Origin of the sequence: Massilia sp. UYP11 (assembly GCF_050434805.1) — a bacterium.
GTDB lineage: Bacteria > Pseudomonadota > Gammaproteobacteria > Burkholderiales > Burkholderiaceae_D > Telluria.
The window spans coordinates 1-56,360 of the sequence record NZ_JBNDJE010000016.1; the positions used below are offsets into that span (position 1 = coordinate 1).

Sequence of the window (56,360 nt, forward strand, 5' to 3'; positions counted from 1 at the left end):
GGGTTTCATCATGACGGCACTCGCTGGCTTGGTTCGATGTCAGGATTTTACCCAGCCGCAGGCGTCTCGGCCGAGGTTTTTAGAGGTGGCCTTAATAGCTGCCTTTGCATTTTCGCGAACACCGGAGTCAAGCCGAATATCTAACTTTGGATGAAAAGGGTCATTAACAGACCCAGCACTGTAAAAATGGAATTCGTGAACTGATGCAGCGCGCTTGTAAGCTGGAGTTCGAAATGCCATCTCCTGCCCATTCCAATGTGCTATCCGTCGCGTTTGATCACGCAATATTTTCCCACGAGAGAATACCGGCCCAAGTCCTGCAGCTTCTGCATTTCGTTGCGCACGCTCGTGCAGTATTTTCGGGCTGGAATCATTGTCCAGATACTCAAGATTCTTATGGACATCTACTGATATATGCACATCCGGAAATTCAATCAATCTTATTCCGATTGTCACACGTTCATACTCATACTCTCCAGCAACAAATCCCCCTTCAATACACAATCCAGGCTCAGCTGGAATTTCTTCGGCCTCACGAGCACGCAAGATAGTTGCTACACGATTCATTCGATTGACGAAGTCATCTTCTGGCAGAACACCGTAGACCTCTTGAATGAAAATATCTTCGTTCACCGGCACAAGCGACAACACCGTATAGCCTACCCTATCATCGGAGCCAATAATAATTTTTTGATTCAATCTCGCCCCATCAAGTACCTTTCCGAATAGCGGAAGCTTCGAAAAATTCCTCTCATTAAAAAACCTGCGCTCTTTGTCGATTTTCTTCATTCGCACGGAGATATATTCATCGAACCTCCCCAATTCCCCTTGTCGATATTCGATCGATGATTCAATCTCCGCCGGGCCATATACTAAAGTAGCATCATGCGGAACCTGCATTACAAGACGACCAAAGCAAATAGATCTAGTCTCGCTGAACATTGATTTTAGTTTGGGCGATATATTTTCCACAGCTCCTCCGGAAGCATCATCTACTGCTCGACGGCATCCTTCAATACAAAACAAAGCCAAGAAGGTCATTAGTAAATAAATTACAGATTTCCGAGATAAAGACGCCCTCATTATTTCGACCATCTCATTGTTGAGATAATCCGATATAGACAATAAATCGTTGCCGCGATCACCGACTCATTGCTATAGCTGGCCTGATGCTCGTATCCAGTCTGCCGGAACACTCCTTTGAATTTTCCACTTCTTAGTTGCGCATCTGCTGAGTATGTTGGAACCGTTTGATCTCCCGGCTCGGCTGGAGGCTGGAGGTGCGTTTTTAATAAAATCTTTTTCTCTGTTTTTTTCGACGATGCACTTGAATTTCTGAGATCCAGCCCCCCCTTTTCATCGTCACTGGCTATCTCTAGCGATGTCACGTCATCCGAAACAACATCTCCCTCGATTTTCCATATCACCTTATGCCAGGCGAGCCCTTTGGCATCGGCACCATAGTGGGCGTAGCTCTGATCATGATAAGTTTCAACAATCTGATTATGGAATCTTTTTGCTTCATCAATTAAATGAAATGTTCGCCTTAAGTTCCTCCCTGGCAAATTTGCCGGATTGAGCCAGTTTTTACGTAGAAGTCCATACCATTTATCGCTCGCCTTGTATATCTCCTCATAGGGATCTCCTTTCTGAGGAAAGCTTTTAATTACTTCGCTACCACGCGTCACTTGCAACCAATTATTCCCATATTCCTGAGAAGGAAGCAATTCCAGTCCGCCTTGAGAGTTTCCCAGAACAGCAGTCACATGGGGACCCGTTGCACCTAGAATTCTTGCCGAGGTATCGTCGCCTTCAAAACCGCACCGCATGCGCTTGTAAGCTGTTCCCGCTCCTATCGCGGGCATTACGCCATGTATTACACCAAGAACCTGATCGCCAATCTTACCCATTTCTGGATGAATTATTGCTCGCGCAACCAAGCCTCCCATCGAGTGTGTAATTAGAATTACCTTCTCACATTGGTAGCCCTGGCTCTGATACTTCTTCATCAACGCAGTTATCCTCTCAGCAGTTTCAATCCCAGAGTCCATGTTTCCTTGGAGCCAGTTATACCCCATTGCGTGTACAGGAAACCAACATCCTTTGACGGCATTGCGCAATGATGCTTCGTCCATTTTAGTCATAGATGAGCCTGGATGTGCCTCCCACTGGGAAGGATTAACATTGACGATTGACCGCATTAAATAGCCGTCTTTGAATTGATCGGAGAACACACCATTCAACCGCACCTCGCATTCGCTAAGAATTTTCTCATAGCTTCCAAAGAAAACTTCGCCCCACCCACGTTCACGCGCTTTTTCATCCCTAGTTTTTGCGTCGCTCGTTCCGGGCCTGTCGCTTTGCAGAAGTGGCCCATCAATACGTCTCCAACTTCCACCATACTGACTGGAAAAATGTGCAGCCTTGTTACGTATATTTGATGTTTCAATCGGGTTTCCGGTAATATTTATTTTGGGATCATAGGTATCAAGTTCGGTTTGGGATGGGTCAAAGCGCAATTGTCTTTCCGCTGCACTGTCCTCCTTCATCGGCACGGTTTCGAAAAGATTATCTGGTCGCCATGCAATATTATTTTTCTTCCCAAGGCTGGCCTGCCGTTCCGCGCTCATTCGCAAATTCGACCCCATGATACCTGGAATGAATATGATGGGAAGAACGCGCTTGGGTGGGATACTATGAACTTGAGGAGTCTTGTTCTGGCTAGGCGTGATGAAACCTTGGGCCAACTTTCCACCACTTTGCTCGGGTTTCGTTGGGAGCTTATAACCTGCTAGCTTTTGACCAGTCGCCATGATGCTTTCTCTGATATCAATATCGGTGATTTAATCGTCCAAAGCTTCAATCGTGTATTGCGCAAATGGGATATCTGAAGAGAAATCCTGAGTCATCCCGTCCTGATCCGTGCGCCCTTCGACAGTCTGTCCATCCTCTAGCGTGACGCGATACCGTTGATCTACCAAGGGCATTCCTGTACTCAAATCGACCATGCGCACACGCTGATCATGCTTAAGCACGCTTTCGGGCATATGCATCGTCATCCCTACACCGTCGCCAGCACTGGGAAATTCAAACTTGGATGCCTTAACCACAAAACCACCAGTGCATTGATGTGTGATCGCACCGTCGCCAAACACGACTTGGGCACCTTGCGTGACCAGTGTTATTCGGGGAGACTGCAGAACGATTTCCTCGGAAGCAGAGAGGACAATACGTTTCGCTGAAGTAATCTCCACATTCTCATCCTGCGCCTCGATTTCTACTTTCCCACTTGCCGCAACCAGCTTGGCGCCAATGGAATGCACAAATATGCTGATTCCCTGTAGTGCTTGGAGAAGCAATTTTCGGCCAGCCGATACCTGCGTATTCCCAACACTGAGAAGATCAATATGTGCTTGAGCACCAATTGCGACACCCGCCTGACTGCCGACCAGCACACCTGCCGGTGCCTCAATAGCGACGATCGGCTCGCCATTTGCTCCCGATGTCGACTGCCCTACCGCCTTAGTGCCGTCCTCCCACTTTTCGAGATGGTTTTTCAGCTGCATGAGCGACTCGCCTTCCGACACATCTGCTTCGTGCGCCTCAGCCAACTCGGCCAGCTGTTTTTGAATACTCGACAATGCGTCGAATAGACCAGTCAGTCCATCACGATCAAGCAGCCTTCCCGCAGCCCGCAGCGACGCATCCGCACTGATGAGAATCCCCTGCCCGCCCCGCAATGAAAGCGCTGCATCGGTGCGCAGCTCCGCACCTTCGCCACGTGGCTCGGCCGAACCATCCCGCCTCGGGTGTGTGAGGTAGCCGAGATTCAGCTGGCTGTGAGCGTGTTCGCTCCCAAGCTGCGCGCTGATCTGCCCCGGCGTGTCGTCCATGCGAAGCTGATTGGCCCGCACCCCCTGCCCTTCCTTGCTCACGATTCCAGACAAGTGCTTGTCGCCGGGAAGGGCACTATTGCGGCTGAACGAAGGCGACGGCGTCCGGGCGCCATGGACGTTGCCGATGACGAGGGGTTTGTCAGGATCGCCGCCCATGAACACCACGACCACCTCGTCGCCGACGCGCGGCAGCGAGATCGCTCCATACCCGTTACCCGCCCACCCTGAAGCAACGCGCAACCATGCCGAATCGCGGTCACTGCCGGAAGCGCCGGCACCATCCGCGTGCTCATGGTCTTCCGGACGGCACGCCGGAAAGCAGACCTTGATTCGGCCGCGCTCGTCGCAGTAGATTTCCTGGTTCGCAGGTCCGACCACGATGGCGGTCTGCGCTTCAGTCCGAGGCAAGTCGATACGCGGATCATAGGCAGGAACGATCGGGATTCCTCGCCGCACGCACGTAAAGCGGTTCGTGTAACGCACACCGCGTTCAGCGCTGGCCTGCAGCAAGGCGGCGCGATCGCTGCTCCAACGGTTCAGGGCGAACAGACGGCCAGCCTTTTCCTCGAGCGTCGTCGGCAGGTTGTTTTCGGCTTCCACCCGCAACTCGGTGCAGACGAATTCCCGCTGATCGGCTGGATGGGAATCGATTTCCGGATGCCCATCCATGCGACGCCATTGCCCGACCCGCATGTCCCGATCGCCGCTTTCCGCTTGAAAGAACTTGGCTTCGTATTCCTTGCGCTGCATGCGCAGCACCCCAAGGCTCCGATAATCGTCGCCATTGGCACCAGCATGGGGGGAATCGATCAGGTACTCATCGAGACTGGCCGCGAACTGGTTGCCCATCACGCCCTGATCGACGAGGCTCGTTTCCTGGCTATTCATGGACCACGTCTGGGCGTAATCCCAGCTACGGCGATTGACACGCCCAGCGGTCAGGTGACGTACCGCATGCCAGGAGGTAATACTGTCGCGCTGCTCGGTGCCGTGATCACGGTGGAAGCGCGCCGCACCGGCTGGATTCTGCTCCAGCGCGTTCGGGTTATCGACAAGGACCAGCGTATGGACCGGGACGTCGCTGCTTCCTCGCTCATTCGACGCGCCCGCCTTGATGAACCATGCAATACCCCGACGCTTCCAGAGACGCCGCAAGAAAGCCGCATTGGATTCGTTGTACTGCATCGTGAATTCGCGAGGCGGATACTGCTTCAACCCGCCCGATTCGAAATGAAATGCAGCCGCCGCGATCGGATTGGCCTGGCGCCACTCGCGCAAGATGATCTCGGTGATGTCGATCTCGTTGCGATTGCGGAAAACCCGTGTATTGCAGGTTTGCTCCAGCAGCGAAAAGGCGTCCCGAACCATCAACTGATAAGTCGCAAGCCCCCCGTCGCTCTGCCCCTCGATGACGCCGCCGATAATCCCGCACACGCTGCGAAGCTTGCCCGAGTCGGTCACGAACTGAAGTTCGACCGGATTGGCGATAAAGCGCTTGAGCTCCATGCCCGCCTGCAGGGAGACGCACTGCAGCGCATATTCAATTCCCCCGCAGATCGTCTCCACGCCGCTGACATATTTCACCAGCAGCAGATCGTCGACGATCCCCCTTGGTGTGGACAGACGCAGCCGTATGGCGCGGTTCATGTCGGTCAAACTACTGACCCCGGCGGCAAACTTATCGATGATCATGGTTTCCACCTCATGAATGAACAGTTCGCTAGTGCCTATGAGCAAAGCCGATCATAGCCACGGCAAATCACGATGAGGTTGATGGGGCGCAACTGCACCACTGGCAACGCGGTGGTACAGCAGCGCGCCGAACGGCTGAGCCGCAGATTCGGGGCGGTTGCCCCCGGCAGGGCGTTTCCGTCGTTGTAACGCGGAATTGCCCGCGCGGGGGCGCGTGGCTCGGGTGATTTGGCTACACTGATTGCACCGACTGCTGTCAATGCGCCCCGCGGCGCTGTGGTGACGCCATGCGCAATTTTTTCAACTCACACTGGAAAGTGATCCTCGCGATCCTGCTGGCGATCGTGCTGGCCATGCTGACCGTCGACACCACATCCGGCGCGCCCCCGCTGGCGGCGCGCCTCCAGGCACACACCCAGGCGCTGGCGTCCGCCGCGTCGGGCAAGCCGTACGGCGCACTGCGCCACGTCGAGGCGTCGCTGCGGCGCTACGGTTATGCCCCTCGCGTGCGACAGGGCGGCGACGCGGCGCATCCGGGCCGCAGCATCGAGGTGGCGGTGTCCAGGCTGGCGCCCGGCGAGCGCCCCGCCCGCACCTTCATCGTCGGCGCCCACCTCGATCAGGACACTCCTGCGGGGATCGCTGGCGCCGCCGCCGTGCTCGAGCTGGCGCGCGCGGCCAGGACGCTGCATCCCGCTTACGGCACCGAGGTCCGCTTCGTTTTTTTCGTGAACGATGAGCCGGCCGCAGCGGCGGACCGGCGCGCCATCGCAGCTCGCCGCGATGGCGGCAACTTCATGGCCTTCATTGGAACGCGCGAATCGTCGACCCGGGTGCGCCAGGCGCTGGCCGCCTTGCGCAACGATCCGATGCAAGCCCGGCAAGGACTGGCGGCGCCGGCCCACGTGATGGGGCTGACCCTGTCGGGGCATGGCGGCGGACCGGAAGACGGGCCTGCGCTGGTGATCACCGACGCCGGCTTCCTTCGCTTTCCTTATTTCCACGCCGAGGCGGCACCCGGCCAGGAGCAAGACCAGGCCCATGAGCGGCCGCAGGACCGCAACGACTACCACGGCATGGCGCGCATCGTCGGCGGCCTGTCCCGCACCCTGGAGGCGCTGGCCGGCGCCGTCGAGATCTAGGCCCTACTCGGCCACCCCCCTATTCGGCCAGGAACATCTCTTGCAGGTCGTTCAGGAAGCGCTGCCCCAGCTCGGTCGGCTTGATCAGCTTGTGGTCGCGGTAGATCAGGCCTTTCGCCTCGGCCTCGTTGAGCGCCTTCGTGATCGCACCGATGTTCATGCCGGTGCGCTCGCCGAACAGGTTCGGATCGAAGCCGCCGGTCAGGCGCAGCGCGTTGAGCATGAACTCGAAGCCCATGTCGGCGCGGCCGATCTCGTGTTCTTCCTGCACCGGATTGCCGCGCTTCGCGGCCTCGATGAAGGATGCGGGCTGCTTGAAGCGCGCCTGGCGCAGCACGCGGTGCGGGAACGAAAGCTTCGAGTGGGCCCCGGCGCCGATGCCGAGGTAGTCGCCGAACTTCCAGTAATTCAGGTTGTGGCGCGCGCGCCGGCCCGGCTGGGCATAGGCCGAGACCTCGTAATGCTCGTAGCCCGCGGCGCCGGTCACCTCGGCGATCATGTCCTGCATGTCGGCGGAGAGGTCGTCGTCCGGGAGCGCCGGCGGATACTTGGCGAACACCGTGTTCGGCTCCATCGTCAGGTGGTACAGCGACAGGTGCGGCGGCGCGAACGCCAGCGCCGTCTCCAGGTCGCGCCGTGCTTCGTCGAGCGTCTGCGACGGCAGCGCGTACATCAGGTCGAGGTTGAAATTCTCGAAGGTGTTCTTCGCGATCTCGACCGCGCGCAAGGCTTCGCTTCCGTCATGGATGCGGCCCAGCGCCTTCAGGTGCGCCGGGTTGAAACTCTGGATGCCGATCGACAGCCGGTTGATGCCGCTCGCGCGGTAGCTCTTGAAGCGCTCGGCCTCGAAGGTGCCCGGATTGGCTTCCATCGTGATCTCGGCGTCCAGCTCCAGCGGCAGCAGCGTGCGCAGGTCGGACATCAGGCGGTCCAGGCCGGCCGCCGACATCAGGCTCGGCGTGCCGCCGCCGATGAAAACGGTGTGGATCTTGCGGCCCCAGATCAGCGGCAGCGACTGCTCCAGGTCGAGGCGCAGCGCGTCCAGGTAGGCCTGCTCGGGCAGCTCGCCCTTCGATTCGTGCGAGTTGAAGTCGCAGTACGGGCATTTGCGCACGCACCAGGGCCAGTGCACGTACAGCGACAGCGGCGGCAAGGCGGCAAGGTTGAGTGCGCCCGGCTGCAGGTATTGCAGCGCGGCGCTGGCCGGCGAACGCGGCTCGCTCGGCCCAGGGGCCGCAACTTTAATCGGGATCATGTCAGGCGGACTTCAGTTTCTCGACCAGCGCGCGCAGCGCCTGGCCGCGGTGGGACAGCGCGTTCTTCTCGATCGGCGCCAGCTCGGCCGTGGTCTTGCCGAGCGACGGGATCAGGAAATGCGGATCGTAGCCGAAGCCGTTCTCGCCGCGCGGGCTGGCGATGATCTCGCCGTTCCAACGGCCGTCGGCGATCACCGGCTGCGGATCGTCCGGATGGCGCACGTAGACCAGCACGCAATAGTAATAGGCCGATTTGTCGCCGAGTCCCGCCAGGTCGGACACCAGCTTCTGGTTGTTGCGGGCGTCCGACTTCGGCTCACCGGCAAATCGCGCCGAATGCACGCCCGGCGCGCCGCCCAGCGCGTTCACGCACACGCCCGAATCGTCGGCCAGCGCCGGCAGTCCGGTCAGGCGCGACGCGTGGCGCGCCTTGGCCAGCGCGTTCTCGACGAAGGTGCCGAACGGCTCTTCCGCCTCCGGCACGTCGAATTCGCCCTGCGGATGCAGCTCGAACCCGATGGGGCCGAGCAGCTGGGCGAATTCCTTGAGCTTGCCGGCGTTGTTGGAGGCGAGGATCAGGCGTTGGGTCATGGTAAGCGGGTGGGATTGAATGAGCCAGCTATTTTACCGGCTTCACACACGCCATGCAGGTCACAGGAGCCGTAGCGATTGCTTCTGCAGGTGGATCAGGTCGGCGATGCCGTGCTGCGCCAGGTCCAGCAGGCGGTTCATGCCGGCGCGGTCGAACGCCGCGCCCTCGGCCGTGCCCTGCACCTCGATGAAGTGGCCCGTCTCGGTCATCACCACGTTCATGTCGGTATCGCAATCCGAATCCTCCGGATAGTCGAGGTCGAGCACCGGCATGCCGCGGAACACGCCCACCGACACCGCGGCCACGAAATGGCGCACCGGGACCGCCGGGATCATGCCGGCCGCCACCAGTTTATCGAAGGCGTCATGGGCCGCCACCATGGCGCCGGTGATGCTGGCCGTGCGGGTGCCGCCGTCGGCCTGGATCACGTCGCAATCGAGGTGCAGGGTGCGCTCGCCGAACGCTTCGAGGTCGAACGCCGCGCGCAGCGAGCGGCCGATCAGGCGCTGGATTTCCTGGGTGCGGCCGCTCTGCTTGCCGCGCGCGGCTTCGCGGTCCATGCGACTGTGGGTCGAGCGCGGCAGCATGCCGTATTCGGCGGTCAGCCAGCCCTGGCCCTTCCCTTTCAAGAAGCCCGGCACCTTCTCTTCGATGCTGGCGGTGCAGATCACCTTGGTGTCGCCGAACTCGATCAGCACCGAGCCTTCGGCGTGACGCGTGTAGTTGCGCGTGATGGTGATGGGACGCAGTTGGTCGACCGCGCGGCCGCTGGGGCGCTGTTCAAATGTCATGACGGTTGCTTTCGTGTTTATCGGGTGTCTACTTGATGACCTGGGATGACTTTTCGATCGCCGCACGGATCTCGGCGATCGCTTTTTCGATGTCGTCGTCGCCGAACGCGTCCGCGCCGCCCGGGGCCGCTTCGTCCCCGACGATGGTCGACCTGACCATGTCCTCGCCCAGCAGCTGGGTCGAGATCACATCGGGCAGCCCCGCATGCGCGGTGTCGGCGCCCTGCCAGGCGATGGCCAGCGCGGTCGTGTTGTCGGCCTGGGCGCCGCCGACGGCGACCGCCGTCTGCACCATCCCGGGCACGGCCTGCACCACGCTGCCGGTCGCCAGGCGATGCACGATCTCGGCCTCGGGCAACATCGACCACAGGCCGTCGGAGCACAGCAGCAGCACGTCGCCCGGCTGCAGGCTGACCTGGTGCGACAGCTCGATCTTCGGCGCGCCAGAGGCGCCCAGGCAGTTGTACAGCTTGTTGCGGTCGGGATGGGTCGCGCGCTCGCTCGGATCGGCGCGGCCGCGGTCGACCAGGTACTCGAAATGCGAATGGTCGCGCGTGCGCGCCAGCACCTGGTTGCGCCGCACCCAGTACAGGCGCGAGTCGCCGGCATGCGCCCACACCGCGCAGTTGTGCTGCACCAGGCAGGCCACGACGGTCGTGCGCGGCATCTCGGGCAGGCCGTGGGTGGCGGCATGGGCCTGGATGTCGTGGTGGGCCTGCAGCAGCGCTTCTTCCAGGAAGCGCTCCGGCCGTTTGACGTAGGGACGCGCCTGCATGCGGAACATCATCGACACCGTCTGCAGCGCGATGGTCGCGGCGATCTCGCCGTGCGCGTGTCCGCCCATGCCGTCGGCCAGCAGGAGCAGCAGCGAATCGCGCGTGAAGCAATAGCCCATGCGGTCCTGGTTGACCTTGCGGCCGCCGATATGGCTTTGCTGGTAAACGGAAAATTGCATGATTACCCCTGGCCGCGCCCGAATGCGCCGAGACGGTCGACGAGTCCGCGCCAGCCGCCGCGCGCCGCTGCCGACGCCGCCGCGCGCGGCGCCGCCGGGGTGGCCTGCAGCGCTTTCTGGATGGCGAACACGCTCTGCGGACGGGCGAGCGGATCGAGCGCCAGGCAGGCTTGCACGAGGTCGATCAGCTCGGGCGAATAGCGGCCCACCAGCCGGTCCAGCTGCTCGGCCAACCCGTCGCCGGCGCGGCGCGCCTCGACCGACTGCGGGGTCGCGCAGCTCATGCAGGCCAGCATGGCGGCGCCCAGGCTGTAGATATCGGTCCACGGCCCGAGGCTGGCGCCGCGCGTGGACAGCTCGGGCGCCGCGAAACCCGGCGTGTACATCGGCGCCAGCATCGGCGCATCGCTGTGCAGGGTCTGGCGCGCGGCGCCGAAGTCGAGCAGCAGCGGCGAACCGTCGGACCGCAGATAAATATTGGCCGGCTTGAGGTCGAGGTGCAGCAGCTTGTTGGCGTGCACCTCGCGCAGGCCGGCGCACACGCCCGTAAATACCTGGCGCACGAACTGCTCGCCGAGGCGCCCGCCCTTGGCCGCGGCGCGCGCGATGTGTTCCTGCAGCGAGTGGCCGGATTCGTAGGCCATGACCATGTATACGGTGTCGTGGGCGCGAAAGAAGTTCAGCACGCGCACCACGTTCGGGTGCACGATGCGCGCCAGCGCCCTGCCCTCTTCGAAGAAACACTTGAGGCCGATACGGAACACGGCCAGGTGCGGCTTGGCGACGACGGGCACCAGTTCGCCCGGCTGGCGCAGCGCGAGCGCGCTCGGTAAATACTCCTTGATGGCGACCGCATTGCCTTCGCCGTCATAGGCAAGGTAAACAATACTGAACCCACCGGACGCGATTTTCTTTACAATGCGGTATCCGGCAATGTCCAGCCCATCGGGCAGGGGAGCGTTATTCTGTGCAGCCATCCAATTGGGTTTCCTTGCTAAACAGGGCGATTGTGTGGATAAATGTCGGCTTTGTAAAGAATAAAAACCGGGGATCCCATTGAGCATTTCAAGCATGACAGGTTACGCGGTCGCCACCAGCGAAGGCGCTGCAGGAACCCTCACGATCGAAATCAAGAGCGTCAATTCGCGCTTCCTCGATCTCCAGTTCCGTATCAATGACGATTTGCGCGCGCTGGAACCCGACCTGCGCTCGGCGATCATGGCCGCGATCACGCGCGGCAAGGTCGAGGTTCGCCTGTCGTTCGGCCGCAAGGCCAGCGGCGGCTCCTCGGCGCTGAACCAGGAACTGCTGGCCGACCTCGCCCGCCTGCAGGGCGAAGTGACGCGTCACTTCGCGCAGGCGTCCCCGATGACGGTGGCCGAGCTGCTGCGCTGGCCCGGCGTCGTCGAAGAATCGACCATCGGCCAGGAGTCGCTCCAGGCGGACGTGGCCGCCCTCACCGCCACCACCATCGCCGCCTTCGTCGACAGCCGCAAGCGCGAAGGCGCGGCGCTCGAAACGATGCTGCAATCGCGCATCGAATCGATGGAAGCGATCGTCAAGCGCATCACGCCGCTCATTCCGCAAGTCATTTCGCAATTCCAGCACAAGGCCATCGAGCGCATGCAGGACGCCCTGGGCCTGGCCGGCCACGGCAATCCGTCGACGCTCACGCGCCAGGAAGTACTGGAACGGATCCGGCAAGAAGTGACGCTGTACGGCATCCGCATCGACGTCTCCGAAGAGCTGTCGCGCCTGTCGGCCCACCTGAACGAAACCCGCCACATCCTCAAGAAAGGCGGCCAGGTCGGCAAGCGCCTCGACTTCATGATGCAGGAACTGAACCGCGAAGCGAACACGCTGGGCGCCAAGGCCTCGGTCAAGGAACTGGCGGATGCGTCGATGGAACTGAAACTGCTCATCGAGCAGATGCGTGAACAGGTGCAGAATCTGGAGTGATCCGGCTGACGTTGTTCAGCCCGTGGATTTATTTTTTTGTTAGCCCCAAAACGTCGTTCCCGCGAAGGCGGGAACCCAAGTTGTTCAGCGTCTCGATAGCGCTGGCAACTTAGGTTCCCGCCTACGCGGGAACGACGTATTTATGCTAGCGTGATTGTCATCATTATCGCGGCGCGCACTCGCGACGAAACGTATTAACAAAGGAACCACCATGCTCCCACACGCCTTCTCCGGCAGCCTGTTCATCGTCGCCGCCCCGTCCGGCGCCGGCAAGTCGAGCCTGGTCAACGCCCTGCTGGCGCAGGAACCCGGCATCAAGCTGTCGATCTCGACCACGACCCGCCCGCCGCGTCCGGGCGAACAGGATGGCGAGCATTACCACTTCACCAGCGCCGAGGATTTCGTCACCCGCGCCGAGCGCGGCGAATTCCTGGAATGGGCCGAGGTGCACGGCAATTACTATGGCACGAGCCGCCTGACCGTCGAACAGGAAATGAAGAACGGCACCGACATCCTGCTTGAGATCGACTGGCAGGGTGCGCGCCAGGTGAAGAAATTATTCCCGGACGCGGCCGGCATTTTCATTCTGCCGCCGTCGATCGAGGCGCTGGAAGAACGCCTGCACAAGCGGGGCACCGACGAGCCGCACATCATCACGCGCCGCCTGCTGGCGGCCGGCGGCGAGATGGCTCACGCTCCGGAGTTCGAATATGCTATCATCAACGAAGAGTTTAACGTCGCCCTGGCCGAACTGCAGGCGATTATCAAAGCGACACGTTGCCGGTTTGCCCAACAGGCCGCCCGTAGCGCTACGCTGTTTGCCCAACTGGGAATCCACGCGCATCAAACCTGATCGGCGCGCCAATCTGGCGTGCTTTTCACCGTTGGTGCGTTGTACCATTGGCGCGCTCTAGCGTTGTCATTCCCGCGTTTTGAAACGAATTTTTGCACATCAGGAGCACACACATGGCCCGCATTACCATCGAAGACTGCCTCAAGAACATCCCGAACCGGTTCCAGCTGACCCTGGCCGCTACCTACCGTGCTCGTCAGTTGCTGCAAGGCCACACCCCGAAGGTCGAAGCCAAGGATAAGCCGACCGTCATCGCCCTGCGCGAAATCGCCGCCGGCAAAGTCGGCGTGGAAATGCTGAAAAAAGTACCGATGTAATTCCCTTCGGGGTTGCCTGGATTAGCGTCATCCCGTCTTCTGTTATTCTGTACCTACTACGGCTTGACGATTAACGTAATGAACCTGTCTCCGGATTCGACCAATTCACGCAACCCTGCTGCTCCACGCGAGCGGCGCGCCGACAATCGTCCGCCCGATTACCTCGAGCCCGTCGCTCCCGGCGTGGCATCGGTCACGCAGCTGATCTCGATGCTGTCCGAGTACCTCACGCCGGCCGAACTCAAGAAAGTCAAGGAAGCCTACCGCTTCTCCGACGAGATGCACCTGGGCCAGGTGCGCAAGTCGGGCGAACCCTATATTTCCCATCCGATCGCCGTCGCCGAGATCTGCGCCGAGTGGAAGCTCGATGCGCAAGCCATCATGGCTGCCCTGCTGCACGACGTGATTGAAGACCAGGACGTCAAGAAAGACGAGCTGATCGAGCGCTTCGGCGCCCAGGTCGCCAACCTCGTCGATGGCCTGTCCAAGCTCGAGAAGATCGAGTTCCAGAGCCAGCTCGAAGCGCAGGCGGAAAACTTCCGCAAGATGCTGCTGGCGATGGCATCCGACGTGCGCGTGATCCTGATCAAGCTGGCCGACCGCCTGCACAATATGCGCACCCTGGGCGTCATGGTGCCGGCCAAGAAGCGCCGCATCGCCGGCGAGACGATGGAAGTGTACGTGCCGATCGCCCACCGCCTCGGCCTGAACAATATCTACCGCGAACTGCAAGACCTCTCGTTCTCGCACCTGTACCCGCTGCGCTACCAGACGCTGTCGAAGGCGATCAAGGCCGCGCGCGGCAACCGCCGTGAGGTGGTCAAGAAGATCCTCGAGTCGGTCAAGAACCAGCTGGCCTCGAGCGGTCTGCAGTTCGAAGTCGACGGCCGCGAAAAGACGCTGTACGGCATCTATAAAAAGATGCGCAACAAGCACCTGTCGTTCTCGCAAGTGCTGGACGTGTATGGCTTCCGCGTCGTCGTCGACAGCGTGCCCAACTGTTACGTGGCGCTCGGCACCCTGCACGCGCTGTACAAGCCGATGCCCGGCAAGTTCAAGGACTACATCGCGATCGGCAAGATCAACGGCTACCAGTCCCTGCACACCACCCTGATCGGCCCCTACGGCACCCCGGTCGAATTCCAGATCCGCACGCAAGAGATGCACCGCACCGCCGAGAGCGGCGTGGCGGCGCACTGGCTGTACAAGACGGGCGACTCCAACATCACCGACCTGCAGCACCGCACCCATGCCTGGCTGCAGTCGCTGCTCGACATCCAGCAGCAGACCGGCGACTCGGCCGAGTTCCTCGAACACGTGAAAGTCGACCTGTTCCCGGATTCGGTCTATGTCTTCACGCCCAAGTCGAAGATCATCGCCCTGCCGCGCGGCGCCACGGCGCTGGATTTCGCCTACTCGATCCACACCGGCATCGGCGACCACACGGTGGGCGTCAAGATCAACAACGAAGACCAGCCGCTGCGCACCGAGCTGCACAACGGCGACATCGTCGAGATCATCACCGACCCGGAATCGCGTCCGAGCCCGACCTGGCTCACCTTCGTTCGCACCGGCAAGGCGCGCTCGGCGATCCGTCACCACCTGCGCCTGATCGACGTCAACGAATCGGTCGAGCTGGGCCAGGAATTGCTGGCCCAGGCGCTCGCGGTGCGCAATATCAAGCCGGACCTGCCGGACGCCGTCATCGAGCGCCTGCTGGCCGAGACCTCGGCCAAGTCGATGGAAGAGATGTATGCCGACATCGGCATCGGCAAGCGCATGCCGGCCCTGGTGGCGCGCCACATCTTCGGGCTGATGGAAGGCGACCCCGAACTGCTGCCGTCGAGTAAGCCCCTGCCGGCCAGCGAGATCGCGCCGGTCACGATCTACGGCAGCGAAGGCGTGGCGGTGCAGTTGGCGGCCTGCTGCCTGCCGATCCCGGGCGACCAGATCACCGGCCAGCTGCGGCGCGACCAGGCGCTGGTGGTGCACACCTGCGACTGCCTGCCGGCCAAGCGCATCCGCGCCAAGGAGCCGGATCGCTGGATCGCGGTGCAATGGGGCGACGAACTCAACCGCCGCTTCGACTGCCGCATCCGCCTGTTGATCAACAACGAAAAAGGCATTCTCGCCCGCGTGGCCGCCGAAATCGGCGAGTCGGACGCCAACATCACCTATGTGGGCATGGACGAGGATGACGAGCACAGCATGACGCAGCTGCGCTTCACGATCCAGATCAAGGATCGGGTGCATCTGGCGCAGCTGATTCGCAATCTGCGCAGGGTGGCGGGAGTGAACCGGGTGGAGCGGGAGCGGTCGTGACTGGCGGCCGCGCCAATATCGTCCACCCTGCGTTGTCCACCCTATGCCGGCAACTTCGATAGCCTGAGAATACTGTCGAAAGCCGCGCACGCACCCGCGCACGCGTCGGCAATCTCGTCCGGCGACTTCACGTGCTGCTTCAACGCCAGCATGAATGCGCGCCAGCGCGGCCCCGGGCCTTCGTCGGCCCCGCGCAGGTAACGCAGCGGATGCGGGGCGAGCCGCTCCGAGAGCTTCCCGTACAACACCTTCCCGCCCAGCTGCGAGCCCTCGACCACGTACGCCACGCCCCAGCGGTAGGCGGCGCTGGCATCGCGTGGCCAGGCATGCGGGCCGGACGGCGCACGCACCGGCGGCATGCCGGGCTCGTCCAGATCGGCATCGATCAGCTCCAGCCGCCCCACCGCCGGCAACGCCTGTTGCGGACCATCGCCGAAACCATCGAGCCAGACCTGCAGCGGCGCCAGCCAGTCGCGCACCATCGTGAGGTGCGTGGCATAGTCATGCAGATCGGGAGCGGGGCCGGACAGGGGCAAGCCGCCGTCGAGGCGCTCGTGGCGTGCAGAAGTGGCGGCGCGCAGCGCGGCCAGGGCGTCCACATCGGGCGCGGATTGTAGAGGTCGATTCATGACCGCATCTTAGCAGCGAACCAGGGCCTCAGTCGGCCACGGGTTCGGGATAATCGACCGACAAAATCTCCAGTTCGTCCATGCCGAGCGGCGTCTGCAACGGCACCACGTCGCCCTCGCGGCACTTGGTGAGTGCGCGCGCCACTGGCGACACCCAGCTGATCTTGCCCTTCAAAGGATCGAGCTCGTCCACGCCGACGATGGTGACGGTGTGTTCATCGCCGGCCTTGTTGATGTAGCTCACCGTTGCGCCGAAAAAGACCTGGTCGTTACCGTAATGGACAGTCGGGTCAACGACGAAGGCCGAATCCATGCGCTTGGTGAGAAAGCGGATGCGGCGGTCGATCTCGCGCAGGCGGCGCTTGCCGTAGATGTAGTCGCCGTTCTCGGAGCGGTCGCCGTTCGAGGCGGCCCAGTGAACGATGCGCACCACCTCGGGCCGGTCGACGTCGATCAGCTGCAGCAGCTCGTCCTTGATGCGCTGGTAGCCGGCCGGGGTGATGTAGTTCTTGGCGCCGGCGGGAATCGCCTGCGCCAGCGCCAATGCTTCTTCGTCGTCCTCGTTGTCCGACTCTTTGACAAATGCCTTATTCATGACCTTATTGTAACGAGACTTGGCATTGCCTGCGCCGGGATTCGCGTGCTTTTATCGTATGATGCAGACAAGCCAGAAGGGCACCTCGAAAAACCGTCGCGAGCGGCAGCAGATTCGGTCGAGAAGCGCAGCTGTACTCGAGTACAGCGAGCATCGCAGACCTACGCGGCCCGACCGAATCTGCAACGCGCAGCAGGTTTTTCGACGTGCCCAAAAGCAGTGCGCGAAAAAAAAGAAGCAACGAGACAAAACAATGAGCCTGCCCTCCTCTTTCCACACCGAACACCCACCCTCGTCCGGCCTGGTCTACCGGTTCGTCCTGCACCCCGACGGCAGCACCAGCTTCGCCTGCCTGAACGAAGGCTGCAGCGCGCTGCTCGGCATCGCGCCCGGCGAGCTGCAGGACGATCCGGCCTTGTTCGAACGCCTGATCCTGCCGGAAGACCGCCGCGCCTACCACGAGGCGATGCAGGCGTCGGCCACCGCCCTGGCGGCCTGGAACTGGGAGGGACGGATCCGCATCCCGGTCTGGAACGACGTCAAGTGGATCAACCTGCGCGCCACTCCGCACCCCCGCGAGGACGGCGCGGTTCAGTGGGACGGCATCATGACCAATATCACGGCAAGCAAGCAGGAGCAGGAAGAATCGCACCGTTCGCGCGAGCGCCTGGCCGAGCTGACCGCGCATATCGAGCAGGCCAAGGAAGACGAGCGCACCCGCATCGCGCGCGAGATCCACGACGACCTGGGCGGCAACCTCACCGCGATCAAGATGGCGCTGGCCATGCTGTCGGCGCGCCTGCCGCCCGACCAGCCGGAACTGACCGACAAGGCGAACTACGTCGACGGCCTGGTCGACCGCACGATCGAGGCGGTGCACCGCATTTCGCTCGACCTGCGCCCGAGCACGCTCGACCTCGGCATCGTCGCCGCACTGGAATGGCAGGCGCGCGAGTTCGAAAAGCAGATGGGGACCGCCGTCATCATGCGCTGTCCGGACAAAGACCTGGAGCTCGCGCCCGACCACGCGAGCGCGCTGTTTCGCATCTTCCAGGAAGCGCTCACGAATATCGCCAAGCATGCCGGCGCGACACGGGTCACGGTGTCGCTGCGGCGCCAGCGCAACCTGCTCACCCTGTCGATCTGCGACAACGGCCGCGGCATCCAGCCGGCCGACCGCCTCAAGCCGCAATCGTTCGGCCTGCGCGGCATGAGCGAGCGCGCCAGCGCACTCGGAGGCACGCTGGCCTTGTCGTCCGCGCCCGGAGGTGGCACGATGGTGACCATCAAGACCAGGCTGGCATCCAGGACCTCCGCGCAGCAGGCGGCGGCCCGCGAAGCGGCGCAAGAACAAGAATGACCGAAAAAGTACATATCCGCGTTTTCATCGCCGACGACCATGCCATCGTACGCGAGGGCCTGAAGCAGATCCTGGCCGAACAGCGCGACATCAACGTCGCCGGCGAAGCTGAAAATGGCGTCGACGCCGCCCGGCTGGTGGGCAAGTCCAAAGCCAATGTGATGCTGCTCGATATCTCGCTGCCCGACCGCAACGGCATCGACGTATTAAAGCAGATCAAGAAGGACAAGCCCGAACTGGCGGTGCTGATGCTGTCGATGCACCGCGAAGACCAGTACGCGATCCGCGCGCTGAAGGCCGGCGCGTCCGGCTACCTGACCAAGCAGAGCGCGCCGCGCGAACTGGTGACGGCCATCCGCCAGGTGGCGGGCGGCCAGAAATACGTGAGCGCGGCGCTGGCCCAGACCCTGGCCAGCTCGATCGGCGCGGACCACGAAGCGCCGGTGCACGAAGGCCTGTCCGACCGCGAGTACCAGACCCTGACCATGATCGCCTCCGGCATGACGGTCAGCGAGATCGCGCGCGAGCTGTCGCTGTCGGTCAAGACCGTCAGCGAATACCGCGCCCGCTTGTTGGTCAAAATGAAACTCAAGACCAGCGCCGAGCTGACGACCTACGCCATCCGTAACGGTTTGGTCGACTAAAGAACCTATCCCGGTAGGTGAGAGTCGTTCCTGCCGCGCCTGGCAAGCGTGCGCTGCGTTGCTCGTCGTTGCATGGCTCGCCATGCGGCCTCCTCGCGCCTTGCTCACGCCTGCCATGCATCGGCATGAACTTCCTCCCACCTACCGGGATAGGTTCTAAATCTCACATTCCGTTGCGCCACGGCGGCCACCGGCACGCGCAAGGGCTGTGTTACCGTTTTTTAATTGATGCTCGGCAAAGAAGCTGATTATCATGTGGCCAATCCCGCACATTCGTCACTGCGCAGCCATCCATGTCCATCCCGCCTACTCCTGCCGCGCCCGCCGTCAACCAGCCAGCCACCCCTGCTGCGGGTTCTGCTGCCGGTTCTGCTGTGAATCCTGCTGAAACCGCACGCGAGGCCTTCCGCCGCCTCGCCGCGCGCCGCCTCGCGCCGACGCCGGACAACTACCGCGCCATCTATGACGAGATCGCCGGCACTCCACCGGCGCCGCCCGCACCGGCGCCGGATGCGGGCGCGGTCGAGGTGCTGGCCGGCTTCGCACGGCGCATGGCCGAGACGCCGGGCGAGCTTTCCGAGCATGGCCGCCGCATGGCGCGCGCGGTCAAGCTGGAAGACTGGGGCGGCTACACCCAGGCGCTGGGGCAGATACTCGAGCGCCACCTGCGCCGCAACACGCCGGTGATGGCCCTGGGCGACGAGGAACCGGACACGGTCCTGCTGCGCGAGATGCTGGCGCGCACCCTGTCCTTCGCCTGCGCCTCGCTGCTCAGCGGCGACGCCGAACTGTCGGCCGAGGCCGAAGCGCTCGGCGCGGCGGTCAAGACCGCCGTCGGCGAATCCGAGCTGCAGCACATCGCGGCGCGCCTGAAGCAATTGTGCTTCCAGATCGAACTACGCAAGGACGACGGCGCCGAACGGCAGGAACTGCTGTTGCGCCTGTTCCGCCTGCTGCTCGACAATATCGAAGGCCTGCTCGACGACGACAACTACATGCACGGCCAGGTGCTGGTGGTGCAGGAACTGATCAAGGGCCCGCTCGACACGCGCGCGCTCGAAGACGCCACCCGAGGCCTGAAGGACGTGATCATCAGGCAGGGCCATCTCAAGCATGGCATCGACGGTGTGCGCGGCGCGATGAAGAACATGATGATGACCTTCATCGATCGCCTCGGCTCGGCCGCCGCGTCCACGAGCGACTACCATGCCAGGCTGGGCGGCTTCTCGGAACGCATCGGCAAGGCCACGGACGTGAACCAGATCAACGGCGTGCTCGACGAAGTGCTGCGCGAGATGCGCAACGCCCAGGACGAGGCGCTGGCGTCGCGTGACCGCATGGTCGGCGCGCATCAAGAGGTGCAGGAAGCCGAGCAGCGCATCCGCGAGCTGGAAGCCGAGCTGCAGCATATGAGCGAGCTGGTGCGCGAAGACCAGCTGACCGGCAGCCTGAACCGCCGCGGCCTGGACGACGTGTTCGAACGCGAGAGCGCGCGCGCCGACCGCCGAAAGACGCCGCTGTGCGTGGCCCTGCTCGACCTCGATAACTTCAAGCGGCTCAATGACACCTATGGCCATGTGGCGGGCGACGGCGCGCTCAGGCACCTGGTGAAGGTGGTGCGCGAGACCCTGCGCTCGATGGACGTGATCGCCCGTTTCGGCGGCGAGGAATTCCTGATCCTGCTGCCGGAGACCACGGTCGACGCGGCGGCGGCGGCCATGGTGCGGGTGCAGCGCGAGCTGACCCGGCATTTCTTCTTGCACGATAACGAGAAGATGCTCATCACTTTCTCGTGCGGGGTGGCGCTCCGGGCGCCCAACGAAGACCAGGCTTCGCTGATGGCGCGCGCCGACAAGGCGATGTACCAAGCCAAGAATAGCGGGAAGAATCGGGTGGTGATCGCGGATTGAACCTGGCCCTGCCGAATTTATACTGCGCTGCAACTTTCCAATCTTTCGAGCAGCCAGTCCATGCCCATCCTGCATCGCACCCAGACCCTGACCGCGCTCAAGCCTCGCTTCGTCGAGCGGTTTCGCTGCATCGGCGCCAGTTGCGAGGACACCTGCTGTTCCGGCTGGACGGTGCATGTCGACAAGAAAACCTACAAGGCCTACCGCAAGGAATCGGTCCCGGCGCTCGATCGCATGATGGCCAATATGACGCGCCTGGAAGGGATGGGCGATCGCGCCTATGGGGCGATCAGGACGGTCGGCGAGCAGGAGCAATGCCCAGCGCTCCACGACGGCATCTGCTCGGTACAGGCCCACCTCGGCGCATCCTACCTGCCCGAAGTCTGCCACGAATACCCGCGCACCAGCCGCAGCGTGGACGGCCAGGTCGAGCAGGCGATCACGCTTTCCTGCCCCGAAGCGGCGCGCCTGGCCCTGCTTGCCGAAGACGCCTTCGATTTCGTCGAGGCCCCGATCCATGTCCGCCAGTCGGCCGTGCTCGGCGTCGGGCCACGTTGCGGCGTGCCCCCGGCGCTCATGGCCGAGATCCGCATCTTTTGCCTGAACCTGTTGCGTACCCGCGAGCTGACCCTGTGGCAGCGCCTGGCGCTGCTGGGGGCGTTCTGCGACATGCTGAGCGGGGTGTGCGAACGTGGCGAGCAACAGACCATTCCCGCCATGATCGGCGACTTCGTGCGCCTGGTCGAGGACGGCGGGCTGGTCGCGACGCTCGACCTGATCCAGCCCGACCATGATGCCCAGGCCATGGTGTTCGCCACCTTGTGGGCCACCAAGGGTTTCGAATCCACGTCACCGCACGAGCAGGCGCTGATGCGCCAGGTCGCCGCCAGGTTCGGCGCCGACGCCCAGGGCCAGGTCAGCGCCGAGCGGCTGGTCGGCGCCTACCGGCGCGGCCTGGGGCGCCTCGACGCGGCCCTGGCGGCCGCCCCGTGGCTGCTCGAGCATTACCTGGTAAACGAGGTGTTCTCCGAGCTGTTCCCGTTCAATGGGGCTACCCCCTATCACAGCTATGTGCAGTTGATGGCGCGCTTCGGCCTGTTGCGCCTGATCCTCGCGGTGCAATGCAATACCGAGGGCGACGTGCCGCCGCTCGCCACCATGGTCTCGACCGTACAACTGCACTGCCGGCGCTTCCAGCATGTGCCCGGGTACACCACGCGCGTCAACAACTCACTGCACGACAGCGGCTGGGCGGAGCTGGGCAAGTTGTACACATTGCTCAAGACCTGAGCCGGACCGATGGCGCTGCCCGGGCGGCAAGGCCGCTCCGGTGTCGATTCCGCCGGTTCGGCGAGCGCGATGAACCCTATAAATAAATTTATTTTTACCCTCAAGTTCTCTTTTTGCCTGCCGCTAAGGGGCGCGGTCGTTGGCCGCACTCCTGCTACAGGCCATCTTTTTCGACAGGCGGCCCTAAACTTTTTCCATAGGGCACCGTTACCAGCAATAACAGCGGTTTGAACGTCACGGAACAGCGCGACGGACCAAAGTACACAGCAGCAAGGTCGCTGCACCCTGAAAGACCACGTCTCTGGAGTAGACACCATGGCATCCGTAATCAACACCAACGTCGCATCCCTCAACTCGCAGCGCAACCTGGCTACCTCGCAGTCGCAGCTGAACACCTCGATCCAGCGCCTGTCGTCGGGCCTGCGCATCAACAGCGCCAAGGATGACGCCGCCGGTCTCGCGATCTCCGACCGCATGCAGTCGCAGATCAAGGGCATGACGCAAGCCACCCGCAACGCCAACGATGCCGTATCGATGGCGCAAACCGCCGAAGGCGCCCTGTCGAGCTCGGGCGACATCCTGCAGCGTATCCGTGAGCTGGCAGTGCAGTCGTCGAACTCGTCGAACTCGTCCAGCGACCGCAAGGCCCTGCAAACCGAAGTTACCCAACTGACCTCGGAACTGAACCGCATCTCGAACACCACCGAATTCAACGGCCAGAAGCTGATGGACGGTTCGATGGGCACCGCGAACTTCCAGGTCGGCGCCAACGCAGGCCAGCTGATCTCGATGACCGGCTCGAACTTCACCACCTCGACCTACGGCAACAACAGCACCGACGTCGCAGCCAAGGCCACTAACGCCAGCTCGGCCAACGGCGTGGTGGCCGGCACCGTGACCATCAACGGCTCGCAAGGTTCGAAGGCCATCAACGTCGGCGCCGGGGATACCGCCAAGGCCACCGTTGACAAGATCAACACCGTCAGCGGCGATACCGGCGTGACCGCCACCGCCAAGACCGACGCCAACCTGGAACTGCTGGCGAACGAGTCGTACACGTTCACGATGCAGTCGGATAACGCCACTGCGGTGACGATCTCGTTCTCGGTGGGCACCAACGACGCCAACGGCCATGCCGGTGCGATCAGCGCCTTCAATGCCCAGTCGGCAAAGACCGGCGTCACCGCATCGTATGACTCAACCAACGGCGGCATCAAGCTGAGCCACGCCGACGGCAACGACGTCAAGCTGAAGAACACCTCGACCGGCGCCGCTGCGGGCGACGCCATGCTGGCGACCTACACCACCGCCGGCGCGCTGAGCGCTCAAGCTGAAACGAACGGCGCCAATGGCGCTACCGCGATGGGCAAGATCACCATGGACTCGGACAAGAGCTTCTCGGTGGTCGACGCGACCACCACCATGGGCCTGGGCGGCAATTCGGCGCTGAAGGCGGTGGCCGACCTCGACATCAGCACCTTCGAAGGCGCACAGGCCGCCATCAAGACCGCCGATGCCGCACTGTCCGCCGTGAACAGCCAGCGCGCAGAATACGGCGCACTGCAGTCGCGCTTCGAATCGGCGATCTCGAACCTGTCGTCGTCGACCGAGAACCTGTCGGCATCGCGCAGCCGCATCGTCGATACCGACTTCGCAGCCGAAACCGCGAAGATGACCCGCGGCCAGATCCTGCAGCAGGCCGGCACCTCGATGCTGGCCCAGGCCAACTCGCTGCCGAACGGCGTCCTGTCGCTGCTGCGTGGCTAATCGCTAACGAGCGGTAACGACAACGCGAAGTAAGCGGTTCCTCGGCTGGAGAAATTCAGCCGGGGAATTTTTACTAGGGGAATCGACATGCACATCCAATCATTGGGTTCGTCGCCCGCAACGAAACTGGACGACCGTCCGGTTGCGGTGGCCGGGCAGCCTGCGCCTGCGGACCGCCAGCCGGCCACGGATGCGCCAGCCTCCGTACCGGTCACCATATCGGGCACCGTATCGGGAAGGGACGCGGTGTCGGCAGCCGTGAAGAAACTCAACGAGGCCATGCCGCCTTCGGCCCAGAGCCTGGAATTCGAGATCGACGAGGGCAGCAAGGAGGTCGTCGTCAAGATCATCGACCAGAGCACCAAGGAGGTGGTTCGCCAGATCCCTACCGAGGAAGCCCTGGAAATGGCCAGGTCGATCGACAAGATGCAGGGATTGCTGATCCGGCAAACCGCCTGAACTTCCGTATCAGAAAGCGCCACATTCGCGAGAATGTGGCGCTTTTTTCATGTGCAAGCACGGCGCCGGCATATGGCTATTTCGCAAAATCAAAATAAAGCGACCTTTACCGCTCTTAAGTCCGGTTTGTTTCTGTCGATAATCACTTACGATATTGCTTTCACGGGAGAAACAAGTGGCCGTTAGTTCAACCTCACTCGACATCAACAGCATCGTCAGCCAACTGATGCAGGCTGAGGCCGCGCCGCTTGCCAATTATGACAAGAAGACCGCGGCGTTCCAGGCTCGTGCGGCCGCCCTCGCCCAAGTCAGCGCCGCGGTCGGCACCTTCCAGGGTGCGCTGACGAAGCTCAACACGTCTGCCACGTTCCAGGGCCTCGGCGCCGCCACCAGCAACAAGGACGTCTTGAGCGGGACCGCCGGCGCAGGCGCTGTGCCGGGCAAGTACAAGATCAACGTGACCCAGCTGGCGCAGGCCCAGAGCCTGAAGACGAACGGCTACGCCAGCACGACGTCGACCATCGGCGCCGGCGCCCCGACCACCCTCACCTTCCAGTTTGGCACCGTTACCGGCGGCACCTTCGGCGCCGCCGGTAACGCGCTGGGGCTGGCGGCGGCGGCAAGCGGCATCGCCAACGGTTCGCTGAACCTGAACGGCGTTTCCATCGGCACCGGCCCAACCACGCGCAGCGCCCGCGCGCTGGCGGAAGCCATCAATGCGCAATCCGACAAGACCGGCGTGGTCGCCACCGCCGGCGTCACCAGCACCGCTGCCGGCCTGTTCGAGAATTTTGGCGAGGTCAGCGTCGATGCGGGCTCCAGCTACACCCTGTCGGTGGGCGGCGTACAGCTGGCCAACCTGACCCCGGGCAGTACGCCGCTGACGGGCGCCGCCCTCGACACCGTACTGGCCGGCGCCAACACCCGCAATGCGCTGGCCGCCGCCAACATCACCTTCACCGGCAGCGCCGCCGACGGCACGTTGCAGTTTAGCGCTTCCGACGGTTCGACCATCGACGTGACCGAAGCCGTCACCGGCACCGTCCACGGCGGCATTGGACACGCCGACACTGCCGTGAATACCGGTGCAACCGTGACCGCGACCGCCGGCGTCACCCTGCGTTCGAACGACGGCAACCAGATCGTGGTCGGCGGCACCAACCCGGCCGCCGCCGGCTTTGCCGCAGGCAGCGTCGGCGCCCATATGGGATCGGGCTTTTCGCTCAACGGGGCCATCAACAGCAAGACGGTCACGCTTGGCGCCGGCGACCAGTCGCTGCAGGGCATTCGCGATGCGATCAACAAGGCCGACATGGGCGTGACCGCCACCATCGTGTCCGACGGCAGCGCCAAGCCGTATCACCTGGTGCTCACCTCGAACAAGACCGGTGAAGCGACGACGATGAAGATCAGCGTCGGCGGCGAAGACGGCAACCCGGCGGATCCGGCCATTGCCGCGATGCTCGGCTACGATCCGGCCGGCGTGCAGAACTTGACCCAGACGGCCGGCGCCCAGAGCACCAGGCTGAACATGAACGGCATCGAGATCAAGAGCGACAGCACCACGGTCACCGATGCGATCCAGGGCGTGACGCTGGACGTCACCTCGACCGGCAGCTCGACGCTGACGGTGTCCAAGGACACGGCGTCGATCACCACCGCGGTCAACGACTTCGTCAAGGCTTATAACGACCTGAACAAGACGATCGGCGGCCTGACCTCGTTCAACTCCACCAGCGGCAAGGGCGCCATCCTGCAGGGCGACGCCAGCGTGCGCACCATCCAGAGCCAATTGCGCCGCCAGATCAGCGCCGTGATGGAAGGCTCCGGCGGCAAGCTCAATTCGCTGAGCCAGATCGGCATCGGCTTCCAGCAGGACGGCAGCCTGAAGGTCGACTCCACCAAACTCAACAAGGCGATCAGCGAAAACGCGGCGGACTTCGGCGGCCTGTTCGCCGCCATGGGCTCGACCACCGACAGCATGATCAAGTTCGACAAGTCGAGCGCCGCCACCAAGGCGGGCACCTACGCGATCAACATCACCAGCCTGGCGACCCAGGGCAACCTGGTCAGCAGCGCCGCTCTCAGCGGCTCGACCACGATCGCCCCGAATACCGTCTGGCGCGTGACGCTGAACCAGACCGATCCGGTCACCGAAAGCAAGAGCCAGGAGATCAAGCTCCAGGCAGGCACCTACAGCAACGACGACCTGGCGGCCCTGATCCGCTCGGCGATCAACGGCAACTCCACCTTCGCCGGCGCCGGCGACACGGTCGAGGCCGCGGTCGGTGACGACGGCCGCCTGACGCTGTCGTCGAGCAAATATGGCGACATCTCGAACATTGAGATCGCCGGCATCAGCGGCAGCACGGTCGACAGCATCTTCGGGGCCGCCACGCCGACCAAGGGCAAGGACGTCGAAGGCACCATCGGCGGCGTGGCCGCCACCGGCAACGGTCAATCGCTGACCGCCGCAGCCGGCTCGGCGGCCGAAGGCATCCAGGTCTCGATCACCGGCGGCCTGGTCGGGGATCGCGGCAGCATCACCTTCTCGCAAGGCTTCGCTTACCAGCTGACCAACCTGGCGGCCGGCTTCATCGGCAAGGACAGTCTGCTCAAGAGCAAGACCGACGGCCTGGATGCCTCGATCAAATCGGTCGCCGCGCAGCGTGCACGCTTCGAGATGCGCCTGGAAAGCATGGAAAAACGCTATCGCGCGCAATTCGTCGCACTCGACGCCATGCTGTCCTCGATGCAGTCGACTTCTAACTACCTCACCCAGCAGTTGGCGAGCCTGTCCGCCAACCGGGGTTAATTCAGCATCACTGGAGAATTACATGTTTGGAACCCAGAAACGCGGCGTGGGCGCCTATGCGACGGTCGGCCTGGAAACCGGCGTCGCCTCGGCCTCGCCGCACAAACTGGTGGTCATGCTGTACGACGGCGTGATCGTCGCCCTGCTCAGCGCGATCAACGGCATCAAGTCGTCGAACATCGGCATCAAGGGCGCCGCGATTTCGAAGGCCATCACGATCATCGACAACGGCCTGCGCGCCTCGCTCGACAAGAAGGCCGGCGGCGACATCGCCGCCAACCTCGACGCGCTGTACGATTACATGAGCCGCCGCCTGCTGGAAGCGAACATCAAGAACGACGCGACGATCGTCGAGGAAGTGCACGGCCTGATGGCCGACCTGCGCGAAGCCTGGGTCCAGATCGGCGAGCAGCAGGCCGTGGCCGAGCCGATGCCGCCCGCGATCCAGCAAGCCCCCACCCTGATGAGCGCCTGAGAGAGATGACGACGATGACGATGAGCGGACAGGAAGTCGTGACCACTTACGAAACCATGGTCGGCATCACCGAGCGCATGCTCGATGCGGCCAGCGCCAGCGAGTGGGACCGCCTGGCCGAACTGGAGCAGGAATGCGCACGCCACGCGAACCGGTTGAAGGCGAATGAAGGCGGCGCGCCGCTGGGCGGCCAGGAACGCCTGCGCAAGGTCGACGCGATCCGCCGCATGCTCGACTTCGACCGCCAGATCCGCGACCTCACCACGCCATGGATGGCGCACTTGTCGACGCTGATGAAGAGCGCCTCGACCGAACGCCGCGTCGCGCGCGCCTACGGCGTCTGATGATGGGAGGGCTGGATGCTGCCGCGTGAACTCGTCGGCAGCGTCACGCCCGTCACCCCGGCGCGGCCGGCCGAGCAGGCCGTCGATCCGCGCCAGCAGGCGTTCGCGCGCGAGATCGCGCCGCTGCTGGGCAAGACCATCCACGGCGCGATCCAGGCGCGGCTGCTCGATGGGACGTTCGTCGTCCGGTTCGCCGACACCCAGGCCCGCATGCAGCTGCCTCCCGGCGCCCAGGTCGGCGCCGACGTGCCGCTGACCCTGGTCGGCCTGCATCCGCGTCCCACCTTCCAGGTCGGTTCACACACCACCACCGCCTTCGCCGAAGCCGGCCCCGCGCCGCAGGAGGACGCCGACGGCGCGCATGCGCCGCTGTCGTACCGCGAAGGCGCCGCCATCGGCCGCGCCGCCGGCCTGCTGGCATCAAGCGCGGCACTCGGCGCGCAAGCCTTCGCCGGCGGCGCCGAAGCGAAGAACACCACCTTGAGTCCCACCGCCCAGGCCCTGGCCGGCGTGCTGGCCGCAGCCCAGAAGGCCGACAGCCAGCTGTCCGCCATCGTCGGCCGCGCTCCGCTGGCGCCCGGCCCCGGGGCGGATCCAGCGGCGTTGGCGGCCGGCCTGCAGCAGGCCTTCGGCAAGAGCGGCCTGTTCTACGAATCGCACGTGGCCGAATGGGCGCGCGGCGCCCTGCCCCTGTCCGAGCTGGCGGGCGAGCCGCAGCAGCAGGCTGCGCAGGGCGGGGCACGCCCCAATGCGCAGGATCCCGCGACTGCGCAGTTCATCAGCATGCAGCTGGCGGCCCACGAACAATCGCACCTGTCATGGAAAGGCCAGCTGTGGCCGGGCCAGCCGATGGAGTGGGACGTGCAGCGCGAGGCCCATCAGGATGGTGACGGCAGCGGCGACGGCGAACAGGCGATCTGGCACTCGCGCCTGCGCCTGCGTTTTCCGCAGCTGGGCGAGCTCGAGGCGCAGCTGCGCATGGTGAACGGCGCCCTGCAGGTGCAGTTCGCGGCGGCCGACGAAGCCACCGCCGGCCTGCTGCGCGAGCACATGCCGGCACTGGCCGGCGCCCTCGACGCGGTGGGCACGCCGCTGGCCGGCTTCGACGCCCGTGCGCGCGCCGGAGCGGCCGAAGACCCGGATCACGATCATGCGTGAGCAGGGCGACAAGCGGCGCCAGAATGCCGTGGCGCTGGCCTACGGCGCCGGAGAACGCGCGCCGACCGTGGTGGCCAAGGGCTCCGGACTGGTCGCCGAGCAGATCATCCGGCGCGCCCAGGACGCCGGGGTGTTCGTGCACGAATCGAAAGAGCTGGTGTCGCTGCTGATGCAGGTGGATCTCGACCGCGAGATTCCTCCCGCCCTGTACCGGGCAATTGCAGAACTGTTGGCATGGCTATATCATATAGAGTCGGCTCGACAACACGATGATCTGTTGCCTCCCGCGCCCGATCCGACGCCCCACCTCCCATTGGCACCAGCGGCAAGGATAGATGCAAGCGATGATTGAAACAGAACTGGAAGACTGGCACGACTTTGAAGTAGCATCGCGCCGCGAGATCGTGGCGCTGCTGCGCCAGATCGGAGAAAAGAACCAGCTGATTCGCATGCTGATCAAGGGCGAGGCCGACGTCTGCGTCACCTCGATCCTGGCGGTCGACGAGGACAGCGGCACCGTGGTGCTGGACCGCTCGGTGGACCGCGCCCAGAACGAGCGCATCGTGGCCGCCGGCCGCGTGAAATGCGAGACGTCGCTCGACAAGATCCGCATCCTGTTCGGCGCCGACGGCCTGGCCGCCACCACCTGGCGCGGCGAGCCCGCGCTGCGCGCCGACATCCCGCCCACCCTGATCCGCCTGCAGCGGCGCGAGTACTACCGCATGCCGACCCCGGTCAGCAATCCGGTGCGCGCGCTGGTGCCGGTGCCGATCGACGCCGGCGGCGGCATGGGCGTGTTCCCGCTGCACGACATCAGCGTCGGCGGCATCGCCCTGCTCGACAACAAGCTTCAGCTGGGCGCCAGCATCGGCCGCGTGATCGAAGGCTGCCGCATCGAGCTGCCCGAGATCGGTCCGATCGCGACCTCGCTCGAGATCCGCAACTCGCTCGACCTCACCCTCCTGAACCAGAAGACCAGCCGCCGCCTGGGCTGCCAGTTCGTCGACATCTCGCGCGGCGCTCTGGCCGCCGTGCAGCGCTACATCACCAAGCTCGAACGCGAGCGCAACGCGAAGCTCGCCGGCCTGGCCTGAGGCCGGCCCTGCGCGGGCATTTCAGCGACGAAGATCGATGGACACGGCCGCGCGCGCATCTTCTCTTTCCCTGTCGTTTCCCGCGGCGCTTCTCCACGGCCACGACACCGCGACCCTGTCCCAGGCAATGGGACTGCTCGCCATCGTCGGCGACCTGGGCATGGGCCAGCCGCTCGATGGTTCGGCGCGCGCCGCGCGCCTGGCCGCGCGCGTGGCCGCGGCGGCCGGCGCCGGCGCCGCGGCGTGCGAGCATGCGCGCATGGTGGCGCTGCTGCGCTGGTCGGGCTGCACCGCCACCGCGGCCGGCTTCGCCGCGATGCTGGGCGACGACGTCGGCGCGCGCCACGCGCTGGTGAGCCGCACCCTCCATGCCCGGCAGGCGGCTCGCCTCTCCGACACCACCGGGCTGGCCGAGGTCCACTGCGAAGTGGCGGGCGACATCGCCGCCATGATGGGCTTGCCGGCCGCGGTCGAACGCGGCTTGCGCCACGTGTGGGAGCATGACGACGGCAGCGGCCTGCCGTCGCACCTGCGCGGCGCCGACGTGCCGGACGTGGTGCATCACGCGACGCTGGGCGGAGACCTCGACATCCTGGCGCGCGTGCATGGTGTCGACCGCGCGCTGGACATGATCGCGCAGCTGGGCGGCGTCAAGTATCCGGCGCGCCTGGTGGCGCTCGTGGCGCCGCACGCGCGCGCCTGGCTCGACGCGCTGGAGGCCGCCGAAGCGCCATCGTCGCAGCCGGATTTTCTTCCGGTATCGGCGTCGCTCACCCTGGTGGCCGACATGATCGAACTCAAGCTGCCCTGGCTGGCCGGCTATTCGCGCCGCGTCGCGTTGCTGGCGCAGGAAGCGGCGCAACTGGCGGGCCTGCCCGAGACGCAGCAGCGCGGCCTGGCGCGCGCCGCCCTGCTGCACGGGATCGGGCGCGCGGCGGTGACCAACACGGTGTGGGAGCGCAGCGGCAAACTGAGCGCCGCCGACTGGGAAGCGGTGCGCCTGGTGCCCTACTGGACCGCGCGCGCCGGCAGCCGCATCGACGGCCTGGGACCGGACGCGCAACTGGCGTCGCACGTCTACGAGCGGCTCGACGGCAGCGGATACTTTCGCAGCCTGGACGCGGGCGCCCTCGGCGCGCCGCAGCGCCTGCTGGGCGCGGCCGCCGCCTGGGTGGCGCTGCGCTCGCCGCGGCCATGGCGCGCCGCCCATGCGCCGGCGGCGGCCGGCGCCCTGCTCGCGGCCCAGGTGACGGGCGGCCGCTTCGACCGCGCCACGGTGGACGCCGTGCTGGCCGCGGCGGCAGGCGTTCGCGCCGCGCCGGGAAATGGAATAGCAGATGCGGGTGCGAACGCCGCAGCCGGCGCGCCGGTGCGCGCCACGCTGTCGGCGCGCGAGACCGAGGTATTGCGGCGCATCAGCCTCGGGGAGAGCAACAAGGCGGCCGCGCGCGCCATGCGCCTCAGCCCCAGCGCCGTGCGCACCCACGTCGAGAGCATCTTCGGCAAGCTCGATTGCACCACCCGCGCCGCCGCCACCCTCAAGGCCCTGACCCTCGGCCTGATCTGAGGCCGCAATCGGCTCGAGCGGCGCGCGGGACAGGTCGCCGCGCAGCGGCGTCAGGACGAATGCATGCGGCGCTCGTTCAGCAGGGCCACGAAGCGCCGCGCCGCCAGCCCCTGGGGACGGTTGTTCGCCCACACCACGTCGACGAACAACGTCATGATGTTGGTGAAATTGGCGGAAGGAATGTGCACCAGCTGGCCATCCGCCAGCGGCGTGAGCACGAAGCCGGCGGGCAGCCAGGCCCAGCCCAGGCCCGCCGTCACCAGGCTCAGTGCGGCGACCGGATTGTCGGTCTTCCACTGCAGGCGCGACATGGCGATGCGCTTGTCGACCTGGTCGGCGTGGCGGCCGGCCATGACGATCTGGCGCTCGCCCAGCAGGTGCTGGTCGCGGATCGCGCCGGCCGGTACACGCGCCAGCAGCGGGTGATCGGGCGCCAGCACCGCCACCAGGGTTTCACGGGCTACTTCCTGGAAACCTTCGCGCGGATCCATGCCGTAGCGCTCGAACACCAGCGCCAGGTCGGCGCGGCCATCCTGCAACATCGCCAGGGCATCGGCTTGCGCGGCGCTCAAGACGTTCACTTCCAGTAAGGGAAACGCCTCGGAGAGCGCACGCAGCGCGTCGTGCCAGGGCGCGGCGGCCATCAGCTCGGGCACCAGAACCAGGGTCAGCGAAGGTTCGAGGTCCTGGCTCAGCGACAGCGCGTGCTGGTTCAGCAGCCGCAATTGCTCGACCAGCAGGCGCGCCTGCGGCAGCAACGCCAGCGCGTGTTCGGTGGGACGCGGTTCGCGGCCGCCGCGGTCGAACAGCTCGAGGCCGAGCTCGGCCTCCAGGTTGGCGATGGACATGCTGACGGCCGAGGGCACGCGCCCGAGCGCGCGGGCGGCGGCCGAGAATGAGCCGTGGTCCACGGCGGCGAGCAGGATGCGCAGGTGGTCGAGATCGAAAGCCATCTATCAATCATACTGACAGCTGCTGACTTTTTCCATCACCCTGATTCACATAAGATGCGTTTCCATCAGCGGCAAGGTCTGCCGCATCCATTCGAGGAGAGCATCATGGTGTGGTTGGTATTGTTTCTTGCAGGGTTGTTCGAAGTGTGCTGGGCCGTCGGCTTGAAGTACACGGAAGGGTTCACCCGCCCGTGGCCCACGGTCGGCACCGTGGTGGCGATGGCGATCAGCTTCGTCCTGCTGTCGCAGGCGATGAAGACGCTGCCGCTGGGAACGGCCTATGCGATCTGGACCGGCATTGGCGCGGTCGGCACCGCCCTGGTGGGCATCGTCCTGTTCGGCGAATCGGCCAACCCGGCGCGCATCGCCTGCATCGGCCTGATCGCGGCCGGCATCATCGGACTGAAACTGGCGACGCCGGCCTGACTGAAAGCGCCGGTGCGCCCGGCCGGGTTCTTCCCTGCGCGGCGCTCGGGGGAAGGGGCGCCCGGCGCTATCACACCTGCATATTCATGATGTCGTGGTATGCCGACACCAGTTTGTTGCGCACCTGCACCGTCGCCTGGAAGGCAATGCTCGATTTCTGCATCGCGACCATGGTGTCCGACAGGCTCACCGTGTCGTCGCCCATGGTGAAACGCCGGCTGAGCGCCTGCGCCTCGGCCGAGCGATTGCTCACGCCCTGCAGGGAGTTGTGCAAGGCTTCCGCGAAATCGAGCTTGACCGCGGACTTGCCGCCGACCGCGCCGGCACTGCCAAGCCCGCCAGGGGCGACCGGCCCCGCCGACTCCGGCTTGGTGGCCGCCGTCTTCAACTGCTCCATCATGGCCTGGATGCGGCTACTGTCGATGCCGCCGATACCGCCAATACTCATGTTACCCTCCTGCATGTTATTGCTTTGTGGAATCATCCACAAATGCACTCAGGAAAGCAGAATAGCAGCGCAAGCGCCAGTTTCACCCGTGAGTTAGGGCGGTAAACGCCCCCTATTTCGGGATTTGAATGTTGCCCCTGGGCTCCATAATGCTGTCTGTTCCCTATCCATTCACCTGAATCCATCAACCATGGCAGCAACTGCGGAAGACCTTCTCGACACCACCCAGGGCCAGCCCCCGGCTGCGCCCCCGTCGTTTTTCCAGACGACCATGGGCAAGCGCGTCGCCGTCGGCGGCGGCATCGCGCTGATCCTGGCGCTGATGCTGGCGGTCTGGATGTGGAGCCAGGCGCCCGAGTACCGCGTGCTGTTCTCCAATTACAGCGACCGCGACGGTGGCGCGATCACCGCATCGCTCGACCAGATGGGGGTGCAATACAGGTTTTCCGAAGGCGGCAGCGCGATCCTGGTGCCGGCCGAGCAGATCCACGACCTGCGCCTGAAGCTGGCCGCGCAAGGCCTGCCGAAGGGCGGCAACGTCGGCTTCGAGCTGATGGAAAACCAGAAGCTGGGCGTGTCGCAATTCCTGGAACAGGTCAACTACCAGCGCTCGCTCGAAGGCGAGCTGGCGCGTTCGATCCAGTCGCTGGGCTCGGTGAGCAACGCGCGCGTCCACCTGGCGCTGCCGAAGCCGTCCGTGTTCGTGCGCGACCAGCAAAAGCCGACCGCCTCGGTGCTGCTCAACCTGCAACCGGGCCGCGCCCTGGATCCGGGCCAGGTCAGCGCCATCTCGCACCTGGTCGCGTCCAGCGTGCCTGAACTGACCATCGGCAACGTGACCGTGGTCGACCAGAACGGCAACCTGCTGTCCGAGCAGGCCGGCAAGGGCGCCGGCAACAAGATGCTGGATGCCACCCAGCTGAAGTACGTCGACCAGGTCCAGCAGAACATCATCAAGCAGGTCGAATCGATCATCAAGCCGCTGGTCGGCGAAGGCAATGTCCGCGCCGAAGCGACCGCCGAGGTGGACTTCGCCCAGGTCGATACCGCGGCCGAAATGTACAAGCCGAATTCGCCGCCGGAACCGCAGGCCATCCGCAGCCAGCAGACCTCGGAGACGCTGGGCGCCGGCGCCGGCCCGTCGGGCATCCCGGGCGCGCTGTCGAACCAGCCGCCGGGCGTGAACACCGCGCCGATCGACGGCGAGCCGCCGGCCGAAGCGCCTGCCGCCACCGGCCCGAGCACCAAGAACGCCACCATGAATTACGAGCTGGACAAGACCATCCGCTACGAGCAGCGGCCGATGGGCGGCATCAAGCGCCTGACGGTCGGCGTGGTGGTCAACTACCGCCGCATCGTCGACCCGGCCACCGGCAAGGTCACCGTGCGTCCGCTGGCGGCCAACGAGGTGGCCCAGATCAACGAGCTGGTCAAGCAGGCCATGGGGTACAACCAGGCGCGCGGCGACACCCTGAATGTGACCAACGCGCCGTTCGACGGTGTGGACAAGCCGGCCGATCCGGTGGTAGAACCGGACTGGTGGCGCGACCCGGCGAACATGCCGCTGTTCAAGGACCTGGCCCGCTACGCTTTCGTGTTCGCCGTGATCGCCTTCCTGTACTACCGCTTCCTGCGTCCGCTGCTGCGTCCGGCGATCAAGAAGTTCGACGAAGCGACCGCGATCCCGGAAGATCAGAAGGCGGAAGAACTGGCCGCGGGCGAGGCACTGGGCGAAGGTGCCGCGGCGGACGAGGAAGACCTCGCGGACGAAGAGAAGGTTCGCCGCGACATGGGTTACCGCGAGAACCTGAAGTTGGCGAAGGACCTGGCAAACGAAGATCCGCGCATCGTCGCAAACGTCATCAAGGCATGGTTGGGTACAAATGAGTGATAAAGACAAGGAAGGCACGAACAAGGCGGCGATCCTGATGCTGGCCCTGGGCGAGGCCGAAGCGGCCGAGGTGATGAAGTACCTCGGCCCGCGCGAGGTGCTCAAGCTGGGCGCGGCGATGGCGCAGATGAAGGCGGTGCAGCACGGCCAGGTGGTCACGGTGCTCGAAGAGTTCGTCGAAGAGACCAATCTGCACTCGACCGTCGGGCTCGATTCGGACGAGTACATCCGCCAGGTGCTGACCAAGGCCCTGGGCGACGACAAGGCGGCCGTCCTGCTGAACCGCATTCTCGGTGGCAAGGATGCCTCGGGCATCGAGAGCCTGAAGTGGATGGACTCGGTCTCGGTGGCCGAGCTGATCCGCAACGAGCACCCGCAGATCATCGCCACCATCCTGGTCCACCTCGAGCGCGACCAGGCGTGCGAAATCCTGGCAAACTTTACCGAGCGCCTGCGCAACGACGTCGTGCTGCGCATCGCCACCCTGGACGGCGTGCAGCCGGCCGCCCTGCGCGAGCTGAACGACGTGCTGACCAAGCTGTTGTCGGGTAACGAACACATCAAGAAGTCCTCGCTGGGCGGCGTGCGCACCGCGGCCGAGATCCTGAACTTCATGAGCGGCGAGCAAGAGCAAGCCGTGATGGACAATATCAAGAACTACGACAACGATATGGCGCAGAAGATCATGGACGAGATGTTCGTGTTCGACAACATCATCGACATCGACGACCGCGGCATCCAGCTGCTGCTGCGTGAAGTGCAGTCCGAGATGCTGATCATCGCGCTGAAAGGCGCCTCGCAGGATCTGCGCGAGAAGATCTTCAAGAATATGTCGCAGCGTGCCAGCGAAATGATGCGCGAAGACCTGGAATCGAAGGGGCCGGTGCGCCTGTCCGAAGTGGAATCGCAGCAAAAGCAGATCCTGCAGATTGTGCGTCGTCTGTCCGACGAAGGCCAGATCGTGTTGGGCGGCAAGGGTGAGGATTCGTTCGTCTGATGGCCATACCGAAAGAACAGCAGAGCGCCTACCAGCGCTGGGAAATGGCGTCGTTCGGCGACGACCGTCCCAGCACGCTCGCACGCCGCGCTGCCGAGGCCGAGGCGGCGGCGCCGCCTGCCGACGCCACGCCCGCCCTGCCGCCGGGATTCAGCCTGCCCAGCGTCGAAGAACTGGAAGCGATGCGCGAAGCGGCGCGCCAGGAAGGTTTCGCGCAGGGACTCGACGAAGGCCGCGCCCAGGGCCATGCCGAGGGCCGCGCACAGGGTTACGCCGAAGGCGCCGAGGCCGGCCAGCGTGAAGCCGCGGCCGAACTGGAGCAGCTGCGCCAGGTGGCCGCCAGCTTCGGCGACGCCATCGCCCAGGCCGACGAGACCATCGCGCGCGACCTGCTCGACCTCGCCCTGCGCCTGGCGCGCGGCATGGTGCGCACCGGTTTCGAGGTGCGCCCGGAACTCATCCTGTCGGTAGTGCGCGACGCCATCGACCAGCTGCCCGTGCTGCAACAGCCGGCCGTGCTCACCCTGCATCCGCTGGACGCCGAACTGGTGCGCCACGGCATGGCCGAAGAATTGAGCAAAGGCGGCTGGCGCATCGTCGAGAACGGGTCCATCGGGCGCGGCGGCTGCAAGGTCGAGACCGCCACTAACCAGATCGATGCGCAAGCCGCGGCGCGCTGGAACCGCCTGACCCACGCGCTGGCCGCCAACGTCGAGTGGCTGGGCGACTGATGGACGAGCGCACCCCTGCCCGCGAACGCGGCGACGCTGGCGGCGACCCGCATACCGGGCGCTGGAAATCCTATCTGCGCGACTGCGACACCCTGGTCGGCTTCGCCGATCCGCTGCAAGTGTCGGGCCGCGTCACGCGCGTGGCCGGCCTGGTGATGGAATGCGTCGGCCTGCGCCTCGCGGTCGGCGCCGCCGCCACGATCCCCACCGCCAGCGGCTTCATCGAGGCCGAAGTGGTCGGCTTCGAGGGCGAGCGCCTGTTCCTGATGCCGCAAAGCGATACCGAGGGCGTGGTGCCCGGTTCGCGCGTCTTCCCGGTCGAGAGCGTACTGCCGCCGCCGGGCACCGTGCCGCACGGACGGCGGCGTCCGCAAGACCGCGCGCGCCACCTGCCGGTCGGCATGCAGCTGCTGGGCCGCGTGGTCGATGGCGCCGGCCGTCCGCTCGACGGCCTCGGTCCGCTCGGCACGTCCGAGGTGGGGCCGCTCAATGCGCGGCCGGTCAATCCGCTCGACCGCGCGCCGATCAAGGACACGCTCGACGTCGGCGTGCGCGCCATCAATGCGATGCTGACCGTGGGCCGCGGCCAGCGCCTGGGCCTGTTCGCCGGCACCGGCGTCGGCAAATCGGTGCTGCTGGGGATGATCGCACGCTATACCGAAGCCGACGTCATCGTGGTCGGACTCATCGGCGAACGTGGGCGCGAGGTCAAGGAATTCATCGACCAGATCCTGGGACCCGAAGGCCGCGCCCGCTCGGCCGTGGTGGCGGCGCCGGCCGACTCGCCGCCGCTGCTGCGCCTGCAGGGGGCGGCCTACGCCACGGCAATCGCCGAGCATTTCCGCGACCAGGGCAAGAACGTGATGCTGATCATGGATTCGCTGACCCGCTATGCGATGGCGCAGCGCGAGATCGCGCTGGCGATCGGCGAGCCGCCGGCCACCAAGGGCTACCCGCCATCGGTATTCGCCAAGCTGCCGGTGCTGGTCGAGCGCGCCGGCAACGGCCTGGAAGGCGGCGGCTCGATCACGGCCTTCTATACCGTGCTGTCCGAAGGCGACGACCAGCAGGATCCGATCGCCGATGCGGCGCGCGGCATTCTCGACGGCCACATCGTGCTCGATCGCCACCTGGCCGAGGCCGGGCATTATCCGGCGATCGACATCGAACAGTCCATTTCGCGGGCGATGCACTCGATCACGACCCACGAACACCAACTCGCGGCGCGCAAGCTGAAGCAATTGTATTCACGCTACCAGCGCTCGCGCGACCTGATCAATGTCGGCGCCTATGCCGCCGGCAGCGACCCGGTGCTCGACCAGGCGATCGCGAAGCATGCGGCCATCGAGGAATTCCTGTGCCAGGAAATCCACGACAACGCCACGCTTCCCGAGAGCTTGGGCCAACTTTCCTCGCTATTCGACTGATTGGCAAGAATTGTCCAGCGTTAAAATCGCTGCACCATGGCCCAATTATCCGCACTCGAAACACTGATTGACCTGGCGCAGAAGGATTCCGATGCCGCCGCCAGGCGCCTGGGCGCGGCCAACAAACTGGTCGAGGAAGCCGAGCAGAAGCTGGAGATGCTGGTCGGCTACCGCGACGAATATGCGCGCAAGCTGGACGCGGCCCAGGTCGCCGGGATCACGCCGTTTGCGTACCACAACTTCGTTGCCTTTATCGGCAAGCTGGACAATGCCCTGGATGGCCAGCGCGACGTGTTGAAGCATGCCCGGTTCAAGGCGGAGACCGAGCGCAAGACATTGCAGGAAAGCGAACGCAAGCGCTTGTCGTATCGCACGCTGAACGAACGCGCCGCGAGCGAGGCGCTCAAGGCACAGAACAAGCGCGACCAGAAACTGATGGACGACCACGCGGCGCGTGGCGCCCGCTACCAACAACGCTGAGCGAAACATGACGACGCAGACCACGAATCTCCTGTTCCAGACCACCGGCGCCAGTGCTGGCGCGCCACGCGGCGCGAATCCGGACCGGCTGGCCGACAGCGCACGCGGCAATGGCGCCTTCGGCGCCACCCTGTCGCGCGAACTGGCGGCGCGCCAGCAGGCGCCGCAGCCCCAGCCCCAGACCCCGGCTGCCCAGCAGCCGAAGCCGGCCGCGCAGCAGCAATCGACGCCGAAAGCCGCCGACAAGCCCGCCAACCGCGAGCCGGTGCGCGAGCAGGCAAACAAGGCCGGCGCCAGGCCGGCCGGCCCCGACGGCGAAGCGAAGACCACGAAACCGGCGTCGGCCGAGGGCAAGGAAGAAGCCGAGACAGCGCAAGGTGCGGCCGAAGGCGCGGCCGAGGCCGCCGCTGCGGCGACGACGCCGGTCACCGACATGCTGGCCTTCATGGCCAGCCTGACCCGGCCCGCGGCGGCCGACGCCGCTGCCGTGTCGCCTGACGCCGCCGCTGCCGGCGACCTGCAATCGACGGCGCTGGAAGGCGCGCTCGAGCGCATGACCGGCGCGGCAGGCAGCACGGGCGCTGACGCCGCGGCCGGCGCCGCCGCCGTCACCGACCAGCTCGGCAAAGGCGTCTCGCTGGCCGCCGGCGTGCAGCGCGCACCAAGCGACCCGAACGCGTCCCAGGCCCAGGCCGGCGCCCTGCCGGAAGGCCTGCAGGATGCCGCCCAGTTCCAGACCCAGCTGCGCGAAAGCCAGCAGCAGGTCGCCACGCGCATCGAGGACGCCCCGGCTCCGCTGGCCCAGCTGCAGGCCCAGGCCGCCAGGATGGCGGATGCGGTGGGCAACCCGGCCGCCGTGCCGGGCGACCGCATCCCGGCCCGGATGGGCAGCCAGGCCTGGGACAACCAGGTCAGCCAGCGCATCGTCTACATGGTCGGCAAGGAGCAGGCCGCCACCCTGACCCTGAACCCGCCCGACCTGGGACCGGTCCAGATCGTGCTCAACGTGAGCAATGACCAGGCCAGCGTGGCCTTCTCGGCCGAGCAGCTGGAAGTGCGCCAGGCCCTGGAAAACGCCCTGCCGCGCCTGCGCGAGATGATGAGCGAGAGCGGCATCGCCCTGGGTAACGCGACGGTCGACGCCGGCGCACGCCAGCAGCAGGACTGCGAACGCCAGGCGCCGGGCGGCGCAAACGCCAATGGCAGCCTGGCCGGCAACGGCACTGGCGGCGAAGGCGAGGCCGCGGTGAACGAAGCGGCGCCGCGTACCCGCACCGTGGGCCTGGGCGAGCGCGGGATGGTCGATCTGTTCGCGTAATTCCGGCCCGCAGCTTCAATATGTCGTTCCCGCGCAGGCGGGAACCCAAGTCCTTTGTGCTGCAACTTACGTCGAACGTCATCGCTGAGCATGTAACCTTGGGTTCCCGCCTACGCGGGAACGACGTTTTAAGGGTAGCAAAAGAAATAACGCGACCACGGAACGTCATCCCTTTTTCATTCCGTCATCGCGCGCCTGCAACAATTCCGGATTTACTGCCTCTTCCGCCCTCTTTTCTAGGCTTGCCCGAGTGCATCTTTCGGCGACAATGCCATAATGTTGTACCCATCCACCAGCACTGAAGACCAAACTTGAAAGCGAATCCGAAAATGAAGGCTGATCCGAAAGCGGACGCGGCTGCAGCGGCGCCGGCCGGCTCGAAGAAAAAGCTCATCATCATGATCGTCGCCGCGATCCTCGTGCTTGGCGCGGGCGTCGGCGGCGGCTGGTATTTCAGTCAGTCTTCGGCCGCCCATGGCGAAGAAGCCCCAACCAAGGAAACCAGGAAGAAGAAAAAGAAAGACCCGGCGGCCAAGCCAGAATACGTGCCGATCGAGGCCTTCACCGTCAACCTGCAGCCCGAGAACGGCGAGCAGTATTTGCAGGTACAGTTCACCCTACAGGTCCAGGGTGCCGAACAGGCGACCATGGTGAAGGACAATATGGCGATGGTGCGCAATCGCGTGCTGCTCCTGTTGTCGAGCAAAAAGGCGTCCGACATCAATACGGTGGAAGGCAAGCGGCAATTGGCGTCCGAAATCCAGGCGGCGGTCACCGAGCCGTTCGAAAAACAGGGCGACGAACAGGAAGTGTCCGACGTATTATTCACTTCGTTCATCATCCAGTAAGCATCCAGACAACACGACGACATGGCCGATAATTTCCTCTCACAGGAAGAAGTCGATGCCCTCTTAAAAGGGGTCAACGGCGATCAGGACGACATTGCGACGCCTGAAGACACCTCGGGGGTACGCACCTATAACCTGGCAACGCAGGAGCGCATCGTGCGCGGCCGCATGCCGACGCTCGAGATCATCAACGAGCGTTTCGCCAGGTATCTGCGGGTCGGCCTGTTCAACTTCCTGCGCCGCAGCGCCGAAGTCTCGGTCGGCTCGGTGCGGGTGTCGAAGTACAGCGAGTTCATTCGCAACCTGGTGGTGCCGACCAACCTGAACCTGATCCACATGAAGCCGCTGCGCGGCACCGCCCTGATGGTGTTCGATCCGGGCCTGGTGTTCCTGCTGGTGGACAATCTGTTCGGCGGCGACGGGCGTTTCCACACCCGCGTCGAGGGCCGCGACTTTACCCAGACCGAGCAGCGCATCATCATGCGCATCCTCGACATCGTGTTCGAGGCCTACGGCAAGTCGTGGGAGCCGGTGTATCCGATCGAGTTCGAGTACATCCGCTCCGAGATGAACACCCAGTTCGCGAACATCGCGACCCCGAACGAAGTCGTGGTGTCCTGCACCTTCACGGTCGAGCTGGGCTCGGTGTCGGGCCAGATCCATTTCTGCATGCCCTACTCGATGATCGAGCCGATCCGCGATGCGCTGACCTCGAGCATCCAGGGCGAGGCGCTGGAAGTCGACAAGCGCTGGGTGCGCCTGCTGACGCAGCAGATCCAGGTCGCCGAGGTCGAGCTGGTCGCGGTGCTGGGCAACGGCAAGGCGAACTTCGACGAGATCCTGAACATGAAGATTGGCGACGTGATCCCGATTACGGTGCCGGAGCTGCTGCAGGCCACGGTCGACGGCGTGCCGGTGATGGATTGCAGTTACGGCGTGCACAACGGGCAATATGCGCTGAAGGTCGAGAAGCTGCTCGCCAATAGCGACACCTTCAGCAAGTAATCGATATGCCTGGCCGGGCGCAGGGCGCCGGCCGGGGCAATACAGAAGCAATACAGGAGAACACCATGTCGGACAACCAGGAAGACCAGGACCACATCGACGACGATTGGGGCGCGGCGATCGCCGAGCAGGCCGCGGCCGAAGCGGCCGCCCTCGAGCGTCAGCAACAGCAGCAGGCGGCCGCCCCGGCCGCGGCTGCCGCCGTGTTCAAGGATTTCTCGAACAAGGGCGCGCGCAACGAGACGCCGAACGACATCGACTTCATCCTCGACATTCCGGTGCAATTGACGGTGGAACTGGGGCGCACCAAGATCGCCATCAAGAACCTGCTGCAACTGGCGCAGGGCTCGGTGGTCGAACTGGACGGCCTGGCCGGCGAGCCGATGGACGTGCTGGTCAACGGCTGCCTGATCGCCCAGGGCGAGGTGGTGGTCGTGAATGACAAGTTCGGGATCCGGCTCACTGATATCATCACGCCCTCCGAACGGATTCGCAAGCTGAATAAATGACACCGCGCCGCGCCCCTGCCCTGTTTTTCGATCGCACTCCTGTCACCGGATACGCAGGCGCAGGGTCGGCAGCGAAGCTGCCGACCCTGCGGTCCATCGCGGCGGCATTGCTGTTCGCGCCCCTCGTCGCCTGCGCCCAGCAAGCCGCGAACACCGACACCACCTCGACGCCGGCGCCGCCGGCCGGCATGGCCGGCGCCTCGAGCGCGCCGGCGCAGGCGCCGGCCGCCCACGAGGATGCCGTAACGCCACGCCGTCCCGGCGACACCACCCAGCCGGTCGCCACCGCGCCGGTGTCGCCGGCGTCCACCGCACCGCTGAGCGAAGCGCCGCGGGTGGCGCTGCCGCCGTCCACGATGCCTGCCCCGTCCAGCGCCAGCCCCGGCGCCGGACGCCCGGATGCCGGACGCCCGGACGCCGGCGGCCTGCTCAAGACCATCATGGCCTTGACGCTGGTGCTCGGCCTGCTGGCCGGCCTGGCCTGGATGATGAAGCGCTACGGCCCCAAGATGGGTGGCGGCAACGCCAACCTGCGCGTGGTCGGCGCCCTGAACCTGGGCGGACGCGAACGCATCATGGTGGTCGAAGTCGGCGACCAGTGGATCGTGGTCGGCGCCGCGCCGGGCCGCGTCAACGCCCTGCACACCATGCCGCGCCAGGAAGGCGAACTCACTCCCGCGGCCGCCCACGGCGGCATCCCGGCCACCAATTTCTCGGACTGGCTCAAGAAGACGATCGACAAACGCAATGCGCGCTAAACACCTTTTGTTGGCCGGCATACTGGCCCTGCCGCTGATCGCGGCGGCCCAGCCCGGCATCCCGGCATTCCAGAGCAGTCCGGCGCCGGGCGGCGGCACGTCGTACTCGCTGCCGGTCCAGACCCTGCTGCTGCTGACCTCGCTCACCTTCCTGCCGGCCGCGCTCCTGATGATGACGGCGTTCACCCGCATCATCATCGTGCTGTCGCTGCTGCGCCAGGCGCTGGGCACCCAGACCGCGCCGCCGAACCAGGTGATGGTGGGGCTGGCGCTGTTCCTGACCTTCTTCGTGATGGGGCCGACTTTCGACCGCATCTACAGCGAGGCCTACCTGCCGCTGCAGCGCAACGAGATCCAGATGACGGACGCGATGAACCGCGGCGTGGTGCCGCTCAAGGAGTTCATGATCAAGCAGACGCGCCAGTCCGACCTGGCGCTGTTCGTGAAGATCTCGCGTTCCGAAGCGCTGCAGGGGCCCGAGGACATTCCGCTGCGGGTCCTGATTCCGGCCTTCGTCACCAGCGAACTGAAGACGGCGTTCCAGATCGGTTTCGCGATCTTCATCCCCTTCCTGATCATCGACATGGTGGTGGCGTCGGTGCTGATGGCGATGGGCATGATGATGATGTCTCCCGCCGTCATCGCCCTGCCGTTCAAGCTGATGCTGTTCGTGCTGGTCGACGGCTGGCAGTTACTGCTGGGCTCGCTGTCCCAGAGTTTCTACTGAGGATGCGGCCATGACCCCAGAAAGCGTGATGACGATGGGCCGCACGGCCATGGAGGTGACCCTGATGATCTCCGCGCCGCTGCTGCTGGTGGCGCTGATCATCGGCCTGATCATCAGCATCTTCCAGGCCGCGACCCAGATCAACGAGGCGACCCTGTCCTTCATTCCGAAGCTGGTCGGCGTGTTCGTCGCCCTGGTGCTGGCCGGACCGTGGATGCTGTCGGTGATGCTCGATTACATGCGCCAGGTGTTTACCGGGATTCCGGGGATGATCGGGTAGCGCGGGCGTGCGAACGTTCGTTGAACGCGTCGGCGGCGCAGCCACCAACCCTGCGGTGCGCTGGCCGTGCTGACATTCACCTCGGTTGAAATCAACGCCTGGATCGCGGCGCTCTTGTGGCCGCTGTCGCGCATCCTGGGGCTGATCGCGGCCGCGCCGCTGTTCGGCAACGCCGGCGTGCCGCTGCGCGTCAAGGTCCTGCTCGGCGTGTTCCTGGCGCTGGTGATCGCGCCGCTGGTGCCGGCCGTGCCCGCCGTCGATCCCACCTCGTGGGCGGGCCTGCTCATCCTGGTCAAGGAAATGATCATCGGGCTGGCGATGGGTTTCGCCATGCGCCTCGTGTTCGCCGCCGTCGAGTACGCGGGCGAGGTGGCCAGCCAGACCATGGGCCTGGGCTTTGCCATGTTCTTCGACCCCAGCACGCGCGGACGCTCGTCGGCCATCAGCCAGTTCATGGCCCTGGTCGCGACCATGGCCTTCCTGGCCGTGAACGGCCACCTGGTGCTGCTCGAGGCGCTGGCCGAGAGTTTCATCACCATGCCGATCACCGAGACGCCGTTTTCCTCCAACGCGGCGCTGGAACTGGCGCGCTGGGGCGGGCGGATCTTCTCGGCCGGCCTGCAGATCGCGATGCCGGTCATCGCCGCCCTCCTGATCACCCAGGTCGCCCTCGGCATCCTGACGCGCGCCGCGCCGCAGCTGAACATCTTCGGCATCGGCTTCCCGATCACCCTGGGCGTGGGCTTCCTGACCCTGAGCCTGGCCCTGCCCTACCTCAGCGCGCCGATCGTCAACCTGTTCAACCAGGGCATCGAAACCACCCGCTCGCTGCCGCGCGCCGGCAATCCGCAGCCGGGCGCGGCGCCGGCGCAGCCGGTCCCGGCGGCGCCGGCGCCTGGATGATGGCCGGGCGATGTCCTGGCCAATGGCGCGCTCTGGCGCTCTTTCCCGGTCAGCCCGGCGGCGTCTGGTAGCGCATCGCGACGTCGCAGCGCGCATAGCGCGCGCCATAGTCCGCCATGATCCCGGCGTCATGCTCGAAGCCCCGCTTCTCGTACAGGTGGATGGCGGCCTCGCACCTGGCATTGCTGAGCAGGTAGAGTGGTTCGGCCCCGAGCGCCATGGCGCGGGCGATGATCGCCTCGAGCAGGAATTCGCCGGCCTTCAACCCGCGCGCGCTCGCGCGCACGCCCATCTTGGTCAGCTCGAAACTGCGCGCGCCGGTCTTTTGCAGCGCGCAGGTGCCGACGATGCCCAGTCCGCGCGCTTCCACGAACAGGATCACGCCGCCCGGATCGACGATCTTCTTGCGCGGGTGTTCCAGCACCTCCCTGTCGGTCGCCTCTAGCCGGAACATGGCGTTGATCCACTCGGCATTGATGTCGTGGAAGTGGTGCGCCAGCGCGTCGCTGAATTCGTGGATCGTGAGGACCTGCGGCGTCGACCGCGCCGCCAGCGCGTCGATCGAGTGCGCCGCCAGCGCCGTCTCGACGGCGGCGATCTGCGCCATGAACGCTTCCGGCTCGCCGCCGAACAGCGCCTTGACCGCCTCTTCGATCCGCGGCCAGACAACCAGCCTGGCGCGCGCCAGCACGGCATTGCCTTCGGCGGTCAGAGAGATCGTGCGCTGGCGAGCGTCCCCTTCCTGGCTTTGCTGCGATTCGGCCAGGCCAAGATCGACCAGCTGGCCGATGCCGCGCGTGACGCCCGGCTGGCTGATGCCCACCACCTGGACCAGTTGCCCGACCGTCAGCGCCTGGCCGTCGAGCGCGGCCAGCAGCGGCATGTGGGCCGGCTGCACCGGCAACCCGGCGTCCAAGGCGACCCTGGCGGCGCCCGCCTGCATGCGTTCGCCCAGGCGCTTGAGACGGCTGCCCAGGAAGGTTGGTCCCAGCTCTTTCAGTAAATCCGCCATCGCCATCTCCATAACACGATATATAACAGTGTATATTCTTGCCATGGGGATCGTCAATCCGTCTTGCGCCAGACAAGTCCAGCGCGCCAGCACCGGGGAGGTGAATGCCGCGAAGTGCACCACATCGAGGGTGAAGTGCTCCACGATCGCCCCCTCCTCGCGTCTGGACAGCGGGCGGGCTCGAGATGCCTCAAACGCCGCCTTTATTTGGCCCGCAATGCTACTTGGTTAACAAACAAAGCCGCACTGCAGGGGTAGCCTGAACGTCTTAGGGCGTAGCGCCCCCACCACGCCATGCATGTGGCCGCTATCGACATGAAACCATCAAGACCTCTCAAGTTCGCCGGTTGGATCCTGCTCGGAATCACGGTCATCGTGATCCTGTTCTTCCTGCTGTTTGACTGGAATATGTTGCGGCCGTATATCAACCGCAAGGTGTCGGAAACCACCGGCCGTGAATTCGCGATCCGGGGCGACCTGGACGTGACGTTCCGCCGCGGCCTGGACGGCGAACGCGGCTGGCGGCGCTACGTGCCGCGTCCCTACGTCAGCGCCAGCGACGTCACCATGAGCAACCCGGACTGGAGCACCGTCGGCCCGCAAATGGCGGGGGCGCAGCGCATCGAGGTGGGCCTGCACGTGCTGCCGCTGCTGCGCAAGGACGTCGTGATCACCGACCTGCGCCTGGCGGCCCCGGACATCGCCGTGCAGCGCCTCGCGGATGGCCGCAACTCCTGGACCTTCAAGGACAACGGCCCATCGCAATGGGACGTCCACATCCAGCGCCTGTCGTTCGACAGCGGCAAGCTGCGTTACATGGACGCGCCGCTCGGCGTGGACCTGCGCGCGGACGCGCGCACGATCGACGGCCAGCAACCCGCGCCGGCCGCGGGCGTGCCGCCGTACGGCCTGGCCTTCACCCTGTCGGGCACCTACAACAAGGCGAAAATCACGGGCGGCGGCAAGGCAGGCGCGGTGCTGTCGCTGACCGGCGACGACATCACCTACCCGATCGAGGCCGAGGCCAGCGCCGGCCAGAACAAGCTTGGCCTGCGCGGCGTGATCCGCGATCCGAGCGCGCCGTCCGGCTTCGCCCTCAGCATGTCGCTGGCCGGCGCCAGCATGGCCGACCTGTACGGGCTGACCGGCGTGCTGCTGCCGGCAACCCCGCCCTACTCCACGCGCGGCGAGCTGCTGGGCAAGAAGGAAGGTGAATTCTGGACGTTCACCTATAAGGATTTCACGGGCAAGGTCGGCGCCAGCGACCTTGCCGGCACCCTGCGCTATGCCCAGCGCAAGCCGCGTCCGTTCCTGAGCGGAACCCTGACCTCGCAGCAGCTGCGCCTGGCCGACCTGGGTCCGACCGTCGGCGCCGACACCGGCGCCGGCACCAAACAAGCCGGCCGCATCAAGTCGCCGCCACCGGGCAAGGCCCTGCCGACCGAAGGATTCAATACCGACAACTGGGGTGCGCTGGACGCCGAGGTGAAGTTCTCCGGCAAGCGCCTCGTGCGCACCCACGACATTCCGCTGAGCGACGTCGAGACGACCGTCCGCATGAAGGACAAGGTGCTCACGCTGACCCCGCTCAGCTTCGGCATGGCGGGCGGGCGCATCGTGTCGAACATCCGTCTCGACGGCAGCGACAAACCGCTGGACGCCTCGGCCCGCCTGGCGGCGCGCGGCCTCAAGATCCGCGAACTGTTCCCCAAGCTGCAAACGATGCAGGCCAGCTTCGGCGAAGTCAATGGCGATGGCGTGCTGGCCGGCAAAGGCAATACGGTGGCGGCGATGCTGGGCACATCGCAGGGCGAGATCAACGCCGTCGTCACCGAAGGCTCGGTCAGCCAGTTCATGCTCGAACTGGCCGGCCTGAACGTGGCCAACGCCATCTTCGTCAAGATCTTCGGCGACAAGCAGATGATGCTCAACTGCGTGGCGGCCCAGACCACGGTGCGTAACGGCCGCGCCAACATCGATCGCTTCGTGCTCGACAGCGAGGACGCGGTGGTGAACATGTCGGGTTACGTCGACCTGGCCAGCGAACGCCTGGACCTGGACGTGCGGCCCAAGACCAAGGGCGCCCGCGTGCTGTCGCTGCGCACGCCGCTGTATGCGCGCGGCACCTTCACCGAACCGAAGGTGGGGCCGCAGGCGGGTCCGCTGGCGATGAAGGCCGGCGCCGCCGTGGCGCTGGCCGCCATCAACCCGCTGGCCGCCCTGATTCCGCTGATCAACATCGACAAGGCGCCGGACACCAACTGCGGCGCCGAGATCAGGGCGGCGACCAAGCCGCCGAAGGTGAATGCGAAGACGCCACCGAAGCCGGTGGCGGCGCGCTGATCAGAGGATGTTAAACAGCGACAGCCCCGACATGGTCTTGAACGACATCTGCGCCGCCTGCAAGGTCAGCTGTTGCTGGGAAAAGTCCGAGATGGCCTTGACCGTGTCCAGCCCCTGCAGGTCGTCCAGGGTGCCCGCGTACTGGAGGTCGAGGTCCGAGCCGGCGCTGTCCAGATAATCGAGCTCGTTCATGTGCGCGCCGACCGAGGCCTGCACGGTCAGCACGTTGTCGTGGGCGTTCTTGAGATTGTCGAGCGCGGTGTTGATCTGGTTGGTCAGCGCCGCCTTGCCGGCCGCACCGTCGCCGGGCAGGCGCAGCGTGTTGATCAGGTCGGTCACGGTGGTGAACACCGACTGCTTCTGGCTCGGCTCGACGCTGAACTTGTCGCCGGCGGCCGGCACGCCCTTGATTTCCATCGACATGCCGCCGAAGGCGATCTGCTGGCCATCCTGGTAGGGCAGGTCTTGCTGGCCCGCCAATATCGCGCGCGGGGCGACGCTGGTGTCGTAGACCGTGTAGATCGGCGCCGGCGGCGTGGCTGCACTCATGCCGAACTCGATCTCGAACGTGGTGCCGTCGATGGCCGGACGGTTGATCACCGAGCCCGACGAGATGATGGCGGCGCCGGCATTTGCCGCGTCGGCCTTGGTCTGGAACGTGCCGTTGCCGGTCGGGATCGCTTCGAAGACACCCCTGCCCGAGGCCGACAGCGGCACCTTGCGCGATTCGCTCACCTGGAGCTGGCGCACGCCCGAGTCGCCCTGGTAGGCGGCGCCGCCGGGTGTCGCCGTGAACGGCTTGGTGGTGGTCATGAAGCCCGAGAACAGGTAGCCGCCGGCGCCATCGGCGGTATTGGCCACGCCCAGCAGGTCGGCCAGGCGGCCTTCGAGTTCGGTGGCCAGCTTTTCGCGGTCGCCCTGCAGCATGATGCCGTTGCCGCCCTCCACCGCCAGTTCCTGGATTTCCTGCAGCAGGTCGCCGGCGTTCTGCAGCGCCGATTCGGTGAACCCCAGCGCCGATTTCGCGCTGCTGCGGTTGGTGGCGAACTGGGCGTTGATGTTCTGCGATTGGGTCACCTCGAGCGCGCGCGCCGACGCTACCGGATCGTCGGCCGGGGTCAACAGGCGGCGGTCGGTCGACAGCTGCATCTGCGTGCGCGCCAGCGCCGACTGCAGGCTGTTGAGCTGGTTGGTCGAGGTGTTGTAGAGGTTCAGGGTACTGATGCGCATGATGGTCTTTGCTCAGGGTCAGGCGTTAGCGGCCGATCGACAGCAGCGAATCGAAGATGGTGCCGGCGATCTGCATCACCTTGCTGGCCGCCTGGTAGGCCTGCTGGTACCTGATCAGGTTGGCCGCTTCCTCGTCCAGGTTGACGCCCGAGACGTCGGCCTGGGCGCCGGCCGCCTGCGCCAGCAGGGAATTGCTGGCCGAGGCGTTGATCTGGACTTCGCGCGTCTTGTTGCCGACTTCGCTCACCATCTGGGCATACGAGGACTGGACGGTCGCGGTGCCGCCATTGAAGATGTTCCTGGTCTGCAGCTCGCCCAGCGCCGCGATGTTGCGGGTGTCGCCGACGCCGTTGACGTTGGAGGCGATCTCGAAGTTGTCGCCGTCGCCCGGGGCGCCGGTCATGGTCACGATGATGCCGCCGAAGGCGTAGGTGGCGCCGTTCTGGAACACGACGCTGCCCACGATCGGCGTCCTGACGCCCTTGTCGTCGACCGTGTAGACCGTGTCGGCGGCCGGGAAACCGGTCAAGGTGTCGGGCGCGCCGGCGACGCCCTTGTTGAAGGTGAGCGTGATCGGCAGCGCGGGCGGCGTCCCATCCAGGAACTCGCTGTCGACCTTGATCTCGCTGATCTTGCCGCTGCCGGTATTGGTCGAAGGTTCATCGCTCAGGACCGGGGCCGCGGCCGCGATCTGCGACACGTCGTTGGCCAGCACCTTGAAGTCGGACGCGCCATTGATGGTCGGCCGCACCAGGAAGGTGTCGCCGTCGACCGCGCTGTTCGAGAAGGTCATCTCCACGCCGCCGACTTGCAGGATGGCGTCGCCGTTGACGTCCGGTGCGACCGACGCGACCGGCTTGCGGTCCGGCAAACTGGAAATGTGATACTGGCCAGCGGAAAACTTGACCTCGTAATCGTTGTCGGCCAGCTTGGACGGGTCGACGACCCTGGCCGTCAGCTCGGACGTGCTCAGCGGCGAGCTGTTGACGCTTTTGCCCACGTAGGCCGGCGCTTCGTTGAAGAAGGCCTTGCCCGGCTGGCCGTTCTGGTCCAGGCCCAGCTCGTGCTGGCGGTTGAATTCGAAGGCCAGGCCGAGCGCGATCTTGCCGAGCTGGCTTTGCGCCTTGTCCAGGGTGTTGCTGCGGAACTCGAGCACGCCGCCCAGCTTGCCGCCCGGCAGGGCGCCGTCGGGCAGCACCGACACCTTGCTGCCCACCTGGTAACCCACTTCGAGGCGGGCCAGGTCGGTCGGCGACTGCATCGTCGCCAGCTGGAAGGAATCCTGGCCCACCACCAGCGGCTGGCCGTTGCCGATCGCGACCGTGAAGCTGTTGTTATCGCCCGGCAGCACGGTGGCCTTGACGTATTTGTTCAGTTCCAGCACCAGCTGGTCGCGCTGGTCCAGCAAGTCGTTCGGCGGCCGCTGCGGCGACGAGGCGTAATTGCCGATCTGCTCGTTGAGCTTGGCGATCTGCTTGGCGTAGGTATTGATCGCGGTGACGCTCGACTCGAGCTCGGCATTGACGCCCTCGCGGATCTCGCCCAGGCGCGCGTCCAGGCCGTTCAGGCGCGTGGCCAGCGATTCGGCGTTCGACAGCATGGCCTGGCGCGACGGCACCGAGGCGCGGTTGGCGGCCATGTCCTGCACGCCCTTGAAAAAGCCTTGCATCGCCGGGGTCAGGCCGGACGTGGTGTCGGCCAGCAGGTTGTCGATCTGCTTGATCTGCGAATGATACGATTCCAGGCCGCTGGCGCTGGCCTGGGCGCTGCGCACCTGCGTGTTCAGGAAGTCGTCGCTGTAGCGCTTGATCTGCGCGATCTGGGTGCCGGTGCCGATGAAGCCCACGCCGGTATTCATGGCGGCCGCGGTGGCCTGCACCACCACCTGGCGGCTGTAGCCGGCCACGTTGGCGTTGGTGATGTTGTGACCGGTCGTGGACAGGGCCGCCTGGGCGGCGTACAGACCGGTCTTACCGATGGCGAGAAGGCTACTCATGAATTTTTTCTCTCTTTGACAAGTCTGTCTACGGCAGATTCTGGAAAAACTTGACGGTCATTGGACATGACATCGTCTCCGGCCAGGCCGTCAGGCCAGCGAATGCTTGATCAAGCGGGTCAGCTTGGCCGCGTAATGCGGGTCGGTCGCATAGCCGGCGCGCTGCAGGCCCCGGGCGAACGCCTCGGCGTCGCCCCCGTTGGCGATGACTTTTTCATAACGTGGATTATTCGTGATCAGCCTGGCGTAGTCGCGGAACGAATCGGCCGGCGTGTCGTAGGCGCGGAATTTCTCGACCCGGGTCTGCGGCTTGCCGTTCACATACTCGGTGGTCACGGCGGTGGCGACCTTGCCTTTCCAGTTCGGACCGGCCTTGATGCCGAACAGGTTGTTGCTGCTGGTGCCGTCGGCATTCTTGATCATGCGCTTGCCCCAGCCGGTCTCGAGCGCCGCCTGGCCCAGCATGAACTTGGCCGGCACGCCGGTGGTCTGCTCGGCCGCATGGGCGTGCTCGTGCAGCTTTTCCTGGAAGGCGCGCACGTGCGGCGCCTGGACCCGGCCGCTCTCGGTGGTGGCGGCCAGCGGCGGCGCCTTGCCGGTGGCCGCAGCCGCCGCCGCGCCACCCTGATACATGGCGGCGGCGTTCATCGCGGTCGGCAGGCCCTTGATGCCAGGCGCGGCAGCGCCGGCGCCCACGCCGTCGGCGCCGATCGCTAGCGCCTGCTGGCCCATCTGCTGGGCGCCCAGCTGGCGCACCAGCACGTCGGCCAGGCCAACGCCGCGCTTGGCCAGGTTCTGGCTCATCTGCTGGTCGAGCATGGTGGTGAAGGTCTTGGTCTGCTGGTTGTCCATCAGGCCTTCCTGCGGAGTGGCGTCGCGCATGCTCTTCATCATCATATTGATGAACATCGCCTCGAACTGGGTCGCCGCTTCCTTCATGGCGGCCGGCGAGCCGTCCTTCGCGCTCTGCCGCAAGCCGTTGAGGCTGTTGGTGTCGAGCGCGAGCTTGGCGGTCTGGTCGTTGGAGAGGCGCGAGGCGATCATGCTTGGGTCCAGTGAATTAGATGATTTCGAGTTCGGCGCGCAGCGAACCGGCGGCCTTCAGCGCCTGCAGGATGGCCAGCAGGTCTTGCGGGGTGGCGCCGATCGAATTCATCGCCTTCACCACTTCGGCCAGCGAGGCGCCGCCCTTGACGTTGAGCATCTGGCCCGGTTCCTTCCTGACCTCGACGCTCGGGTTCTGGGTCACCACGGTGGCGCCCAGGGTGCCCGGGTTCGGCTGGCTCACTTGCGTGTCGGCGCCGATCGTCACCGACAGGTTGCCGTGCGAGATCGCGCAGTTTTCCAGCATCACGGCCTGGTTCATCACCACCGAACCGGTGCGCGCGTTCATGATCACCTTGGCCGAGGCCAGCGGCTGCCTGACGTCGATCTGTTCCAATTGGCCCAGGAAGGCCACGCGCTGGTCGCTCGACGACGGGGTGCGCACGCGCACCACGCGGCCGTCGAGGGCGGTCGCCACGCCGGGGCCGAACTGGTCGTTGACGGCTTCGACCACGCGCGCCGCGGTGGCGAAGTCGGTTTCCTTGAGCTCCAGGCGGATCTGGTTGTCCGCGCCCAGGTTCGAGGCCACCGCGCGCTCGACGGTCGCGCCGCCCGAGATGCGGCCCACCGACAGGTGGTTGACCTGCACCTGGGCGCCGCCACCCGGGGCTTGCGCGCCGACGCCGCCGACCACCAGGCTGCCCTGGGCCATCGCGTACACCTGGCCGTCGGCGCCGTGCAGCGGCGCCATCAGCAAGGTGCCGCCGCGCAGGCTTTTCGCATTGCCGATCGAGGACACCGTGATGTCCAGGGTCTGGCCCGGCTGGGCGAAGGCCGGCAGCGAAGCGGTGACCATCACCGCCGCCACGTTCTTGAGCTGCAGCTGGACGCCGGCCGGCAGGTTGATGCCCTTCTGCTGCAGCATCGCCTTGATCGACTGCACGGTGAACGGGGTTTGCGTGGTCTGGTCGCCGGTGCCGTCCAGGCCCACGACGATGCCGTAGCCGGACAGCTGGTTCTGGCGCACGCCGGCGATGGTCGCCAGGTCCTTCAGGCGCTCGGCCTGGGCCATCGGAACGGTCCCGGCGAGCGCGGCGGCCAGCAGCATGAAGACGGTGATCTTACGCATGGATGATTTCTCTTAGAACGGCAGCATCGACAGGAAGAAACGCGACAGCATCGAGGTCACCTCGGCGCGGTCGAGACGGCTGTTGGTGCGGTATTCGACCCGCGCATCGGCGATCGTGGCCGACGAGACGACGTTGCCCGGCTGGATCGTGTCCGGGCTCACCATGCCCGAGAAACGGATGAACTCGGTGCCCTTGTTCATTGCGACCTGCTTTTCGCCGGCCACGATCAGGTTACCGTTGGGCAGTACTTCGGTCACGGTCACGCCGATGGTGCCGGTAAAGTTGTTCGAGGCGCTCTGGTTGTCGCCGTCGGCGAACTTGATGCCCGACTCGAGATCGACGCCGGCGCCGATCTTGCCGGCCAACAGGCCAGGCGCGGTGAAGCTGGCGCTGCCGGTCTTGTTGCCCGAGCTGGCGCCGGCCTTGGTGGCGCTGGTGCGCTCGCTGATGTTGACGGTCAACAGGTCGCCGATGTGGCGCGCGCGGCGGTCCTCGAACATCGGGCGGTAGCTGTTGGCGTTGAAGATGGCGCCGTCGGTGGCCGGCGCGTTCTCGACCAGCATCGGACGGGCGCTGGTCGGGCCCTGGACGATGGTGGACGGCGCGGTGTTGCAGCCGGCAAGCAGCGCCAGCGCAGCGAGGAACGACAGGGGCAAGGACAAGGTTTTCATGAGGACGGGATTAGAGCTGCGACAGTTTCTGGAGCATCTGGTCGGAGGTCGTGATCGCCTTGCTGTTGATCTCGTAGGCGCGCTGGGTCTGGATCATGGCGACCATCTCTTCGACCACGTTGACGTTCGAGGCTTCGACATAACCCTGCATCAGGTTGCCGGCGCCATTGGTGCCAGGCACGTTGAGGTTCGGCGCGCCGGATGCGGTGGTTTCGACGTACAGGTTCTCGCCGCGCGACTCGAGGCCGGCGGGATTGATGAAGGTGGCCAGCTGCAGGGCGCCGATCTGGGTCATCGCGGCTTCGCCGGCGATCTTGACCGACACGGTGCCGTCGCGGCCGACGCTGATCGATTCGGCGTTCACCGGCACGGTGATGGCGGGCTGGACAACGAAGCCACTCGAGGTGACGAGCTGGCCGTTCTGGTCTTTCTGGAACGAGCCGTCGCGGGTGTACGCCTGGGTGCCGTCCGGCATCAGGACCGGGAAGTAGCCGGGACCGTTGACCATGACGTCCTTGTCGTTGCCGGTCAGCTGCGGGTTGCCCTGGGTATGGATGCGTTCGGTGGCGACGGTGCGCACGCCGGTGCCGATCTGCAGGCCCGACGGCAGGTTGGTCTGCTGCGACGACTGGGCGCCGGGCTGGCGCACGTTCTGGTACAGCAGGTCCTCGAACACGGCGCGCGACTTCTTGAAGCCGTTGGTGCTGACGTTGGCGAGGTTGTTCGAAATGACGTCCAGGTTGGTCTGCTGGGCTTCCAGGCCGGTCTTGGCGATGTACAGCGAACGAATCATGGCATTCTCCTATTGGCGGCAGGCGAACACCGCCACGCACAATAGAATTATGCCGGGGCAACTATCAATTCAAAGCGAGGATCTGGGTCGCTTTTGCGGCGTTATTCTCGGCGTTCTTCAACAGGCTCATTTGCGTGTCGAACGACCTTGCCAGGGCGATCATATTGACCATGCAGTCGACCGGATTGACGTTGCTGCCCTCGAGCGCGCCGCCCGCCACCCGCACGTTGGGGTCGGGCTGGGCATTGCCGCCATCCTTCAGGCGGAACAGGCCGTCGTCGCCGCGCACCAGGTCGCCCTCGGGCGGATTGACCAGCTTCAGGCGGCCCAGCACGGCCGCCGCGGCCGGCTGGTCGACGTTGGAGATGGTCGAGATGGTGCCGTCGCCGCCGATCGTCACGGTGGCGTCGGGCGGGATGGTGATCGGACCGCCTTCGCCGGCGATGGTCTGGCCCGAGGCGGTGGTCAGCACGCCGTTCGGGCTCATCTGCAGCGAACCGTTGCGGGTATACGCCTCGGTGCCGTCCGGCATCTGCACCGCCAGCCAGCCCTGCCCTT

53 protein-coding genes (1 of these 53 running past the window's edge) are annotated in these 56,360 nt (G+C 65.0%); 33 read left to right on the top strand and 20 right to left on the bottom strand.

Annotated features, from left to right (window positions below; all coding sequences use genetic code 11):
- Nucleotides 1–39: 39 nt before the first annotated feature.
- Genes ABIB38_RS18255 through ABIB38_RS18265 form a run of 3 tightly spaced genes read right to left on the bottom strand, consistent with a single transcriptional unit; the run spans nt 40 to nt 5,588 of the window.
- Complete coding sequence (locus ABIB38_RS18255; protein WP_429206002.1) at nt 40–1,095, bottom strand: T6SS immunity protein Tli4 family protein; 1,056 nt, start codon at nt 1,093–1,095, stop codon at nt 40–42.
- Nucleotides 1,083–2,813 (bottom strand): esterase/lipase family protein, encoded by a 1,731-nt coding sequence (locus ABIB38_RS18260; protein WP_429206004.1) that lies wholly within the window; start codon nt 2,811–2,813, stop codon nt 1,083–1,085. The genes ABIB38_RS18255 and ABIB38_RS18260 overlap by 13 nt, the downstream gene beginning before the upstream one ends.
- 30 nt (nt 2,814–2,843) lie before the next feature.
- Entirely contained in the window at nt 2,844–5,588 is a 2,745-nt protein-coding gene (locus ABIB38_RS18265) for a type VI secretion system Vgr family protein (RefSeq protein ID WP_429206006.1), read from the bottom strand.
- A gap of 287 nt (nt 5,589–5,875) precedes the next feature.
- Here ABIB38_RS18265 and ABIB38_RS18270 point away from each other — a divergent pair, with 287 nt between their 5' ends.
- Nucleotides 5,876–6,730, top strand: a complete 855-nt coding sequence (locus tag ABIB38_RS18270) for a hypothetical protein (RefSeq protein WP_429206008.1) — start codon at nt 5,876–5,878, stop codon at nt 6,728–6,730.
- Between the two features lie 19 nt (nt 6,731–6,749).
- On the opposite strand, the gene hemW is transcribed toward ABIB38_RS18270, so the two are convergent.
- Genes hemW through ABIB38_RS18295 form a run of 5 tightly spaced genes read right to left on the bottom strand, consistent with a single transcriptional unit; the run spans nt 6,750 to nt 11,301 of the window.
- Nucleotides 6,750–7,985 carry a radical SAM family heme chaperone HemW gene (hemW, locus tag ABIB38_RS18275; protein ID WP_429206010.1) on the bottom strand — a complete coding sequence of 412 codons (1,236 nt, stop codon included), beginning with the start codon at nt 7,983–7,985 and terminating at the stop codon, nt 6,750–6,752.
- Nucleotide 7,986: 1 nt separating this feature from the next.
- On the bottom strand, nt 7,987–8,577 hold the full coding sequence (gene rdgB / locus ABIB38_RS18280) for an RdgB/HAM1 family non-canonical purine NTP pyrophosphatase (RefSeq protein ID WP_429206012.1): 591 nt from the start codon (nt 8,575–8,577) through the stop codon (nt 7,987–7,989).
- A 60-nt stretch (nt 8,578–8,637) separates the two neighbouring features.
- Nucleotides 8,638–9,369, bottom strand: coding sequence for a ribonuclease PH (rph, locus tag ABIB38_RS18285; protein WP_429206014.1), 732 nt, complete (start codon nt 9,367–9,369; stop codon nt 8,638–8,640).
- 28 nt (nt 9,370–9,397) lie between these two features.
- Nucleotides 9,398–10,324, bottom strand: coding sequence for a PP2C family protein-serine/threonine phosphatase (locus ABIB38_RS18290; protein ID WP_429206016.1), 927 nt, complete (start codon nt 10,322–10,324; stop codon nt 9,398–9,400).
- 2 nt (nt 10,325–10,326) lie between these two features.
- Nucleotides 10,327–11,301 carry a serine/threonine protein kinase gene (locus ABIB38_RS18295; RefSeq protein WP_429206018.1) on the bottom strand — a complete coding sequence of 325 codons (975 nt, stop codon included), beginning with the start codon at nt 11,299–11,301 and terminating at the stop codon, nt 10,327–10,329.
- Nucleotides 11,302–11,395: 94 nt separating this feature from the next.
- Here ABIB38_RS18295 and ABIB38_RS18300 point away from each other — a divergent pair, with 94 nt between their 5' ends.
- The 4 genes from ABIB38_RS18300 to ABIB38_RS18315 all read left to right on the top strand — a co-directional run bounded on the left by ABIB38_RS18300 (nt 11,396) and on the right by ABIB38_RS18315 (nt 15,775).
- Nucleotides 11,396–12,283 carry a YicC/YloC family endoribonuclease gene (locus ABIB38_RS18300; protein WP_429206020.1) on the top strand — a complete coding sequence of 296 codons (888 nt, stop codon included), beginning with the start codon at nt 11,396–11,398 and terminating at the stop codon, nt 12,281–12,283.
- 211 nt (nt 12,284–12,494) lie between these two features.
- Complete coding sequence (gene gmk / locus ABIB38_RS18305; RefSeq protein ID WP_429206022.1) at nt 12,495–13,136, top strand: guanylate kinase; 642 nt, start codon at nt 12,495–12,497, stop codon at nt 13,134–13,136.
- A gap of 113 nt (nt 13,137–13,249) precedes the next feature.
- Nucleotides 13,250–13,453 (top strand): DNA-directed RNA polymerase subunit omega, encoded by a 204-nt coding sequence (gene rpoZ, locus ABIB38_RS18310; protein ID WP_429206024.1) that lies wholly within the window; start codon nt 13,250–13,252, stop codon nt 13,451–13,453.
- A gap of 78 nt (nt 13,454–13,531) precedes the next feature.
- A complete protein-coding gene (locus ABIB38_RS18315; RefSeq protein ID WP_429206026.1) occupies nt 13,532–15,775 on the top strand; it encodes a RelA/SpoT family protein in 2,244 nt (747 codons plus the stop codon).
- 41 nt (nt 15,776–15,816) lie between these two features.
- Here the strand turns inward: ABIB38_RS18315 and ABIB38_RS18320 are convergent, their stop codons facing one another.
- Both ABIB38_RS18320 and greB read right to left on the bottom strand, forming a co-directional pair.
- A complete protein-coding gene (locus ABIB38_RS18320) occupies nt 15,817–16,404 on the bottom strand; it encodes a biliverdin-producing heme oxygenase (protein WP_429206028.1) in 588 nt (195 codons plus the stop codon).
- Nucleotides 16,405–16,432: 28 nt separating this feature from the next.
- A complete protein-coding gene (greB, locus tag ABIB38_RS18325) occupies nt 16,433–16,999 on the bottom strand; it encodes a transcription elongation factor GreB (protein ID WP_429206030.1) in 567 nt (188 codons plus the stop codon).
- A 253-nt stretch (nt 17,000–17,252) separates the two neighbouring features.
- Between greB and ABIB38_RS18330 the strand changes: the two genes are divergently transcribed.
- The 13 genes from ABIB38_RS18330 (at nt 17,253) to ABIB38_RS18390 (ending at nt 31,882) form a co-directional block, all read left to right on the top strand.
- Nucleotides 17,253–18,359 (top strand): ATP-binding protein, encoded by a 1,107-nt coding sequence (locus ABIB38_RS18330; protein ID WP_429206032.1) that lies wholly within the window; start codon nt 17,253–17,255, stop codon nt 18,357–18,359.
- A complete protein-coding gene (locus ABIB38_RS18335; RefSeq protein WP_429206034.1) occupies nt 18,356–19,003 on the top strand; it encodes a response regulator in 648 nt (215 codons plus the stop codon). Before ABIB38_RS18330 ends, ABIB38_RS18335 begins: the two co-directional genes overlap by 4 nt.
- A 293-nt stretch (nt 19,004–19,296) precedes the next feature.
- Nucleotides 19,297–20,913, top strand: coding sequence for a GGDEF domain-containing protein (locus tag ABIB38_RS18340; protein ID WP_429206036.1), 1,617 nt, complete (start codon nt 19,297–19,299; stop codon nt 20,911–20,913).
- Nucleotides 20,914–20,973: 60 nt separating this feature from the next.
- Nucleotides 20,974–22,203, top strand: a complete 1,230-nt coding sequence (gene fliB, locus ABIB38_RS18345) for a flagellin lysine-N-methylase (RefSeq protein WP_429206038.1) — start codon at nt 20,974–20,976, stop codon at nt 22,201–22,203.
- Between the two features lie 315 nt (nt 22,204–22,518).
- The gene (locus ABIB38_RS18350) at nt 22,519–23,970 is read left to right on the top strand and encodes a flagellin (RefSeq protein WP_429206039.1); all 1,452 of its coding nucleotides are present in this window, start codon (nt 22,519–22,521) and stop codon (nt 23,968–23,970) included.
- Nucleotides 23,971–24,057: 87 nt separating this feature from the next.
- On the top strand, nt 24,058–24,429 hold the full coding sequence (locus ABIB38_RS18355) for a flagellar protein FlaG (RefSeq protein WP_429206041.1): 372 nt from the start codon (nt 24,058–24,060) through the stop codon (nt 24,427–24,429).
- Nucleotides 24,430–24,604: 175 nt separating this feature from the next.
- Nucleotides 24,605–27,244 (top strand): flagellar filament capping protein FliD, encoded by a 2,640-nt coding sequence (gene fliD, locus ABIB38_RS18360; RefSeq protein WP_429206043.1) that lies wholly within the window; start codon nt 24,605–24,607, stop codon nt 27,242–27,244.
- Nucleotides 27,245–27,266: 22 nt separating this feature from the next.
- Nucleotides 27,267–27,719, top strand: a complete 453-nt coding sequence (fliS, locus tag ABIB38_RS18365) for a flagellar export chaperone FliS (protein WP_429206045.1) — start codon at nt 27,267–27,269, stop codon at nt 27,717–27,719.
- A gap of 5 nt (nt 27,720–27,724) precedes the next feature.
- The gene (locus tag ABIB38_RS18370; RefSeq protein WP_429206046.1) at nt 27,725–28,063 is read left to right on the top strand and encodes a flagellar protein FliT; all 339 of its coding nucleotides are present in this window, start codon (nt 27,725–27,727) and stop codon (nt 28,061–28,063) included.
- Between the two features lie 15 nt (nt 28,064–28,078).
- The gene (locus tag ABIB38_RS18375) at nt 28,079–29,221 is read left to right on the top strand and encodes a flagellar hook-length control protein FliK (RefSeq protein WP_429206048.1); all 1,143 of its coding nucleotides are present in this window, start codon (nt 28,079–28,081) and stop codon (nt 29,219–29,221) included.
- Nucleotides 29,214–29,573 (top strand): EscU/YscU/HrcU family type III secretion system export apparatus switch protein, encoded by a 360-nt coding sequence (locus tag ABIB38_RS18380; RefSeq protein ID WP_429206049.1) that lies wholly within the window; start codon nt 29,214–29,216, stop codon nt 29,571–29,573. The genes ABIB38_RS18375 and ABIB38_RS18380 overlap by 8 nt, the downstream gene beginning before the upstream one ends.
- On the top strand, nt 29,566–30,315 hold the full coding sequence (locus tag ABIB38_RS18385; protein WP_429206051.1) for a flagellar brake protein: 750 nt from the start codon (nt 29,566–29,568) through the stop codon (nt 30,313–30,315). Before ABIB38_RS18380 ends, ABIB38_RS18385 begins: the two co-directional genes overlap by 8 nt.
- 37 nt (nt 30,316–30,352) lie before the next feature.
- Nucleotides 30,353–31,882, top strand: coding sequence for an HD domain-containing phosphohydrolase (locus tag ABIB38_RS18390; RefSeq protein ID WP_429206053.1), 1,530 nt, complete (start codon nt 30,353–30,355; stop codon nt 31,880–31,882).
- A gap of 50 nt (nt 31,883–31,932) precedes the next feature.
- Here ABIB38_RS18390 and ABIB38_RS18395 read toward each other — a convergent pair whose 3' ends face one another.
- Nucleotides 31,933–32,835, bottom strand: coding sequence for a LysR family transcriptional regulator (locus ABIB38_RS18395; protein WP_429206055.1), 903 nt, complete (start codon nt 32,833–32,835; stop codon nt 31,933–31,935).
- Between the two features lie 105 nt (nt 32,836–32,940).
- Here ABIB38_RS18395 and sugE point away from each other — a divergent pair, with 105 nt between their 5' ends.
- Nucleotides 32,941–33,261: a quaternary ammonium compound efflux SMR transporter SugE gene (sugE, locus tag ABIB38_RS18400; protein ID WP_429206057.1), complete on the top strand. Its 321-nt coding sequence runs from the start codon at nt 32,941–32,943 to the stop codon at nt 33,259–33,261.
- 70 nt (nt 33,262–33,331) lie between these two features.
- Here sugE and fliE read toward each other — a convergent pair whose 3' ends face one another.
- The gene (fliE, locus tag ABIB38_RS18405) at nt 33,332–33,709 is read right to left on the bottom strand and encodes a flagellar hook-basal body complex protein FliE (RefSeq protein WP_429206059.1); all 378 of its coding nucleotides are present in this window, start codon (nt 33,707–33,709) and stop codon (nt 33,332–33,334) included.
- A gap of 190 nt (nt 33,710–33,899) precedes the next feature.
- Here fliE and fliF point away from each other — a divergent pair, with 190 nt between their 5' ends.
- From fliF to fliR, 13 genes are all read left to right on the top strand, one after another.
- Complete coding sequence (gene fliF, locus ABIB38_RS18410) at nt 33,900–35,600, top strand: flagellar basal-body MS-ring/collar protein FliF (RefSeq protein WP_429206060.1); 1,701 nt, start codon at nt 33,900–33,902, stop codon at nt 35,598–35,600.
- On the top strand, nt 35,593–36,597 hold the full coding sequence (fliG, locus tag ABIB38_RS18415; RefSeq protein ID WP_429206062.1) for a flagellar motor switch protein FliG: 1,005 nt from the start codon (nt 35,593–35,595) through the stop codon (nt 36,595–36,597). The genes fliF and fliG overlap by 8 nt, the downstream gene beginning before the upstream one ends.
- Nucleotides 36,597–37,328 carry a flagellar assembly protein FliH gene (gene fliH, locus ABIB38_RS18420; RefSeq protein WP_429206063.1) on the top strand — a complete coding sequence of 244 codons (732 nt, stop codon included), beginning with the start codon at nt 36,597–36,599 and terminating at the stop codon, nt 37,326–37,328. Before fliG ends, fliH begins: the two co-directional genes overlap by 1 nt.
- Nucleotides 37,328–38,755 (top strand): flagellar protein export ATPase FliI, encoded by a 1,428-nt coding sequence (gene fliI, locus ABIB38_RS18425; protein ID WP_429206064.1) that lies wholly within the window; start codon nt 37,328–37,330, stop codon nt 38,753–38,755. The genes fliH and fliI overlap by 1 nt, the downstream gene beginning before the upstream one ends.
- A 36-nt stretch (nt 38,756–38,791) precedes the next feature.
- Entirely contained in the window at nt 38,792–39,235 is a 444-nt protein-coding gene (fliJ, locus tag ABIB38_RS18430) for a flagellar export protein FliJ (RefSeq protein ID WP_429206065.1), read from the top strand.
- A gap of 7 nt (nt 39,236–39,242) precedes the next feature.
- Nucleotides 39,243–40,553 (top strand): flagellar hook-length control protein FliK, encoded by a 1,311-nt coding sequence (locus tag ABIB38_RS18435; RefSeq protein WP_429206066.1) that lies wholly within the window; start codon nt 39,243–39,245, stop codon nt 40,551–40,553.
- 329 nt (nt 40,554–40,882) lie between these two features.
- Nucleotides 40,883–41,401, top strand: coding sequence for a flagellar basal body-associated protein FliL (gene fliL, locus ABIB38_RS18440; RefSeq protein WP_429206068.1), 519 nt, complete (start codon nt 40,883–40,885; stop codon nt 41,399–41,401).
- Between the two features lie 21 nt (nt 41,402–41,422).
- Nucleotides 41,423–42,406 carry a flagellar motor switch protein FliM gene (fliM, locus tag ABIB38_RS18445; protein WP_429206070.1) on the top strand — a complete coding sequence of 328 codons (984 nt, stop codon included), beginning with the start codon at nt 41,423–41,425 and terminating at the stop codon, nt 42,404–42,406.
- 65 nt (nt 42,407–42,471) lie between these two features.
- Nucleotides 42,472–42,915 carry a flagellar motor switch protein FliN gene (fliN, locus tag ABIB38_RS18450; protein ID WP_306396732.1) on the top strand — a complete coding sequence of 148 codons (444 nt, stop codon included), beginning with the start codon at nt 42,472–42,474 and terminating at the stop codon, nt 42,913–42,915.
- Nucleotides 42,912–43,673, top strand: coding sequence for a flagellar biosynthetic protein FliO (gene fliO, locus ABIB38_RS18455; RefSeq protein ID WP_429206072.1), 762 nt, complete (start codon nt 42,912–42,914; stop codon nt 43,671–43,673). Before fliN ends, fliO begins: the two co-directional genes overlap by 4 nt.
- Complete coding sequence (fliP, locus tag ABIB38_RS18460) at nt 43,663–44,400, top strand: flagellar type III secretion system pore protein FliP (protein ID WP_429206073.1); 738 nt, start codon at nt 43,663–43,665, stop codon at nt 44,398–44,400. Before fliO ends, fliP begins: the two co-directional genes overlap by 11 nt.
- A gap of 10 nt (nt 44,401–44,410) precedes the next feature.
- On the top strand, nt 44,411–44,680 hold the full coding sequence (fliQ, locus tag ABIB38_RS18465; protein WP_429206074.1) for a flagellar biosynthesis protein FliQ: 270 nt from the start codon (nt 44,411–44,413) through the stop codon (nt 44,678–44,680).
- 66 nt (nt 44,681–44,746) lie between these two features.
- Nucleotides 44,747–45,583, top strand: coding sequence for a flagellar biosynthetic protein FliR (gene fliR, locus ABIB38_RS18470; protein WP_429206076.1), 837 nt, complete (start codon nt 44,747–44,749; stop codon nt 45,581–45,583).
- Nucleotides 45,584–45,632: 49 nt separating this feature from the next.
- On the opposite strand, the gene ABIB38_RS18475 is transcribed toward fliR, so the two are convergent.
- Nucleotides 45,633–46,595: a bifunctional helix-turn-helix transcriptional regulator/GNAT family N-acetyltransferase gene (locus tag ABIB38_RS18475; RefSeq protein WP_429206078.1), complete on the bottom strand. Its 963-nt coding sequence runs from the start codon at nt 46,593–46,595 to the stop codon at nt 45,633–45,635.
- A gap of 315 nt (nt 46,596–46,910) precedes the next feature.
- On the opposite strand from ABIB38_RS18475, the gene ABIB38_RS18480 reads away from it, so the two are divergent.
- Nucleotides 46,911–48,938, top strand: coding sequence for an AsmA family protein (locus ABIB38_RS18480; protein WP_429206080.1), 2,028 nt, complete (start codon nt 46,911–46,913; stop codon nt 48,936–48,938).
- Here ABIB38_RS18480 and flgL read toward each other — a convergent pair whose 3' ends face one another.
- From flgL to flgF, 7 genes are all read right to left on the bottom strand, one after another.
- Entirely contained in the window at nt 48,939–50,168 is a 1,230-nt protein-coding gene (gene flgL / locus ABIB38_RS18485) for a flagellar hook-associated protein FlgL (RefSeq protein ID WP_429206082.1), read from the bottom strand.
- A 25-nt stretch (nt 50,169–50,193) separates the two neighbouring features.
- Nucleotides 50,194–52,164, bottom strand: a complete 1,971-nt coding sequence (flgK, locus tag ABIB38_RS18490; RefSeq protein WP_429206083.1) for a flagellar hook-associated protein FlgK — start codon at nt 52,162–52,164, stop codon at nt 50,194–50,196.
- A gap of 90 nt (nt 52,165–52,254) precedes the next feature.
- Entirely contained in the window at nt 52,255–53,208 is a 954-nt protein-coding gene (gene flgJ / locus ABIB38_RS18495) for a flagellar assembly peptidoglycan hydrolase FlgJ (RefSeq protein ID WP_429206085.1), read from the bottom strand.
- Between the two features lie 16 nt (nt 53,209–53,224).
- Nucleotides 53,225–54,337 carry a flagellar basal body P-ring protein FlgI gene (locus ABIB38_RS18500; RefSeq protein ID WP_429206087.1) on the bottom strand — a complete coding sequence of 371 codons (1,113 nt, stop codon included), beginning with the start codon at nt 54,335–54,337 and terminating at the stop codon, nt 53,225–53,227.
- Between the two features lie 12 nt (nt 54,338–54,349).
- Nucleotides 54,350–55,009, bottom strand: a complete 660-nt coding sequence (locus ABIB38_RS18505) for a flagellar basal body L-ring protein FlgH (protein ID WP_429206088.1) — start codon at nt 55,007–55,009, stop codon at nt 54,350–54,352.
- 10 nt (nt 55,010–55,019) lie between these two features.
- Nucleotides 55,020–55,802 carry a flagellar basal-body rod protein FlgG gene (flgG, locus tag ABIB38_RS18510; protein ID WP_071361654.1) on the bottom strand — a complete coding sequence of 261 codons (783 nt, stop codon included), beginning with the start codon at nt 55,800–55,802 and terminating at the stop codon, nt 55,020–55,022.
- Between the two features lie 64 nt (nt 55,803–55,866).
- On the bottom strand, nt 55,867–56,360 hold the 3' portion of the coding sequence (gene flgF / locus ABIB38_RS18515; protein WP_429206091.1) for a flagellar basal-body rod protein FlgF. Its footprint extends 247 nt past the window's final position; the window shows 494 of its 741 coding nt (coding positions 248–741); its start codon lies off the right edge, out of view; its stop codon occupies nt 55,867–55,869.

Excerpts from the sequence above, each read along its gene's own strand:
- ABIB38_RS18265 (WP_429206006.1), bottom strand. The coding sequence starts at position 5,588 with ATGATCATCGATAAGTTTGCCGCCGGGGTCAGTAGTTTGACCGACATG.
- rpoZ (WP_429206024.1), top strand. The coding sequence starts at position 13,250 with ATGGCCCGCATTACCATCGAAGACTGCCTCAAGAACATCCCGAACCGG.
- fliI (WP_429206064.1), top strand. The coding sequence starts at position 37,328 with ATGGACGAGCGCACCCCTGCCCGCGAACGCGGCGACGCTGGCGGCGAC.
- ABIB38_RS18375 (WP_429206048.1), top strand. The coding sequence starts at position 28,079 with ATGCTGCCGCGTGAACTCGTCGGCAGCGTCACGCCCGTCACCCCGGCG.
- fliE (WP_429206059.1), bottom strand. The coding sequence starts at position 33,709 with ATGAGTATTGGCGGTATCGGCGGCATCGACAGTAGCCGCATCCAGGCC.
- ABIB38_RS18505 (WP_429206088.1), bottom strand. The coding sequence starts at position 55,009 with ATGAAAACCTTGTCCTTGCCCCTGTCGTTCCTCGCTGCGCTGGCGCTG.
- fliQ (WP_429206074.1), top strand. The coding sequence starts at position 44,411 with ATGACCCCAGAAAGCGTGATGACGATGGGCCGCACGGCCATGGAGGTG.
- gmk (WP_429206022.1), top strand. The coding sequence starts at position 12,495 with ATGCTCCCACACGCCTTCTCCGGCAGCCTGTTCATCGTCGCCGCCCCG.
- ABIB38_RS18260 (WP_429206004.1), bottom strand. The coding sequence starts at position 2,813 with ATGGCGACTGGTCAAAAGCTAGCAGGTTATAAGCTCCCAACGAAACCC.
- fliN (WP_306396732.1), top strand. The coding sequence starts at position 42,472 with ATGTCGGACAACCAGGAAGACCAGGACCACATCGACGACGATTGGGGC.
- ABIB38_RS18390 (WP_429206053.1), top strand. The coding sequence starts at position 30,353 with ATGGACACGGCCGCGCGCGCATCTTCTCTTTCCCTGTCGTTTCCCGCG.
- fliF (WP_429206060.1), top strand. The coding sequence starts at position 33,900 with ATGGCAGCAACTGCGGAAGACCTTCTCGACACCACCCAGGGCCAGCCC.
- fliB (WP_429206038.1), top strand. The coding sequence starts at position 20,974 with ATGCCCATCCTGCATCGCACCCAGACCCTGACCGCGCTCAAGCCTCGC.
- ABIB38_RS18380 (WP_429206049.1), top strand. The coding sequence starts at position 29,214 with ATGCGTGAGCAGGGCGACAAGCGGCGCCAGAATGCCGTGGCGCTGGCC.
- flgG (WP_071361654.1), bottom strand. The coding sequence starts at position 55,802 with ATGATTCGTTCGCTGTACATCGCCAAGACCGGCCTGGAAGCCCAGCAG.
- ABIB38_RS18295 (WP_429206018.1), bottom strand. The coding sequence starts at position 11,301 with ATGGCTGCACAGAATAACGCTCCCCTGCCCGATGGGCTGGACATTGCC.
- ABIB38_RS18475 (WP_429206078.1), bottom strand. The coding sequence starts at position 46,595 with ATGGCGGATTTACTGAAAGAGCTGGGACCAACCTTCCTGGGCAGCCGT.
- ABIB38_RS18255 (WP_429206002.1), bottom strand. The coding sequence starts at position 1,095 with ATGGTCGAAATAATGAGGGCGTCTTTATCTCGGAAATCTGTAATTTAT.
- ABIB38_RS18290 (WP_429206016.1), bottom strand. The coding sequence starts at position 10,324 with ATGCAATTTTCCGTTTACCAGCAAAGCCATATCGGCGGCCGCAAGGTC.
- ABIB38_RS18350 (WP_429206039.1), top strand. The coding sequence starts at position 22,519 with ATGGCATCCGTAATCAACACCAACGTCGCATCCCTCAACTCGCAGCGC.
- flgJ (WP_429206085.1), bottom strand. The coding sequence starts at position 53,208 with ATGATCGCCTCGCGCCTCTCCAACGACCAGACCGCCAAGCTCGCGCTC.
- ABIB38_RS18270 (WP_429206008.1), top strand. The coding sequence starts at position 5,876 with ATGCGCAATTTTTTCAACTCACACTGGAAAGTGATCCTCGCGATCCTG.
- ABIB38_RS18300 (WP_429206020.1), top strand. The coding sequence starts at position 11,396 with ATGACAGGTTACGCGGTCGCCACCAGCGAAGGCGCTGCAGGAACCCTC.
- fliL (WP_429206068.1), top strand. The coding sequence starts at position 40,883 with ATGAAGGCTGATCCGAAAGCGGACGCGGCTGCAGCGGCGCCGGCCGGC.
- ABIB38_RS18355 (WP_429206041.1), top strand. The coding sequence starts at position 24,058 with ATGCACATCCAATCATTGGGTTCGTCGCCCGCAACGAAACTGGACGAC.
- rph (WP_429206014.1), bottom strand. The coding sequence starts at position 9,369 with ATGACATTTGAACAGCGCCCCAGCGGCCGCGCGGTCGACCAACTGCGT.
- ABIB38_RS18315 (WP_429206026.1), top strand. The coding sequence starts at position 13,532 with ATGAACCTGTCTCCGGATTCGACCAATTCACGCAACCCTGCTGCTCCA.
- rdgB (WP_429206012.1), bottom strand. The coding sequence starts at position 8,577 with ATGACCCAACGCCTGATCCTCGCCTCCAACAACGCCGGCAAGCTCAAG.
- ABIB38_RS18480 (WP_429206080.1), top strand. The coding sequence starts at position 46,911 with ATGAAACCATCAAGACCTCTCAAGTTCGCCGGTTGGATCCTGCTCGGA.
- flgL (WP_429206082.1), bottom strand. The coding sequence starts at position 50,168 with ATGCGCATCAGTACCCTGAACCTCTACAACACCTCGACCAACCAGCTC.
- fliO (WP_429206072.1), top strand. The coding sequence starts at position 42,912 with ATGACACCGCGCCGCGCCCCTGCCCTGTTTTTCGATCGCACTCCTGTC.
- sugE (WP_429206057.1), top strand. The coding sequence starts at position 32,941 with ATGGTGTGGTTGGTATTGTTTCTTGCAGGGTTGTTCGAAGTGTGCTGG.
- ABIB38_RS18435 (WP_429206066.1), top strand. The coding sequence starts at position 39,243 with ATGACGACGCAGACCACGAATCTCCTGTTCCAGACCACCGGCGCCAGT.
- fliM (WP_429206070.1), top strand. The coding sequence starts at position 41,423 with ATGGCCGATAATTTCCTCTCACAGGAAGAAGTCGATGCCCTCTTAAAA.
- ABIB38_RS18385 (WP_429206051.1), top strand. The coding sequence starts at position 29,566 with ATGATTGAAACAGAACTGGAAGACTGGCACGACTTTGAAGTAGCATCG.
- ABIB38_RS18320 (WP_429206028.1), bottom strand. The coding sequence starts at position 16,404 with ATGAATCGACCTCTACAATCCGCGCCCGATGTGGACGCCCTGGCCGCG.
- ABIB38_RS18335 (WP_429206034.1), top strand. The coding sequence starts at position 18,356 with ATGACCGAAAAAGTACATATCCGCGTTTTCATCGCCGACGACCATGCC.
- fliG (WP_429206062.1), top strand. The coding sequence starts at position 35,593 with ATGAGTGATAAAGACAAGGAAGGCACGAACAAGGCGGCGATCCTGATG.
- ABIB38_RS18330 (WP_429206032.1), top strand. The coding sequence starts at position 17,253 with ATGAGCCTGCCCTCCTCTTTCCACACCGAACACCCACCCTCGTCCGGC.
- fliP (WP_429206073.1), top strand. The coding sequence starts at position 43,663 with ATGCGCGCTAAACACCTTTTGTTGGCCGGCATACTGGCCCTGCCGCTG.
- flgK (WP_429206083.1), bottom strand. The coding sequence starts at position 52,164 with ATGAGTAGCCTTCTCGCCATCGGTAAGACCGGTCTGTACGCCGCCCAG.
- greB (WP_429206030.1), bottom strand. The coding sequence starts at position 16,999 with ATGAATAAGGCATTTGTCAAAGAGTCGGACAACGAGGACGACGAAGAA.
- hemW (WP_429206010.1), bottom strand. The coding sequence starts at position 7,985 with ATGATCCCGATTAAAGTTGCGGCCCCTGGGCCGAGCGAGCCGCGTTCG.
- fliS (WP_429206045.1), top strand. The coding sequence starts at position 27,267 with ATGTTTGGAACCCAGAAACGCGGCGTGGGCGCCTATGCGACGGTCGGC.
- fliH (WP_429206063.1), top strand. The coding sequence starts at position 36,597 with ATGGCCATACCGAAAGAACAGCAGAGCGCCTACCAGCGCTGGGAAATG.
- ABIB38_RS18370 (WP_429206046.1), top strand. The coding sequence starts at position 27,725 with ATGACGACGATGACGATGAGCGGACAGGAAGTCGTGACCACTTACGAA.
- ABIB38_RS18340 (WP_429206036.1), top strand. The coding sequence starts at position 19,297 with ATGTCCATCCCGCCTACTCCTGCCGCGCCCGCCGTCAACCAGCCAGCC.
- ABIB38_RS18500 (WP_429206087.1), bottom strand. The coding sequence starts at position 54,337 with ATGCGTAAGATCACCGTCTTCATGCTGCTGGCCGCCGCGCTCGCCGGG.
- ABIB38_RS18395 (WP_429206055.1), bottom strand. The coding sequence starts at position 32,835 with ATGGCTTTCGATCTCGACCACCTGCGCATCCTGCTCGCCGCCGTGGAC.
- fliJ (WP_429206065.1), top strand. The coding sequence starts at position 38,792 with ATGGCCCAATTATCCGCACTCGAAACACTGATTGACCTGGCGCAGAAG.